Raw genomic sequence first — 52,720 nt, 5'->3', positions numbered from 1 at the left:
CGTGCGCATTCTGCCGCAGTAACCCACTCTGCCACTGAGGCCACAGCCAGATCATGCCGCCAAAGGCGATCAGGCAGCCCATCAGCGTGTCCATCAGTCTTGGCAGCAGGAACTGCGCGCCGTTCAGGGCTAACAGCTGTAATGAATACACCGCCGTGACGGTGAACCCCACTGTGGCCCAGCCATAGAATTTCCGGATAAACAGGTAGCTCACCAGCGTGATGACCAGCATGATCAGCAACACCCAGGATTCCGGGGCGTGTAGCCCGAGGGTAGCGGCTGCGATGACCAGCCCGGCCAGCGTGCCCAGCGCCCTGTGCTGAATACGCACCCGGGTGGCGCTGTAGCCGTTAAGACTGACAAACATCACCGTCATCAGGATCCAGTAAGGCTTCGGCAGATTGAAGAACAGCGCCAGCGAACTGGCAAAGGTCAGCATCACCGCGTAGCGTGCGGCAGTGCGCAGGGCGGAGGATTTCAGCGACAGGTAGCTCTTTAGCGCCGGGAGCAGGGGCAGGCGACGCTGGCGGTCGGCCATCAGGTCACGGCGATACAGCGGACGCTGAGTGCGCAGCACGCGTGCGATGCGGCTGAAGTGGTAATAACAAAAGTGGCCGACCGGGTTGTCGGGATGCTGACGGGCAATCTTCTCCAGCGCCTGAAGCGGTTTATCCATGGTGAAACGTTCAGGGTAACGATGATAGAGAATATCATCGGCCAGCACCCGCAGCCTGGCGGCAATGGTCTGTGCGTTCCAGCGGATGACCGCTTCAGCATGGCTTTTTTCTACCAGCTTTTGCACTTCTTCCGGCTGATGCAGGCTGACCGCAATATGTTCCTGCAGATCGAGCGCCACCTGGAATGCCCGTGTCAGACGCTGATAGTGGTTGTCCCGATTAGCGGACAACATATGCATCTGCTGATAGCAGGTATTAATCAGGTCGACGGCTTTCTGCTGGCGTGCCAGCAGCGGCGGCAGGGCGGTCTGCGGATCGGTGAGCCGGGTCAGAAGGGTGTATTTTGCTTCACAGTAGTCTGCCAGTTCACGGTACAGCAGGCTGAGGGTTTCACGCATCGGCTGCTCTTTCCACAGCCAGAACCAGAACCAGTTAAATGCTCCGTACCAGACGGTCCCCAGAATATATAACAGTGGGGGCTGCCACAGAGGCATTCGTCCCGCCAGGCTGAGGGTAAAGATGGCGGCAATCAGCGAAGCCGGAAGCAGGCGGCCATGAAGGGGGCTAATCTCACCCGTGACGCCCAGCACTAAGGCCATGACTAGCAGGATAACGGGCAACGGCACGCCCTCTAACCCGGCGTACTGGATCAGGAAGCTGCTGGAGGCGAACAGACAACCGCCAACGATGAGGCGTTTAAAGAAGCGTTTGTGGGGGGTATCCAGACCGGCGTTATTACAGCAGGCGGGCACTAAGGAGAACAGCAGCCCGTTTTGCAGGTTGCCCAGCATCCAGCCGATCGCCACGGGTAAACACAGCACCAGCGTTTGTCTGAGCGCATAGTTAACTTCCGGGTGATAGATAAGTCTCCGCCACATGAGCCACACCAAATAAAAACGGCGCGACAGGGCGTCGCGCCGTGGGTTCAGAGCCGGTTAACGTGTGCCGTATACAACGATGGTTTTACCATGTGCAGAGATCAGGTTCTGATCTTCAAGCATTTTCAGAATACGGCCTACGGTTTCACGGGAGCAGCCGACAATCTGGCCGATCTCCTGACGGGTGATTTTAATTTGCATGCCGTCCGGGTGCGTCATGGCATCTGGCTGTTTGGCCAGATTCAGTAACGTTTGGGCAATGCGTCCGGTGACATCCAGGAAAGCTAAATTACCCACTTTCTCTGACGTAACCTGCAGTCGACTCGCCATCTGTGCAGAGAGACGCATCAGAATGTCAGGATTCACCTGAATCAGCTGACGGAATTTTTTGTAAGAGATTTCAGCCACTTCACAGGCTGTTTTCGCACGTACCCATGCACTGCGTTCCTGACCTTCTTCAAAGAGGCCCAGTTCGCCGATGAAGTCGCCCTGGTTGAGGTAAGAGAGGATCATCTCTTTGCCTTCTTCATCCTTGATTAACACCGCTACAGAACCTTTAACGATGTAATAGAGGGTTTCCGCCTTTTCACCCTGATGTATCAGCGTGCTTTTGGATGGATATTTGTGAATATGGCAATGTGACAGGAACCATTCGAGTGTAGGGTCTGTTTGCGGTTTGCCGAGAACCATTCGCTGTTATCCTCTGTTGTAATCGAGCCTAAATATACCCTCTATTCTGCGGGAGACAGGGGCATTGCCGCTGATCTGCCGTACGAAATAATTAAGGGTATCAGGGTATGAATCCCTGCCAGGCGTTGAAATATTCAAGCGTTCCCATAGGAAAATATACGGGCCTCTGTTAGGAGCATGGCTCGTGCTGTCGTCCCGTTTTACCGTGCATTGTCTTGCCAGTAAAATATTGCAGCTTTGTTTGTAGCACAGCTTTACAAGGCTGTCTTCTGTTGTCTCGCTTCAGCATAGTTGGAAAAAGGCAGCGTTGCCGTTTTTATTGGCACAGCGTACTCTGCGGTAACTGAATGAAATCGAGGATTTTGTTATGCAAGCACGTGTTAAATGGATTGAAGGTCTGACATTTTTGGGAGAATCCTCATCGGGCCACCAGGTGCTGATGGACGGAAACTCCGGGGACAAAGCGCCCAGCCCGATGGAGATGGTGCTGATGGCCGCCGGAGGCTGTAGCGCTATTGATGTGGTTTCTATTCTACAAAAAGGCCGTCACGATGTGGCTGACTGCGAAGTGAAGCTTACCTCAGAACGTCGCGAAGAAGCCCCGCGCATCTTCACCCATATCAACCTGCATTTTATCGTCAGCGGCAAAGCGCTGGGGGATAAAGCGGTATCACGCGCCGTCGACCTGTCCGCAGAGAAATACTGTTCAGTGGCCATTATGCTGGGGCAGGGCGTCAAAATGAGCCACAGCTATGAGGTTATCGACCTCGCCTGACCCCGGTTTTCTGATAACAACGCGATGGAGCAGGTGGCCACCATCGCGTCATGTTCTTCACCTCCTCCTTCCCGACAGCGGCACATGATGCTCACCCCCTCACCACACGCATTTCACGCCACAGACTGACGGGGCAACCGCAGTATATTCCCCGGCGCAGTAGACGAAGGCCTGCAGACTCAGGCTGGTCGTTATTCCGTTAAAACCCAATCAAGGAGTGATGATGAATACCAAGACGCTAATTCAGGATGTCTCCGCCAACGTGCTGCAATGGCGGCGTCACATTCATGCCCATCCGGAGCTCTCTTTTCATGAACAGGGTACGGCTGATTATGTTGCCGCTGAACTGGAAAAGTTTGGTCCTCTGACGATCAGTCGACCCACCCCTAACAGCGTGCTGGCTGAGCTTTCAGGTTCCCACCGGGGTGACTGCATTGCCCTGCGGGCGGATATGGATGCTCTGCCCATTGAAGAGCTGAACCAGGAGCCATTTACCTCGCGTCATCGCGGTGTGATGCACGCCTGCGGGCATGATGCGCATACGGCGATGCTGATGGGGGCCGCCTGGGTGCTGTGCCAGCAGCAGGCGCAGATCGCCGGTACGGTACGATTTATTTTTCAGCATGCGGAAGAGGTGCCACCGGGGGGGGCCAGTGAGCTGGTGAAGCTTGGCGTGCTGGAGGGGGTGTCACAGATCTATGGTTTACACGTGTTTCCCACCCTGCCGACGGGGACGGTGGCGGTGAAAGAGGGCGTCTTCAGCGCCGCCTGTGATAATTTTGACCTGGTGTTACAGGGGAAGGGGGCGCATGCGGCGATGCCGCAGCAGAGTACGGACCCGCTGGTGCTGGGAGCGAGCGTGGTTGAGGCGTTACAGCACATCGTGTCACGCCGGCTGGATGCGAACGACGGTGCGGTACTGACAGTGGCCAGCTTCCAGTCGGGGGACAGCTACAACGTCATTCCTGACCAGGCCCACCTGCGCGGGACGTTGCGCACGCTCAGCTCCGATAACCGCAGCACGATCCCCCGCATGATGTCACAGCTGCTTGACGGGATGACGCAGGCCGTGGGGGCCAGCTACGTGCTTAAATGGACGCCGGGTTATACCACTGGCGTGAATCATCCGGATGCCTGCCGCGTGGCAAGAGAGACGGTTCTCGCCACCCGGGGAGAGAAGGCTCTGCAGATCCTGTCTACCCCGATGTTTGGCTGCGAGGACTTCTCCGCCTATCAACAGGTCGTACCGGGCTGCTTCCTGTGGGTCGGTTCGGGTGATCTGGAGAAAGGCACCTGCTGGGGATTACATAACCCCCATTTCCGCCTTGATGAAGAGGTATTGGGCATCGGCGTCAGCCTGCACGTCGGCTTAATCCATCGTCTGCTGATGACAGAATAACGTCCTCCCTGCGGGGTCAGCCGATCTTTTTGCCTTCGATAAGGTTTTTGACCAGCGGCCCCATAATCAGCTCCATGGCCAGCCCCATTTTACCGCCCGGCACCACCAGGGTTTTAATGTGGGAGATGAACGACCCCTGTATCATTGACAGTAGATAGGGGAAGTCGATGTCCTCCAACCCCTGGAAGTGGATCACGACAAAGCTTTCGTCCAGCGACGGAATACCTCGTGCCGCAAACGGGTTTGAGGTATCGACCGTCGGCACGCGCTGAAAGTTGATGTGGGTGCGTGAGAACTGCGGAGTAATAAAATTGATGTAGTCCTCCATGGAACGCACCACCGAGTCCATCACCGCCTCACGGGAATGACCCCGCTCACCGGTATCCCTGACCAGCTTCTGAATCCACTCCAGATTAACGATAGGTACGACGCCAACCAGCAGGTCGACTTTCTCGGCGACGTTATGCTGTGGCGTCATCACGCCGCCGTGCAACCCTTCATAAAAAAGAACGTCGGTAGGCTCCGGAAGGGGCTGCCAGGGGGTAAACGTACCCGGTACCTGGTTCCACGGCACAGCTTCATCATAGGTGTGCAGGTATTTGCGTGACTGCCCTTTTCCACTGCGGCCATATTCGCTGAAGGTCTCTTCCAGCAGGCCAAAGTCATTGGCTTCCGGGCCAAAATAACTGATGTGTTTTCCCATATCGCGCGCCTTACGGATGGCCATATCCATCTCAGGGCGGGTGAAACGGTGAAAACTGTCCCCTTCGACCTCGGCGGCACGCAGATTAAGCTGCTGAAAAATCTTTCTGAAGGCCAGGCTGGTGGTAGTGGTTCCCGCCCCGCTGGAGCCGGTGACGGCGATAACCGGATGTTTGGCTGACATGACGTACAACTCCCTTCGATAGGTCGGACGGACAGATCATTGTTAACATGTTTCGCCCGCTAAAGTCATCTCTGCTCGTCGCGAAACTGGCCGCGCGGCATGATGTTGACGGATTCATGCAGCTCAGACCACACCAGCACTACGTCGCCGCTGTTCAGCTGACGACGGACATCCTCCACTTTCTGTTGTAGCGAACGTTCCTGTTCACCATAGTCAGTGCCCTCACGCAGCACAAAAGATTCAATGAGGTTATCAAGCGTTTCGGTATCCAGTTCTTTCCAGGGAATAATCATCAGTTGTCCAGCCAGGGGGTAAGCCATTGCGGAATACGCTGTTCCAGCCACATCTGTGGCTGACGCAGCGTACCGCCTACAAAACCCACGTGCCCGCCGTACTGCGTGAGCTGATATTCAATGCAGGAGGGCAGCAGTGTGGTATCGGGGATCACGTCCGGGGTCATAAACGGATCATCTTTAGCATGGATCACCAGCAACGGTTTGCGTACGCCGGGCAGCAGTGGCATCGCACTGCAACGACGGTAGTAGTCAGTGGCATCCACAAAGCCGTGTGCGCGGGCGGTGATCGCATCATCAAAATCACGGAGCAGGCGCAGCGCTTTAAGCTGTGCCAGATCGACAGGGAGGGTACCAGGCCAGGCAATGAGTTTGCGCGCGGCATTCTGCTTCAGCAGGCCCAGCAGGTAACGCTGATAAATGCGCGAAAAGCCCTGCTCCAGGCGTTGACTACAGGGTTCCAGCATCAGCGGGGCGGAAACCACCACACCCGCGTCCAGCAGGCATGCCTCGCCCTGCTTACCCATCAGGCAGGCGAGCATATTGCCGCCCAGTGAAATGCCGACCGCTGCCGTCGGGACGGTGCCCCATTCGTCCCTCAGCCACTGCAGGAAGTAGCTGGCATCCTCCGTTTCACCGGAGTGGTAAATGCGGTTCAGCCGGTTAGGCACGCCGCTGCAGCCACGAAAATGCATTACAACGCCCAGCCAGCCACGCGCTTTCCATGCCTGTAGCAACCCATGGGCATACGGGCTGTGAAAACTCCCTTCCAGGCCATGGAACAGCACCACGCGCGGTTTATCGCGGGCACCTGCCGGGTCTTCGCTCCACGCCAGATCAACGAAGTCGCTGTCGGGCAGAGTCAGGCGCTGCCAGTGCGGACGTAGCGTAATACGGCGGCGTACCAGGCGCGGCAGAAGGGTTTGCAGATGCGGATTGCTGCCCCCGGCCAGCGGACGAAAAATGTCATGGTTCAGGTGATTAAAATTCATGTGCTCAGAGCTTGTAGGATCCATGGCTCACTGTTAGCTTCGTCGGGTTGTTTATTTTTCAGGGGGCGAGGAGCACCCGTTCTATGGAACTGAGTCTGTTTTTGTCTATGTTAGGTTTTCTCTGGGTCGCTGCCATCACGCCAGGCCCTAATAATATGTTACTCACCGCCTCCGGTGCTAATTTTGGTTTTCTGCGCTCTCTGATGTTGCTGATTGGCATTATGATCGGTATGCAGGTGATGTTGCTGATGGTGGCCTTTGGCGTGGGCGGCTTAATCCTGCTTTACCCGTCTATTCACCTGTTCCTGAAAATTGCCGGCAGTGCTTATCTGCTGTGGCTGGCATGGAAGATTGGCAGCGCCGAGTATGAAAAACTGGAAACCAGCAGTGCGCCTGCCGCGCCAATGCCGTTCTGGCAGGGGGGACTGCTGCAGCTGATCAACCCGAAAGCCTGGCTGATGGCGCTCGGCGCGGTGGCCAGCTTCAGTCTGGCGGGCGAAGCGTATCAGGCTTCTGTGATCGCCATCAGTTTCGGTATGGCGCTGGTCAACCTGGTGTCCGGGCTGATCTGGTTAGGTTTCGGCACGCTGATTGGCCGTATCCTGCGCAGCCGGCGTGCCTGGACCCTTTTTAACGTGTTTATGGGGCTGCTGACGGCGGCGTGCGTGCTGCTGATCTGGCACTGACCCTGGGATATTCCCACACATTTTTTATCGCTAAACCGCCGGCGGCAGGTCTGAGGCCAGTCTGAGCACGCCGGACCGACAAAAGACCTCTCCCTGCTGGACTCATACCCGCTAACATCGCGCCCGCTGTGAATAAACCCACTTTTCAGCTAACCAATCCACAATTCTTTCTAAGCAATTTTTGATATAAAAAATAATTTTTAATTACTTTATTACAATGCTCGCGCCCGGTTACAAAGGAGGTGTTCACCCATAATAATTATCTCTGGAGCAGGCTATGGCGGGTAGATTCACACTTTCAATTCTGGCAGCGGCATTGTCACTGGCAGCACTCAACGTTCAGGCGGTAGAGGTGACCGTCGCTTATCAGACCTCAGCCGAGCCAGCGAAAGTGGCCCAGGCCGACGAGACCTTTGCCAAAGCGAGCGGGGCGAAAGTGGACTGGCGTAAATTTGACAGCGGTTCCAGCGTCATTCGGGCACTGGCGTCGGGTGATGTGCAGATCGGCAACATCGGTTCCAGTCCGCTGGCCGTTGCCGCCAGTCAGCAGCTGCCGATCGAAGTATTTCTGCTGGCTTCTCAGCTTGGTAACTCCGAAGCACTGGTGGTGAAAAAAGAGATTAAAGACCCGAAGGATCTGATCGGGAAGCGTATCGCCGTGCCGTTTATTTCCACCACCCATTACAGCCTGCTGGCATCACTGAAACACTGGGGTATCAAGCCCGGTCAGGTGCAGATTATTAATCTGCAGCCCCCGGCGATTCTGGCCGCCTGGCAACGCGGGGATATTGATGGTGCCTACGTCTGGGCCCCGGCGGTTAATCAACTGGAGAAAGACGGTAAGGTACTGACGGATTCTGCTCAGGTGGCAAAGTGGGGCTCGCCAACGCTGGATGTCTGGGTGGTACGTAAAGACTTTGCCCGGCAGCATCCGGAAGTGGTAACCGCCTTTGCCCGCAGCGCGCTGGAGGCACAGAAAGCCTATCTTGATAACCCGCAGCAGTGGCTGAAACAGGAAGATAACCTCAGCAAGCTGTCGCGCTTCAGCGGGGTACCGGTTGCCGATGTGCCGGGACTGGTGGAAGGCAATACCTATCTGTCGGCAAAACAGCAGGTCGCCCAGCTTAACGGCCCGGTTAATAAGGCGATTGTCGATACGGCGCAATTCCTGAAAGAGCAGGGCAAAGTGCCGTCGGTTGCGACGGACTACAGCAGCTACGTGACCGACCGTTTTGTCAAATCGCTCGCTCAATAACCGGAGTCGCCATCATGCTGTCAGTCTCTCATCTTCGCGCCAGCTATGCAGGACAGCCGGCCTTACAGGATATCAACCTGTCGATCGGCAACGGAGAGCTGGTGGTGGTTCTGGGGCCGTCAGGCTGTGGCAAGACGACGCTGCTGAACCTGATTGCCGGGTTTATTGCGGCGGATAGCGGCAGCATCACGCTGGACGGGCAGCCGGTAACCGGGCCGGGAGCTGACCGCGGCGTGGTTTTTCAGCATGAAGGGCTACTGCCGTGGCGCAATGTACTGGATAACGTGGCCTTTGGACTGCAGCTGGCGGGGATCGAAAAAGATGCCCGCCGCAGGGTGGCCGGGCAGATGCTGAAAAAAGTCGGGCTGGAGGGCGCGGAGAAGCGTTATATCTGGCAGCTGTCCGGCGGGATGCGCCAGCGGGTAGGGATTGCCCGTGCGCTGGCCGCCGATCCACGTCTGCTGCTGGACGAGCCTTTTGGTGCGCTTGATGCGTTCACCCGGGAGCAGATGCAGGAGCTGCTGCTGACCTTATGGCGGGACAGCGGCAAGCAGATCCTGTTGATTACCCACGATATCGAAGAGGCGGTCTTTCTCGCCAGCGAGCTGATCCTGCTGTCGCCGGGGCCGGGGCGCATTGTGGAACGGCTGTCACTCGACTTTGGCCGCCGTTACGCAGAGGGCGAAGCCTGTCGGGCCATCAAGTCCGATCCAGCTTTTATTGAGCGCCGTGAATACGTGCTGGGCCGTGTCTTTCAGCAGCGCGAGGTATTTGCATGAGCTCACTGATTAGTGAAAAAAGCCCGGTCCGCCGCCCGCGGTTGCGCTGGCCGCTGTCACGCGCGCTGACGCTCAGCGTTGCCACACTGCTGGTACTGCTGACGATATGGTGGGCTGTGACCGCTTTACACCTGATTGCGCCGCTGTTTCTGCCGCCGCCGCAGCAGGTTTTACACCAGTTGCTGACCATCGCCAGCCCGGCCGGCTTTATGGATGCCACGCTGTGGCAGCATCTGGGTGCCAGCCTGACACGCATTGTCATTGCGCTGCTGGCCGCCACGCTGGTTGGCGTGCCGGTTGGGATCCTGATGGGGCTGAATGAGACGATCCGCGGGATACTTGACCCGCTGATTGAGCTGTACCGCCCGGTGCCGCCTCTGGCCTATCTGCCGCTGATGGTGATCTGGTTTGGCATTGGCGAAACCTCGAAAATTTTACTGATCTACCTGGCGATCTTCGCGCCGATAGCGATGTCGGCCCTGGGCGGTGTGAAAAGCGCGCAGCAGGTGCGCCTGCGTGCGGCGCGTTCGCTGGGGGCCAGCCGCTGGCAGGTGCTGTGGCATGTGGTGCTACCTGGTGCTTTGCCGGAGATCCTGACCGGTATCCGCATTGGCCTGGGCGTCGGCTGGTCGACGCTGGTGGCCGCTGAACTGATCGCCGCCACCCGGGGGCTGGGCTTTATGGTGCAGTCCGCCGGGGAGTTTCTGGCGACCGACGTGGTGCTGGCCGGGATTGCGGTGATTGCCCTGATCGCCTTTGCGCTGGAGCTGGGGCTCCGCGCCCTGCAGCGCCGTCTGACCCCCTGGCATGGAGTACAACAATGAACGAACGTATTAATATTCAGGCGCTTGGCCCCGCGATCGGTGCGCTTGTCAGTGACATTGACCTGAGCCGCCCGCTGAGTGATGCTCAGTTTGAGCAGCTGTATCACGCCCTGATCCGTCATCAGGTCCTGTTTTTGCGCAACCAGCCTCTGACCCCGCTGCAGCACCGTCAGCTGGCGGCCCGCTTTGGTGACCTGCATATTCATCCGGTTTATCCTCATGCGCCGGACGTGGAAGAGATCATCGTGCTGGATACGCACGACGATAATCCGCCTGATAACGATAACTGGCATACTGACGTCACGTTTATTGAAACCCCACCCGCCGGGGCGATCCTCACGGCACAGCGGCTGCCGGAAACCGGCGGTGATACGCTGTGGGCCAGTGGGGTTGCGGCTTTTCAGGCGTTATCTGAGCCGCTACAAGTGCTGCTTGGTGGTTTACAGGCGGAGCATGATTTTCGTAAAGCGTTCCAGGAATATAAATATCGCCACAGTGAGGAGGAGCATCAGCGCTGGCTGCAGGCGGTCGCGAAGCATCCACCGGTATTGCATCCGGTGATCCGCACCCACCCTGTTAGCGGTAAGAAGGCGCTGTTCGTGAACGAAGGCTTTACTACGCGTATTGTCGGGCTGAAAGAGAAGGAGAGTGAGGCGCTGCTGAACTTCCTGTTCGCGCACATCACCAAACCGGATTTCCAGGTGCGCTGGCGCTGGCAGGTGGGTGATGTGGCCATCTGGGATAACCGCGTGACTCAGCATTATGCCAACGCGGATTACCTTCCTGCCAGGCGGATTATGCACCGCGCCACGATTCTCGGAGATAAACCCTTTTAAACTCTCTGTGGCAGAGCCCTGCCGACCTGTCTGGCGCCGGTAGGGTCATTTTACCGAGCGCTGCTTAGTGGTCGCTCATCAGGTTGCGCGAGAAATGATGAATATTGACGCCGGGTTTCATGCGGTAAAGTTTAGCCTTACGCGCGCCGGTCGCTACGCTCTCCCCGGTTTCTTCAAACATCTCTGATGCTTCAAAGCGGCGTATCAGGCTTTTACGCTGAACCGGGCGGTCAAGGATTGTCTCCGTCACCTCCTGCAGTTGCGTCAGGGTAAACGCGGCGGGCAGGCAGTATACCGGCAGCAGGGAGTAGAGCGTTTTCTGCCGCAGCCGTTTCAGCGCTTCGGCAATGATCTGCTGGTGGTCAAAAGCAATATCACTGCGCGACGCCAGTCCGGCCAGCGGCTGCCACTGCACGTCGCTGACGTCATCACTTTCCGCCTGACAGTCCTCGGCGGCGATCAGCGCATACCATGCGGTGGTCAGACTCCAGCCGCGCGGGTCGCGTTCAGGCCCGGAGAACGTCGCCAGCTGTTCAAGCCACGGCGGATTGACGGTGGTTTTCTCACGCAGCTTACGCAGCGCGGTTGCCCGCGTGGAATCATCTTTCTGCATATCAATAAATCCCCCCGGAAGCCCCCACCAGCCGCGCTGCGGGTGATTAGCGCGCTGTACCAGCAGCACGCACAGCTGCTCATGCCATAACGTAAACAGCACGCTGTCGACGGTGACAATCGGGGAGGGATAGCGTGAGGCGTCGTAGTGCGCCAGATACTCGTGTTCTGATGACATGGCATTACCTGCAGGAAGTGTCGCTCGGACACAATAGCAGCCCTGGCGGGGTGATTCAATGAAACAGCGGTGAATGATAAATTAATGTTACAATAAATCAACGCGTTATTAACTTTGTTCGCGGCAACGTCAATTTTCGCTTGTTAATTATTGTCTCTTGGACAATTATATAAGTGTCCTTGTGACATTAATCGGGTAAAAAGGGGTCGGTGATGATGAAACTGCAATTAACGCTTGATGGCCAGGATGTATCTCTGGAAAGCGGACGTTTTCCTGATGGTGCGGTCTGGGGGCGGGTTTCTGCCCCGCTGGATCCCCGGGCTGAAATCCTGACGCTGCGCGCCAGCGCCATGCAGACGCTGGACGATTTAATGCTGGTGGCGCAGGTGCTGGATGCGGTACGTCAGCGCTGCCTGCTGCGTCAGACCACGCTGGAGCTACCGTGGCTGCCGTATGCCCGTCAGGATCGTACGATGCGTGACGGGGACAGCTTTGCCCTCAAGGTCTTTGCCGGTTTCCTTAATCAGCTGCGCTTTGACCGGGTGGTGGTGCTGGATCCCCACAGCGATGTGGCCGCCGGGGTGGTTGACCGCCTGGTCGCCATTCCCCAGCATCGTTGCCTGGTCCACAGCCGCAGCCTGCGGTCGGCCCTGGAACAGGGCATGATGCTGATTGCCCCGGACGCCGGAGCGCTGAAAAAAATCCATTCTCTGGCACAGCAGGTCAGTGCCGAAGAGTACGGTATTCTCGGTAAGCATCGTGATATTGCCAGCGGCGCACTGAGCGGTTTTGAACTGCTGAAAGGCGACGTGACAGGCCGGGATGTTCTGATTGCTGACGACCTGTGTGATGCCGGTGGGACTTTTATCGGGTCGGCGACGGTGTTACGGGCGGCCGGTGCGCGATCGGTTAGTCTGTACGTCACGCACGGGCTGTTCAGCAAAGGTGTCGACCACCTGCTGAGTCAGGGTATTGACCGCATCTGGACCACCACCTCGCTGGCTGAAGCCAGTCAGGCTTCGGAGCGTGTTGAGCTGATTGATATTGAAACCATTTACCGCAGTGAAGGAGCAACACATGCAAATTAATCCGATTATGGCTATCGACGGTTACAAAACCTCGCACCGTGAGCAGTATCCTCAGGGGACGAGCCGGGTGTATTCCAACTTCACGCCGCGTGGGAATCGCTATTTCCAGTCGCCGCTGGCGGATGATTCGCTGGTGTTCTTCGGTCTGCAGGGCTTTTTACAGTGGTTTATGGTCGACCTGTTTAATGACAAATTCTTCGCCCAGCCGGAAGAGCAGGTGGTGGGCGAGTATCAGCAACTGATGGACAGTTACCTGGGTAAAGATAGCGTCAGCGTTGAGCATATCCGCGCCCTGCACCGTCTTGGTTATCTGCCGCTGGCAATCAAGAGTCTGGATGAAGGCAGTAAGGTGCCGATGAAGATCCCGGTGCTGACCATCACCAATACCGTGGATGAGTTCTTCTGGCTGGTCAATTATCTGGAGAGCGTGATGTCGGCGGAGCTGTGGAAGTCATCCACCAATGCCACCGTGGCACACCACTATCGTCAGATCTGTCAGCGGTGGGCAGACCGTACCTGTGACGATACGTCACACATTGATTTTCAGTGTCATGACTTCTCGTTCCGGGGCATGTCCGGGCTGCACGATGCCGCACAGTCTGGTGTTGGCCACCTGCTGAGTTTTACCGGCACTGACAGCCTGCCGTCGATCCTCTACGCACAGCAGTACTACACGCCTGCGGCAGGGACATTTATCGCCGGGAGTATTCCCGCTACCGAACACAGTGTGATGTGTATGGGGGAAGAACAGGGTGAAATTGCCACCTTCCGTCGCCTGCTGACGGAGCTGTATCCGGCTGGTTTTGTCTCGGTAGTGTCGGATACCTGGGACTACTGGAAGGTGCTGACGGAGTACAGCCGTGAGCTGAAGCCGGAAATCATGGCGCGTGAGGGCCGCCTGGTCTTTCGGCCGGACAGCGGGGATCCGGTCGCCATTCTCTGCGGCAGCGGCGATGATACGGATCGCGATCCGTCACGCAGTGCTGAACAGAAAGGCTCGGTAGAGGTGCTGTGGGAGATTTTTGGCGGTACGATCAATGCCAAAGGTTACAAAGTGCTGGATCCGCACGTCGGCCTGATCTACGGCGACTCGATTACCCTGGAACGCGCCGATCAGATCCTCAGCCGTCTGGAGGCAAAAGGTTTTGCCAGCAGTAATGTGGTATTCGGCGTAGGGTCTTACACCTACCAGTACAATACCCGTGATACTTTCGGCTTCGCGATGAAAGCGACCTACGGCGAAGTGAACGGGGTGGGTCGTGAGATTTTCAAACAGCCTAAAACCGACAACGGCATGAAAAACTCAGCGCGGGGCCTGCTGCGGGTGGAGAAAAATGATGAGGGGAAATATTGTCTGCGGGACAGTCAGAGCTGGCAGCAGGAGCAGGGCGGAGAGCTGAAAATCCGCTTCCTGGATGGCAAACTGCACAATGTTGAGGACCTGACCGCACTGCGCCAGCGGCTGGCGGCGGAGTAACCTTGAGGGCGCGGTACGCCGCGCCCGGATTAATGAGTCAGGCATTCATGATCGATTCTAACGCTTCCTGGGCTTCCAGCCATTCCATTTCGCACGCTTCCAGCGCTGATTTCGCCGTTGCCTGCTGTTGCAGCGCGGCGGTCAGATCGGCTTTACGGCTCTGCTCGTAAATCGCGCTGTCAGACAGCTGATTTTCTGCATCAGCCAGTTGGGCATTATGCTTTTCCATCTGCTTTTCCAGTTTCTCAATCTGCTTACGCAGTGGCTGAGTCTGGGTACGCAATTCGGCATCGCGGCGCTTCTGATCTTTACGCGCCTGCGCGCTGTTGGCGCTGTCGGCCTTCGGGGCGGCATCGGCACTGGCCTGTCGTTGCTGGTCACTCAGCCACTGCTGATAATCTTCCAGGTCCCCTTCAAAGGCTTCCACTTTGCCATCGTGCACCAGATACAGGTCATCGGTGGTCGAGCGCAGCAGGTGGCGGTCATGCGAGACGACAACCAGCGCACCTTCGAAATCAATCAGCGCTTCGGTCAGAGCCTGGCGCATATCGAGATCAAGGTGGTTTGTCGGTTCATCCAGCAGCAGCAGATTCGGGCGCTGCCAGACAACCAGAGCCAGGACCAGGCGTGCTTTTTCGCCGCCGGAGAAACGGCGTGTCTCTTCGCTGACCTTATCACCCTGGAAACCAAAGCCGCCGAGGTAGTCACGCAGCTGCTGTTCCAGCACCTTCGGGGCCAGACGCACCAGATGCTGGAGGGGGGACTCATCGGCGCGCAGAAACTCCAGCTGGTGCTGGGCGAAGTAGCCAAGCTTAATACCCTTCGCCAGGCCGATATCGCCCTGCAGCGGTGCCAGTTCGCCCGCCAGCAGCTTGATCAGGGTCGATTTACCCGCCCCGTTACGCCCCAGCAGGCCAATGCGCGATCCGGGAACCAGGTTCAGTTTAATGGAGTTGAGGATCTTCCTGTCACCGTAGCCCGCGCTGACTTTCTCCATTTTCAGCAGCGGATTAGGCAGACTTTCCGGCTCGCGGAAGCTGAAGGTAAACGGGTTGTCGACGTGGGCCGGTGCAATAAGCTCCATGCGCTCCAGCGTTTTAATGCGGCTCTGTGCCTGCTTCGCTTTACTGGCTTTCGCCTTAAAGCGGTCAATAAAACTTTGCAGGTGCGCCACTTTCTGCTGCTGATGTTCGAACATCGACTGCTGTTGAGAAAGGCGGGTGGCGCGCTGGATCTCGAAGGAGCTGTAGTTACCGGTATATTCAAAGATCGACTGCTGTTCAATATGCAGGATTTTATCAACGACCGGATCAAGGAAGTCACGGTCGTGTGAGATCAGGACCAGCGTGCCGCTGTAGCTTTTCAGCCAACGTTCCAGCCAGATCACTGCATCGAGATCGAGGTGGTTAGTGGGTTCATCCAGCAGCAGCAGGTCAGAACGGCAGATCAGCGCCTGCGCAAGGTTAAGACGCATACGCCAGCCGCCAGAAAAATCACTCACCGGGCGCTGCAGCTGGTCCTGGGTGAAACCGAGACCGTCAAGCAGGCTGGCCGCGCGAGACTGAATGGTCCAGGCCTGAACCGCATCCAGCTTGCCGTGCAGTGTGGCGATAGCGTGGCCATCGTTAATCTCGTTGGCCTGCGCTAATTCAGACTCCAGCTGACGAAATTCACGGTCACCGTCGATAACATACTCAATGGCGGGAATGTCCAGCGCCGGCGTTTCCTGATTCACCCAAGCGAGTGACCAGGTACCCGGATAGCTGAAGCTGCCTGCATCGGCGCTTATCTCGTTTTTCAGCAGGGCCAGCAGCGTGGATTTGCCGCAGCCGTTTTTGCCCACCAGGCCCACTTTCTGACCGGGGTTGATCGTGGCTGTTGCGTTGTCCAGCAGTACGCGGACACCGCGACGAATTTGTAACGAGGAGAATACAATCATAAGCGCCGTAAGTTCAGAGTATGTTAAATTACACCATCATAATCAGTTTTCGGAATCACAGAGTTCCGTTGCGTCGAGCATGGTAGCGGAAATCTCCCGCCATGACGACGATTTGGAGGGGAATGATGTCGCAGCCGCCTAAAGTCCTGCTGTTGTATGCCCATCCGGAGTCTCAGGATTCGATTGCTAATCGCGTTTTGTTACAGCCGGCGCATCATCTGGAGCATGTAACGGTTCACGATCTGTACGCACACTATCCTGACTTTTTTATTGATGTTCACCGTGAACAGCAGCTACTGCGTGAACATGACGTCATTGTTTTCCAACATCCTCTTTACACTTACAGCTGTCCTGCGCTGCTGAAAGAGTGGCTGGACCGCGTGTTGTCGCGGGGTTTTGCCAGCGGTCCCGGCGGTAATATGCTGGAAGGAAAATACTGGCGCAGCGTGATCACTACCGGTGAACCCGAAGCGGCCTACCATCAGGAAGGGCTGAACCGTTATCCGATGTCGGACATTATGCGTCCGTTCGAACTGACGGCACAGATGTGCAATATGCATTGGATGACGCCAATGGTGATTTACTGGGCACGTCGTCAGTCGGCTGACGTGATGAAAAATTATGCCCGCGCCTATGGCGACTGGCTGGCAACCCCGTTGCCGCATGGAGGAGTGTAGATGGAAGGTCAAAGCCTCCTGACCGCAGGGGTGGTGTATTTGTTTGCGGCGGTGATCGCCGTGCCGATTGCAGCGCGTCTGGGTATCGGCGCGGTATTAGGCTATTTACTGGCCGGGATTGCTATCGGCCCCTGGGGGCTCGGGTTTATCAGCGACGTTGATGAAATCCTGCACTTCTCGGAGCTGGGCGTGGTGTTCCTGATGTTTATCATCGGGCTGGAGCTGAAACCCTCCAAACTGTGGGAACTGAGACGGTCTATATTTGGCGTGGGTGCGGCCCAGGTGATCCTCAGTGCGCTGGTGCTGGGAGGATTATTATGGCTGACCGATTTCTCCTGGCAGGCAGCAATCGTCGGTGGCATCGGTCTGGCGATGTCATCAACCGCGATGGCCTTGCAGCTCATGCGCGACAAAGCAATGAACCGCAATGAGTCCGGGCAACTTGGCTTCTCCGTGCTGCTGTTCCAGGATTTAGCGGTTATTCCTGCGCTGGCGCTGGTGCCGTTGCTTGCCGGCGGTGATAGCGGACATACCGACTGGATGAAAGTCGGTATGAAGGTGCTGGCCTTTGGCGGCATGCTGGTCGGGGGGCGTTATCTGCTGCGGCCAATCTTCCGCTTTATCGCCGCCTCCGGCGTCCGTGAAGTCTTCACTGCGGCCGCTCTGTTGCTGGTGCTGGGGTCTGCCCTGTTTATGGATGCACTGGGGCTGTCGATGGCGCTCGGTACCTTTATTGCCGGTATCCTGCTGGCCGAAAGTGAATATCGCCACGAGCTGGAAATCGCTATCGATCCGTTTAAAGGACTGCTGCTGGGCCTGTTCTTTATTTCGGTGGGGATGGCGTTAAACCTTGGCGTGCTCTATACCCATATCATTGAAATCCTCATCGGTGTTATCACACTGGTGGCAGTGAAAACCGGCGTGCTTTATCTGCTGTCGCGCATTTATGGCCTGCGCAGTTCTGAACGATTGCAGTTTGCCGGGGTGCTCAGTCAGGGGGGGGAGTTTGCGTTCGTCCTGTTCTCGGCGGCGGCCTCCGCGAAACTGTTCAGTGGCGATCAGATGCCCCTGCTGCTGGTGACGGTGACGTTGTCGATGATGACCACGCCGCTGCTGATGCAAGGCGTGGATAAGATCCTCGCACGGCGCTTCAATGAGGTGGATGACAGCCAGGAAAAACCGTTTGTTGAAGATGATAAGCCGCAGGTCATTGTCGTTGGGTTTGGCCGCTTCGGACAGGTTGTTGCCCGCCTGCTGATGGCTAATGAAAAACGTATTACGGTCCTCGAACGCGACATCAGTGCGGTCAGCCTGATGCGAAAATATGGTTACAAAGTGTATTACGGTGATGCGACTGAACTGGAGCTTCTGCGTGCCGCAGGGGCAGAAACGGCACAGTCGATCGTGATAACCTGTAACGGCCCGGAAGATGCGATGGAGATTGTTCATCTCTGTCAGCAGCACTTCCCGCATCTGCAAATCCTGGCCCGCGCCCGTGGCCGCGTTGAGGCACACGAACTGCTGCAGGCGGGAGTCTCACAGTTTTCTCGTGAAACCTTTAGCAGTGCGCTGGAGCTGGGCCGAAAGACGCTGATGACGCTGGGCATGCACCCGCATCAGGCGTTTCGCGCACAGCAACACTTCCGTCGCCTGGATATGCGCATGCTGCGTGAGCTGATGCCGAATCATACCGACAGTCAGCAGATCTCAAGGGTGAAAGAAGCCCGACGCGAACTGGAGGATATCTTCCAGGCCGAAATGCAGCATGAGAAGCGGCAGTTTGACGGCTGGGATGAGGCCGATTGATGACATCAGTCGGCCCGCAGGGAGCGGTGCTTGTCTGGCTGCACCCTGCGGCACAACGGGCTGACCGTAACTAAAGGTCATCCCCTACAGATTTATGGGTGATTAATATGCGTAAACGTTTTATCGCTGGTGCAACCTGTCCGAAGTGTCAGGCAAAAGATACACTCGCTTTGTGGCGGGAAAATAATATCGATGTGGTGGAGTGCGTTAAGTGCGGCCATCAGATGCGCGAAGCCGACAAGCAGGCGCGTGAGCAGGTGCGAACCCATGAGCAGGTGATTGGGATATTTCACCCTGAGTAACGCCGGAGGTACAGCTTTTTTTCAGTTGTTCCTTACAGCCGCGTTGAAATTCGATACAATCGTCGCCACTTAGAGCACCAGGCTGCAAATAACAGTCAATGAATCAGGGCTCAAGCTCTCAACGGTTAGGAGTAATCATGAAAGTAGCAAAAGACCTCGTGGTCAGCCTGGCATACCAGGTACGTACAGAAGACGGTGTGTTGGTTGATGAGTCTCCGGTGAGTGCACCGCTGGACTACCTGCACGGTCATGGTTCCCTGATCTCCGGGCTGGAAAAAGCGTTGGAAGATCATGTGGTAGGCGATAAGTTTGATGTGAACATCGCGTCAAACGATGCGTACGGTGCCTACGACGATAATCTGGTACAGCGCGTACCAAAAGACGTATTTATGGGCGTTGACGAACTGCAGGTAGGCATGCGCTTCCTGGCAGAAACCGACCAGGGCCCGGTACCGGTGGAAATCACCGAAGTGGAAGATGAGCACGTTGTGGTTGACGGTAACCATATGCTGGCGGGTCAGAACCTGAGCTTTAACGTCGAAGTGATCGCAATCCGCGAAGCAACGGAAGAAGAGCTGGCTCACGGTCACGTTCACGGTGCTGATGGTCATCACCACGACCACGACCATGACCATGACCATGACCACGGTCAGGGTGGTTGCGGGACGGGCGGCTGTGGCTGTAGCCACTAATATCCTCTCGTCTTTCGCGCATTAGCAGCGTTGGCTTCACTTCCGAATGCCAGTGACATAGTTATCTGTGCTGTCGGGAATTCACAAGGTTTACCGGCCTGCTACAATGCAAAATACTGTGCAATATCAGTAATAAAGGCCACCTAAGGGTGGCCTTTTTGCTTTCTTGCGTTCGATAGACAAATGAACGAGCGTGGGGATGCAGGGCGCAAGGCAGCGGGAAAGCACAGCATACATCGACAGGTGAGTATTCACGCGGACGGGGCAACGCAGCAGCTCTCTGCAGCCATTCTGATAAGACTATTAATAATGGGGGGGAGGCGTCTCTTCGGACTGGTCCGCCAGCATGGAGGGTGCGGCCTCTCTCAGCTTATCGGTGAGCAGTCGCATCTGATCGCGCAGGCGTGCCATTTCCAGCTCATGCTGAACTACCGTCATGTTGAGCTCTTCAAGGGTATGTTCCTGAAACGCCAGTTTGCTTTCCATCATCTCCAGCCGTTGTTCCAGCGCGGACTGTTGCATTTTGTTTCCTCTTGTTACTACCGGCCCTTCATCAGGGCTCGTGAATTTTCTGATTCTAACGGTAAAATGCAGGCAGAAGTAAGCGTTATGGCGTAAATTGGCCGCCAGAGGTTGAAAAGGCGCAGGGATGCCACCACACCTGTGTTGAAACTTTCGGATAATCACGCGGTCGGAAGTTAACTTCGCGTTTTTACGGCGTGACTGTTTTGTCATCGCGCCACCAGGTATATTACAGGCCGCAGGTCTGCAACGATTTCCGAGGTGAGATGCTTCGGTTTTGGAGAGATGGATGAAATCATTGTTTAAAGTTACATTGCTAGCAACCACGATGGCTGTTGCACTGAATGCTCCTCTGGTAATGGCTGCTGATGCTGTTCCGGTTAAGCCAACTGCACAGCAGCAGGCCCCGAAAAATGCCGCATTCAAAAATGACGACCAGCAGTCGGCATATGCGCTGGGCGCCTCTTTAGGTCGCTACATGGAAAACTCCCTGAAGGAGCAGGAAAAACTGGGCATCGCACTGGATAAAGACCAGCTTATCGCTGGTGTTCAGGATGCGTTTGCCGGTAAGAGCAAACTCTCCGATCAGGAAATTGAACAAACCCTGCAATCCTTCGAAGGTCGTGTGAAGGGTGCAGCCCAGGCGAAGATGGAAAAAGACGCGAAAGAGAACACCGCAAAAGGTGAAGCTTTTGCGACGAAGTTCGCTAAAGAAAAAGGCGTGAAGAAAACAGAATCTGGTCTGCTGTATCAGGTAGAGAAAGAAGGTACCGGTGAGACACCTAAAGACAGCGATACCGTCGTAGTGAACTACAAAGGTACGCTGATTGATGGTACAGAGTTTGACAACTCTTACACGCGTGGTGAGCCCCTGTCGTTCCGTCTGGATGGTGTTATCCCGGGCTGGACTGAAGGTCTGAAGCACGTGAAGAAAGGCGGCAAGATCAAGCTGGTGATCCCACCGAACCTGGCTTACGGCAAAAATGGCGTTCCGGGTATCCCGGCTAACTCCACCCTGGTCTTTGATGTTGAGCTGCTCGATATCAAACCAGCGGCGAAAGCGGATAACAACGCAGAGCAGGCCGCCCCGGCCGCTGGCGACGCAAAAGCCAAAAAATAAGATGATGAACGCCACCTCCGGGTGGCGTTTTTTTTTGCCTTACCCCGCTGTTTTCACACCTTTTTTGCGCCATGTTGTATTTAACGACAAAGGGCGGGACACGCCTTTCCCATATTTGCTAGACTACCCCGCGCGCATTTAATAAGAATGAGTCTGCCCTGGCGCCGTGTGACAGGCTCTTGTCAAAGGGTGGTGTCGTTGATGTCTAATTCACTTTTCTCCGGTGAGGTTGCGGATTCGGAGCTGCTGGAGCAGCACCCCTTTACGCCCGGTGATTTCGAAATTCTAAAATCCTATGAAGCCGTGGTTGACGGGCTTGCCATGCTGATCGGTTCGCACTGCGAGATCGTCCTGCACTCGCTTGAAGACCTGAAGTGCTCGGCGGTACGTATTGCCAACGGGGAACATACCGGTCGTAAAATCGGTTCGCCGATTACTGACCTCGCCCTGCGTATGTTGCATGACATGAGGGGGGCAGACAGTAATGTATCCAAAGCCTACTTTACCCGAGCCAAAAGCGGCGTACTGATGAAGTCCGTTACGATCGCTATCCGCAATCGAGACCAGCGGGTGATCGGACTGCTGTGCATTAATATGAATCTCGACGTGCCGTTCTCGCAGATAATGGCGACGTTTATGCCGCCTGAAACGCAGGAAGTGGCCTCCTCGGTCAACTTCGCCTCATCCGTCGAAGATCTGGTTATGCAGACGCTGGAGTTCACTATCGAAGAGGTCAGTGCCGATCGTAACGTGTCCAACAATGCCAAGAATCGCCAGATTGTTCTCAACATGTATGAGAAGGGCATTTTTGATATTAAAGATGCGATTAATCAGGTCGCCGACCGCCTCAATATCTCTAAGCACACCGTGTATCTCTATATCCGGCAGTTTAAAAACGGCGATTTCCACGGGCAGGAAAAGTAATGCGTTTTTGTCTGATGGTGACCGGGCCGGCCTATGGTACACAGCAGGCAAGTAGCGCCTGGCTGTTTGCCAATGCCGTACTGGAAGAGGGACATACGCTGGACAGTATCTTCTTCTACCGGGAGGGTGTGCTCAATGCCAGCCTGTTAAACGCACCAGCCAGCGATGAGTTCGACCTGACGCGCGGCTGGCAGCAGCTACATGAACAGCAAGGTGTTCAGTTGAATATCTGCGTGGCGGCCGCGCTGCGTCGGGGAATTACCGACTGTCAGGAAGCCACTCAGCTTGGCCTGCCTGTTGCTAACCTGGCGGAGGGATTCCAACTATCAGGCCTGGGCTCGCTGGCAGAAGCTGCACTGACCTGCGATCGTCTGGTGCAGTTCTGATGGCCCGTATAGCGTTTGTTTTCACCCAGGCTCCGCATGGCTCTTCCAGTGGTCGTGAAGGGCTGGATGCCGTTCTGGCCACATCAGCACTGAGCGATGAGATTGCGCTGTTCTTTATCAGCGATGGGGTACTGCAACTGACCGCAGGGCAGCAGCCGCAGCAGATCCTGGCGCGAAACTACATCGCTACCTTTGGCGTGCTGCCGCTGTATGATGTTGAGCACTGCTATGTGTGTGCGGCAGCCCTGGCAGAAAGAGGAATAGCAGCAGATGCTGCCCGGGTACTGGCGACAGAGATGCTGGCACCGGATGCCCTGCGCGCCAGGCTAAACGATTACGATCGTATCATTACCTTCTGAGGTTGCCATGCTACATACTCTGATGACCTCACCCTTCCGTACGGATCTATCTGCCCTGCTACGTCTGCTAGCGGAGGGCGATGCGGTGCTGCTGCTACAGGACGGGGTGATTGCTGCCCTGGACGGGAGTCCGGCACTTGAAGCGCTGCTAAATGCCCCCATCTCAGTGTACGTGCTACGGGAAGATCTTGATGCGCGCGGGCTGACTGCTCAAATTTCATCCAAAGTGACCGTAGTAGGCTATACTGGTTTCGTTAAGCTGGCGGTCAGTCATCCACAACAAATGACCTGGTAAGTACGGTAATCCTGGTTATTTCTTGACTCTTTTCTAGCCGAGCCCTAAAATTCTGCGGCCTCGTGATTCCGCGAGGCGATTTATTACGTGTTTACGAAGCAAAAGCTAAATCCCAGGAGCTATTTAATGGCAACAGTTAATCAGCTGGTTCGCAAACCACGCGTACGCAAAGTTGCAAAGAGCAACGTGCCTGCGCTGGAAGCCTGCCCGCAGAAACGTGGTGTATGTACTCGTGTATACACTACTACCCCTAAAAAACCGAACTCCGCACTGCGTAAAGTATGTCGTGTTCGTTTGACCAACGGTTTTGAAGTTACCTCCTACATCGGCGGTGAAGGTCATAACCTGCAGGAACACTCCGTGATCCTGATCCGTGGCGGTCGTGTAAAAGACTTGCCAGGTGTGCGTTACCACACCGTTCGTGGCGCGCTGGACTGCTCAGGTGTTAAAGACCGTAAGCAGGCTCGCTCCAAGTACGGCGTGAAGAAGCCAAAGGCTTAATGGTTCTCCGTTAAGTAAGGCCAAACGTTTTATCTTAAATGTCATAATAAACTCGTAGAGTTTTGGACAATCCTGAATTAACAACGGAGTATTTCCATGCCACGTCGTCGCGTCATTGGTCAGCGTAAAATCCTGCCAGATCCTAAGTTCGGATCAGAATTGCTGGCCAAATTTGTCAATATCCTGATGGTAGATGGTAAAAAATCTACTGCTGAAACTATCGTTTATAACGCGCTGGAGACCCTGGCTCAGCGTTCTGGTAAAAACGAGCTGGAAGCATTCGAAGTAGCCCTGGACAACGTCCGCCCAACCGTGGAAGTTAAATCCCGTCGCGTTGGTGGTTCTACTTATCAGGTACCAGTTGAAGTCCGTCCGGTTCGTCGTAATGCTCTGGCAATGCGTTGGATCGTAGAAGCTGCTCGTAAACGCGGTGATAAATCTATGGCTCTGCGCCTGGCGAACGAACTTTCTGATGCTGCAGAAAACAAAGGCACTGCAGTGAAGAAACGTGAAGACGTTCACCGTATGGCCGAAGCCAACAAGGCGTTCGCTCACTACCGCTGGTAACAGCTCTGTAGTTGTTATAAACCCAGCGGGCGTCCCAGTGACTCACCTGCTGGGCTTTTTTAACTTAGAACGTCTAAGAATCAGAGGAATCAAATGGCTCGTAAAACACCCATTGAGCGCTACCGTAACATTGGTATCAGCGCACACATCGACGCCGGTAAGACGACCACTACCGAACGTGTTCTGTTCTACACCGGTGTAAACCACAAAATCGGTGAAGTACATGACGGCGCGGCTACCATGGACTGGATGGAGCAGGAACAGGAACGTGGTATTACCATCACTTCCGCTGCGACCACCTGTTTCTGGTCTGGTATGGCTAAGCAGTTCGAGCCACACCACGTAAACATCATCGACACCCCGGGACACGTTGACTTCACTATCGAAGTTGAGCGTTCTATGCGTGTGCTTGATGGCGCAGTAATGGTTTACTGTGCGGTTGGTGGCGTTCAGCCACAGTCTGAGACCGTATGGCGCCAGGCTAACAAATATAAAGTTCCACGCATCGCGTTCGTTAACAAAATGGACCGCATGGGTGCTAACTTCCTGAAAGTCGTAGAGCAGATGAAAGCGCGACTGGGTGCAAACCCGGTGCCATTGCAGCTGGCTATTGGCGCAGAAGAGAAATTCACCGGTGTTGTTGACCTGGTGAAAATGAAAGCGATCAACTGGAACGATGCCGATCAGGGCGTTACCTTCGTATACGAAGATATTCCAGCTGATATGCAGGAACAGGCTGAAGAATGGCGTGCGAAGCTGGTTGAAGCCGCAGCTGAAGGTTCTGATGAGCTGATGGAGAAATTCTTCGGCGGTGAAGAGCTGACTGAAGAAGAGATTAAAGAATCTCTGCGTAAGCGCGTTCTGAACAACGATATCATCCTGGTCACCTGTGGTTCTGCCTTTAAGAACAAAGGTGTTCAGGCGATGCTGGATGCGGTTGTTGAATATCTGCCAGCACCGACTGACGTTACCGCGATCAACGGTATGCTGGATGATGGCAAAGATACTCCGGCTGTTCGTCACTCAGACGACAACGAGCCATTTGCTGCTCTGGCGTTCAAAATCGCTACCGACCCATTCGTGGGTAACCTGACCTTCTTCCGCGTGTACTCTGGCGTGGTGAACTCAGGCGATACCGTGTTTAACCCGGTTAAATCTGCGCGTGAGCGTCTGGGCCGTATCGTACAGATGCACGCCAACAAGCGTGAAGAGATCAAAGAAGTTCGTGCAGGCGACATCGCTGCAGCTATCGGTCTGAAAGACGTGACCACTGGTGACACCCTGTGTGACCCGGACAACGTTATCATTCTGGAGCGCATGGAGTTCCCAGAGCCGGTCATCTCGATCGCTGTTGAACCAAAAACCAAAGCTGACCAGGAAAAAATGGGTCTGGCTCTGGGTCGTCTGGCTAAAGAAGACCCATCATTCCGCGTATGGACTGATGAAGAAACTAACCAGACCATCATCGCCGGTATGGGTGAGCTGCACCTGGACATCATCGTTGACCGCATGAAGCGTGAATTCAACGTTGAAGCCAACGTCGGTAAACCTCAGGTTGCTTACCGTGAAGCGATTCGCGCGAAAGTTACCGATATCGAAGGTAAACACGCCAAGCAGTCTGGTGGTCGTGGTCAGTACGGTCATGTTGTTATCGACATGTACCCACTGGAGCCGGGCGTTAACCCTAAAGGTTATGAGTTCGTCAACGACATCAAAGGCGGCGTGATTCCTGGTGAATACATCCCTGCAGTTGATAAAGGTATCCAGGAGCAGCTGAAGTCAGGCCCGCTGGCTGGTTATCCGGTAGTTGACCTGGGTGTTCGTCTGCACTTCGGTTCTTACCATGACGTTGACTCCTCAGAGTTGGCGTTTAAACTGGCTGCTTCTATTGCGTTCAAAGACGGCTTTAAGAAAGCAACACCAGTTCTGCTTGAGCCGATCATGAAGGTTGAAGTAGAGACTCCGGAAGAGAACACCGGTGACGTTATCGGTGACCTTAGCCGTCGTCGTGGTATGCTCAAAGGACAGGAATCTAACGCTACTGGCGTTCAGATTCACGCTGAAGTTCCGCTGTCTGAAATGTTCGGATACGCGACTCAGTTGCGTTCTCTGACTAAAGGCCGTGCTTCATACTCCATGGAGTTCCTGAAGTATGATGATGCGCCGAACAACGTCGCTCAGGCCGTAATTGAAGCTCGTAGCAAATAAGCTACAGTTTAAATATTGATCATATGCTCTCACCAAAGGGTGAGAGCATTAAAGTAAGGAATATTGTCGTGGCTAAAGAGAAATTTGAACGTTCCAAACCGCACGTCAACGTAGGTACTATCGGCCACGTTGACCACGGTAAAACTACCCTGACTGCAGCTATCACCACCGTTCTGGCTAAAACCTACGGCGGTTCTGCTCGTGCATTCGACCAGATCGATAACGCACCAGAAGAAAAAGCACGTGGTATCACCATCAACACGTCTCACGTTGAATATGACACCCCAACTCGCCACTACGCGCACGTTGACTGCCCAGGCCACGCCGACTATGTGAAAAACATGATCACCGGTGCTGCTCAGATGGACGGCGCTATCCTGGTTGTTGCTGCGACTGACGGCCCAATGCCTCAGACCCGTGAGCACATCCTGCTGGGTCGCCAGGTTGGCGTTCCGTTCATGATCGTATTCATGAACAAATGCGACATGGTTGACGACGAAGAGCTGCTGGAGCTGGTTGAAATGGAAGTGCGTGAGCTGCTGTCTGCTTACGATTTCCCTGGCGACGACATCCCGGTTGTTCGTGGTTCTGCACTGAAAGCCCTGCAGGGTGAAGCAGAGTGGGAAGCGAAAATCATCGAACTGGCTGGTCACCTGGATAACTACATCCCAGAGCCAGAGCGTGCGATTGATAAGCCATTCCTGCTGCCAATCGAAGACGTCTTCTCTATCTCCGGCCGTGGTACTGTTGTGACCGGTCGTGTAGAGCGCGGTATCGTTAAAGTCGGTGAAGAAGTTGAGATCGTTGGTATCAAAGATACCGTGAAATCAACCTGTACCGGTGTTGAAATGTTCCGTAAGCTGCTGGACGAAGGCCGTGCGGGTGAGAACTGTGGTATCCTGCTGCGCGGTGTTAAGCGTGAAGATATCCAGCGTGGCCAGGTACTGGCTAAGCCAGGTTCAATCAAGCCACACACCAAGTTCGAGTCAGAAGTTTATATTCTGTCTAAAGATGAAGGCGGCCGTCATACTCCGTTCTTCAAAGGCTACCGTCCACAGTTCTACTTCCGTACAACTGACGTGACCGGTACCATCGAACTGCCAGAAGGCGTGGAAATGGTTATGCCAGGCGACAACATTCAGATGGTTGTTACCCTGATCCACCCAATCGCAATGGACGACGGTCTGCGTTTCGCAATTCGCGAAGGCGGCCGTACCGTTGGTGCAGGTGTTGTTGCTAAAGTTATCGCTTAATTGTCGAAACTTGTCTGGCAGAGCATGCTCTGCCAGAGCAAAAGAAAAGAGAGCGCTTCGGCGCTCTTTTTTTTATCTGTAGAAAGAGGGAAGCCTGACAATCCCGCCCGTTACGGCAGGGGAGGGCATTTGCTCTCCCGATGAGTAACATCCCATCAGCGATAAAACACACAATGCAGTTGCTTTACCCCTGAATGTACGTATAATACGCGGGCCTGCCAATACGGCCTGGCGCGATTCAATATGAGTCGCAGACAAGTACGAAAGTGCCTGTCAACAATACTCGCGATATGCGGGTTATGTGCTCAACGATTACACTCCTCCATCAATCGTAATGGATGCGAGTAGTAATTCTTTTCGTTTATAAATAATTGGAGCTCTGGTCTCATGCAGAACCAAAGAATCCGTATCCGTCTTAAAGCGTTTGATCATCGTCTGATCGATCAATCAACTGCGGAAATCGTAGAGACTGCCAAGCGCACTGGTGCGCAGGTACGTGGTCCTATCCCGCTGCCGACCCGCAAAGAGCGCTTTACCGTTCTGATCTCTCCGCACGTCAACAAAGATGCGCGCGATCAGTATGAGATTCGCACTCACAAGCGTCTGGTTGACATCGTTGAGCCAACCGAGAAAACGGTTGATGCTCTGATGCGTCTGGATCTGGCTGCAGGTGTTGACGTGCAGATCAGCCTGGGTTAATCAGGTCATTGAGCGATTGAGAGGTTGAAACAATGATTGGTTTAGTCGGTAAAAAAGTGGGTATGACCCGTATCTTCACAGAAGATGGCGTTTCTATCCCTGTAACCGTGATCGAAATTGAAGCAAACCGCGTTACTCAGGTCAAAGGCCTGGAAAACGACGGTTACACTGCTATCCAGGTAACTACCGGTGCTAAAAAAGCAAACCGTGTAACTAAGCCTGAAGCAGGTCACTTTGCTAAAGCTGGCGTTGAAGCTGGCCGTGGTCTGTGGGAATTCCGCACCGTTGAAGGCGCTGAGTTCACTGTAGGTCAGAGCATTAATGTTGACATTTTCGCTGACGTGAAAAAAGTTGACGTGACTGGAACATCTAAAGGTAAAGGTTTTGCCGGTACTGTAAAGCGCTGGAACTTCCGTACTCAGGATGCTACGCACGGTAACTCCTTGTCACACCGCGTACCGGGTTCTATCGGTCAGAACCAGACTCCGGGCAAAGTGTTCAAAGGCAAGAAAATGGCAGGCCAGATGGGCAACGAGCGTGTAACAGTTCAGAGTCTGGACGTTGTACGTGTTGACGCTGAGCGCAACCTGCTGCTGGTTAAAGGTGCAGTACCCGGTGCTACCGGTTGCGACCTTATCGTTAAACCAGCTGTGAAGGCGTAAGGGGATAGCAATGGAATTAGTATTGAAAGACGCGCAAAGCGCGCTGACTGTTTCCGAAACTACCTTCGGTCGTGATTTCAACGAAGCGCTGGTACACCAGGTTGTTGTTGCTTATGCAGCAGGTGCTCGTCAGGGTACTCGTGCTCAGAAGACTCGTGCTGAAGTAACTGGTTCCGGCAAAAAGCCGTGGCGCCAGAAAGGTACCGGCCGCGCTCGTGCAGGTTCTGTAAAGAGCCCAATCTGGCGTTCAGGTGGTGTGACCTTTGCTGCGAAGCCACAGGACCACAGTCAAAAAGTTAACAAAAAGATGTACCGCGGCGCGCTGAAAAGCATCCTGTCCGAACTGGTACGTCAAGATCGTCTGATCGTTGTCGAGCAGTTCTCTCTGGAAGCTCCTAAAACGAAGCTGCTGGTAGAAAAACTGAAAGACATGGCTCTGGAAGACGTGCTGATCATCACTGGCGAACTGGAAGAGAACCTGTTCCTGGCCGCGCGTAACCTGTACAAGGTTGACGTACGTGATGCAGCGGGTATCGACCCAGTTAGCCTGATCGCCTTCGACAAAGTCGTTATGACTGCTGACGCAGTTAAGCAAGTTGAGGAGATGCTGGCATGATCCGTGAAGAACGTCTGCTGAAAGTACTGCGCGCGCCGCACGTATCTGAAAAAGCATCTGCTGCGATGGAAAAAACTAACACCATCGTTCTCAAAGTTGCGAAAGACGCGACCAAAGCAGAAATCAAAGCCGCTGTACAGAAACTTTTCGAAGTAGAAGTTGAAGTCGTGAACACTTTGCTGGTTAAAGGCAAAACTAAGCGTTCTGGACAGCGTATTGGTCGTCGTAGCGACTGGAAAAAAGCTTACGTCACCCTGAAAGAAGGCCAGAATCTGGACTTCGCAGGCGGCGCTGAGTAAGTCGGAGGAGAAGAACAATGGCAATTGTTAAATGTAAACCGACATCTCCGGGTCGTCGCCATGTAGTTAAAGTGGTAAACGCGGAGCTGCACAAGGGCAAACCATTCGCCCCGCTGGTTGAGAAAAACAGCAAATCCGGTGGCCGTAACAACAATGGTCGCATCACTACCCGTCATATCGGTGGTGGTCACAAGCAGGCTTACCGTATTGTTGACTTCAAACGCAACAAAGATGGTATCCCAGCGACCGTTGAACGTCTTGAGTACGATCCGAACCGCTCTGCGAACATCGCACTGGTTCTGTACAAAGATGGCGAACGCCGTTACATCCTGGCCCCTAAAGGCCTGAAAGCTGGCGACCAGATTCAGTCTGGCGTTGATGCTGCGATTAAAGCAGGTAACACCCTGCCGATGCGTAACATCCCAGTGGGTTCTACCGTGCATAACGTAGAAATGAAACCAGGCAAAGGCGGTCAGATTGCTCGCTCTGCTGGTACTTACGTGCAGATCGTTGCGCGTGAAGGTTCTTACGTTACCCTGCGTCTGCGTTCTGGTGAAATGCGTAAAGTCGAAATTGACTGCCGCGCAACCCTGGGCGAAGTCGGTAATGCTGAGCATATGCTTCGCGTTCTGGGTAAAGCCGGTGCAGCTCGTTGGCGTGGTATTCGTCCTACCGTTCGCGGTACGGCGATGAACCCAGTTGATCACCCGCACGGTGGTGGTGAGGGTAAAAACTTTGGTAAGCACCCGGTAACCCCGTGGGGCGTTCAGACCAAAGGTAAGAAAACCCGCAGCAACAAGCGTACCGATAAGTTCATCGTACGTCGCCGTAGCAAATAATTTTAGAGGATAAGCCATGCCACGTTCTCTCAAGAAAGGTCCTTTTATTGACCTGCACTTGCTGAAGAAGGTAGAGAAAGCTTTGGAAAGCGGAGACAAGAAGCCACTGCGCACCTGGTCCCGTCGTTCAACGATCTTCCCTAACATGATCGGTTTGACCATCGCTGTCCATAATGGTCGTCAGCACGTTCCTGTCTTTGTTTCCGACGAAATGGTCGGTCACAAACTGGGTGAATTTGCACCGACCCGTACTTATCGCGGCCACGCGGCTGATAAAAAAGCCAAGAAACGCTAAGGCAGGAGGAAGAGATGGAAACTATCGCTAAACATCGCCACGCTCGTTCTTCTGCACAGAAGGTTCGCCTGGTAGCGGATCTTGTACGCGGTAAGAAAGTGTCGCAGGCTCTGGACATTTTGACCTACACCAATAAGAAAGCGGCTGTACTGGTCAAGAAAGTCCTGGAATCTGCCATTGCTAACGCCGAACACAACGATGGCGCTGACATTGATGATCTGAAAGTCACGAAGATCTTCGTTGACGAAGGCCCAAGCATGAAGCGCATTATGCCTCGTGCAAAAGGTCGTGCAGATCGCATCCTGAAGCGCACCAGCCACATTACTGTGGTTGTGTCCGATCGCTGAGACTCTGGAGACTAGCAATGGGTCAGAAAGTACATCCTAATGGTATTCGCCTGGGTATTGTTAAACCCTGGAACTCTACCTGGTTCGCAAATACCAAAGAATTCGCTGACAACCTGGACAGCGACTTTAAAGTGCGTCAGTTCCTGACTAAAGAACTGGCTAAAGCATCCGTTTCTCGTATCGTTATCGAGCGTCCGGCTAAGAGCATCCGTGTGACTATTCACACCGCTCGCCCAGGCATCGTTATCGGTAAGAAAGGCGAAGATGTAGAAAAACTGCGCAAGGTCGTAGCGGATATCGCTGGCGTTCCTGCACAGATCAATATCGCCGAAGTCCGTAAACCGGAACTGGACGCTAAATTGGTTGCTGACAGCATCACTTCACAGCTGGAGCGTCGTGTGATGTTCCGTCGTGCTATGAAGCGTGCTGTACAGAACGCAATGCGTCTGGGCGCTAAAGGGATCAAAGTTGAAGTTAGTGGCCGTCTTGGCGGTGCAGAAATCGCGCGTACTGAATGGTACCGTGAAGGCCGCGTGCCACTGCACACTCTGCGTGCAGACATTGACTACAACACCTCTGAAGCCCACACCACTTATGGTGTAATCGGCGTTAAGGTATGGATCTTCAAAGGTGAGATCCTGGGTGGTATGGCTGCTGTTGAACAACCGGAACCGGCTGCTCAACCTAAAAAGCAGCAGCGTAAAGGCCGTAAGTAAGGAGAGTCGCTGATGTTACAACCAAAGCGTACAAAATTCCGTAAAGTGCATAAAGGCCGCAACCGTGGTCTGGCGCAGGGTACGGATGTTAGCTTCGGTACTTTCGGTCTGAAAGCTGTTGGCCGTGGTCGTCTGACTGCACGTCAGATCGAAGCAGCACGTCGTGCTATGACCCGTGCAGTTAAGCGTCAAGGTAAAATTTGGATCCGTGTATTCCCGGACAAACCAATTACCGAGAAGCCGCTGGAAGTGCGTATGGGTAAAGGTAAAGGTAACGTAGAGTATTGGGTTGCCTTGATCCAGCCTGGTAAAGTCCTGTATGAAATGGACGGCGTACCGGAAGAGCTGGCCCGTGAAGCATTCAAGCTGGCAGCAGCAAAACTGCCTATCAAAACCACCTTTGTAACTAAGACGGTGATGTAATGAAAGCAACAGAGCTGCGTGAAAAAAGCGTTGAAGAGCTGAACACTGAGCTACTTAACCTACTGCGTGAGCAGTTCAATCTGCGCATGCAGGCAGCATCCGGCCAACTTCAACAGACTCACGTCTTGAAGAATGTTCGTCGTGATGTTGCACGCGTTAAGACTTTACTGACTGAGAAGGCGGGTGCGTAATGACCGATAAAATCCGTACTCTGCAAGGTCGTGTTCTGAGTGACAAAATGGAGAAATCCATTGTTGTTGCAATCGAACGTGTTGTGAAGCACCCGATCTACGGGAAATTCATCAAACGTACGACCAAACTGCACGTACATGACGAGAACAACGAATGTGGTATCGGCGACGTGGTTGAAATCCGCGAATGCCGTCCACTGTCCAAGACTAAGTCCTGGACGCTGGTTCGCGTTGTAGAGAAAGCGATTCTGTAATAGAATCTGCCGTCTCTAAAAAATAAGATAAGCGGCTCGCAAGAGCCGTTTATTTTTTCTACCCATATGCAGGAAGCAGTGTTATAATGCTGCGCCCTCAATATGGGGCTTTTATACGACCTGAATCAGGTCCCGAAGTAGTAGTTGACATTAGCGGAGCACTAAAATGATCCAAGAACAGACTATGCTGACCGTCGCCGACAACTCCGGTGCACGTCGCGTAATGTGTATCAAGGTTCTGGGTGGCTCGCACCGTCGCTACGCAGGCGTAGGCGACATCATCAAAATTACCATCAAGGAAGCAATTCCTCGCGGTAAGGTTAAGAAGGGTGATGTGCTGAAAGCGGTAGTGGTGCGCACCAGGAAGGGTGTTCGTCGCCCGGACGGTTCTGTCATTCGCTTCGATGGTAATGCATGCGTTATTTTAAATAATAACAGTGAGCAGCCTATCGGAACGCGTATTTTTGGGCCGGTAACTCGTGAACTTCGTACTGAAAAGTTCATGAAAATTATCTCTCTGGCACCAGAAGTACTCTAAGGAGCGAAAAATGGCAGCTAAAATCCGTCGCGATGACGAAGTTATCGTGCTGACCGGCAAAGATAAAGGTAAGCGCGGTAAAGTAAAAAATGTTCTGTCTTCAGGCAAACTGATTGTTGAAGGTATTAACCTGGTTAAGAAGCACTCAAAGCCGGTTCCGGCTCTGAACCAACCAGGTGGCATCGTTGAAAAAGAAGCTGCTATTCAGGTTTCTAACGTTGCACTCTTCAACTCGGCAACCGGCAAGGCTGACCGTGTAGGCTTTAGATTCGAAGACGGCAAAAAAGTCCGTTTCTTCAAATCGAACAGCGAAACTATCAAGTAATTTGGAGTAGTACGATGGCGAAACTGCATGATTACTACAAAGACGAAGTAGTTAAACAACTCATGACTGAGTTTAGCTACAATTCTGTCATGCAAGTCCCTCGGGTCGAGAAGATCACCCTGAATATGGGTGTAGGTGAAGCGATCGCTGACAAGAAACTGCTGGACAATGCAGCAGCTGACTTGGCAGCAATCTCCGGTCAAAAGCCGTTTATCACCAAAGCACGCAAATCAGTTGCAGGCTTCAAAATCCGTCAGGGCTATCCGATCGGCTGTAAAGTAACTCTGCGTGGCGAACGCATGTGGGAGTTCTTTGAGCGTCTGATTTCTATTGCTGTTCCACGTATCCGTGACTTCCGTGGCTTGTCCGCTAAGTCATTCGATGGCCGTGGTAACTACAGCATGGGCGTTCGTGAGCAGATCATCTTCCCAGAGATCGACTATGACAAAGTCGACCGCGTTCGTGGTTTGGATATCACCATTACCACCACTGCGAAATCTGATGATGAAGGCCGCGCACTTTTGGCTGCTTTTAACTTCCCGTTCCGCAAGTAAGGCAGGGTTACTGATGGCTAAGCAATCGATGAAAGCACGCGAAGTCGTTCGCGTGAAACTGGCTGACAAGTACCGCGCTAAACGCGAGGAACTGAAAGCTATCATTTCTAGTGTGAACTCATCCGACGAAGATCGTTGGAATGCTGTTCTCAAGCTGCAAACTCTGCCGCGTGATTCCAGCCCGTCTCGTCAGCGTAACCGCTGCCGCCAAACTGGCCGTCCACATGGTTATGTGGGCAAATTCGGTCTGAGCCGTATCAAGTTGCGTGAAGCCGCCATGCGCGGTGAAGTACCTGGCTTGAAAAAGGCTAGCTGGTAATTACCAATTGAATCACGGGAGTAAAGACAGATGAGCATGCAAGATCCGATCGCGGATATGCTGACCCGTATCCGTAACGGTCAAGCCGCGAACAAAGTTGCGGTCACCATGCCTTCCTCCAAGCTGAAATTGGCGATTGCCAACGTGCTGAAGGAAGAAGGCTATATTGAAGAATTTAAAGTCGAAGGCGACACCAAGCCTGAACTGGAACTGACACTTAAGTATTTCCAGGGCAAGGCAGTGGTTGAGAGCATTCAGCGTGTAAGCCGTCCAGGTCTGCGTATCTACAAACGCAAAGACGAACTGCCTAAAGTTATGGCTGGACTGGGTATCGCTGTTATCTCTACCTCTAAAGGTGTTATGACCGATCGTGCAGCTCGCCAGGCAGGTCTTGGCGGCGAAATTATCTGCTACGTAGCTTAATCGGAGGAATAAATGTCTCGTGTTGCTAAAGCACCAGTCGCGATTCCTGCCGGCGTAGAGGTAAAACTCGACGGTCAGGTAATTTCGATTAAAGGTAAAAACGGCGAGCTGACTCGTACGCTCAACAAAGCTGTAGAAGTTAAGCATGCTGACAACACCCTGACTTTCGCTCCGCGCGAAGGTTTTGTGGATGGTTGGGCGCAGGCTGGTACTTCACGCGCTCTGCTGAACGCTATGGTTATCGGTGTTACCGAAGGCTTCACTAAGAAGCTGCAGCTGGTTGGTGTAGGTTATCGTGCAGCCGTAAAAGGCAACTCTGTGAGCTTGGCCCTTGGCTTCTCTCACCCAGTTGACCACGCGCTGCCAGCGGGAATCACTGCTGAATGTCCAACTCAGACTGAAATCGTGCTGAAAGGCGCTGATAAACAGCTGATTGGTCAGGTTGCAGCAGATTTACGCGCCTACCGTCGTCCTGAGCCTTATAAAGGCAAGGGTGTTCGTTACGCCGACGAAGTCGTGCGTACCAAAGAGGCTAAGAAGAAGTAAGGTAACACTATGGATAAGAAATCTGCTCGTATCCGTCGTGCGACCCGCGCACGTCGCAAGCTCAAAGAGCTGGGTGCTACTCGCCTGGTGGTACATCGTACCCCGCGTCATATTTACGCACAGGTAATCGCACCAAACGGTTCTGAAGTCCTGGTCGCTGCTTCTACAGTAGAAAAAGCTATCAGTGAGCAACTGAAGTACACTGGAAACAAAGACGCTGCCGCTGCTGTTGGTAAAGCAGTTGCTGAACGCGCAATCGAAAAAGGCATCACAGGTGTTTCTTTCGACCGTTCTGGTTTCCAATATCATGGTCGTGTCCAGGCACTGGCAGATGCTGCCCGTGAAGCTGGCCTACAGTTCTAAGGTAGAGGTGTAAGATGGCACACATCGAAAAACAAGCTGGCGAACTGCAGGAAAAGCTGATCGCGGTAAATCGCGTATCGAAAACCGTTAAAGGTGGTCGTATTTTCTCCTTCACAGCTCTGACTGTTGTTGGTGATGGTAACGGTCGCATCGGTTTTGGTTACGGTAAAGCGCGTGAAGTTCCAGCAGCGATCCAGAAAGCGATGGAAAAAGCTCGTCGCAATATGATCAACGTCGCGCTGAACAACGGCACCCTGCAGCACCCTGTTAAAGGTGTGCACACAGGTTCTCGTGTGTTCATGCAACCCGCTTCAGAAGGTACCGGTATTATTGCCGGTGGTGCAATGCGCGCCGTTCTGGAAGTTGCTGGGGTTCATAACGTTCTGGCTAAAGCCTACGGTTCCACTAACCCGATCAACGTGGTTCGTGCAACTCTGGATGGCCTGGCCAACATGAATTCCCCAGAAATGGTCGCTGCCAAGCGTGGCAAATCCGTTGAAGACATTCTGGGGTAATGACCATGGCTAAGACTATTAAAATTACTCAAACCCGCAGTTCGATCGGCCGTTTGCCTAAACACAAGGCAACGCTGCTTGGCCTGGGTCTGCGTCGTATTAACCACACCGTAGAGCGTGAAGACACGCCAGCTGTACGCGGTATGGTTAACGCGATTTCCTACATGGTTAAAGTGGAGGAGTAACAGATGCGTTTAAATACTCTGTCTCCGGCCGACGGTTCCAAGCACGCTTCAAAACGTCTGGGTCGTGGTATCGGTTCTGGCCTCGGCAAGACCGGCGGTCGCGGTCACAAAGGTCAGAACTCACGTTCTGGCGGTGGCGTACGTCGTGGTTTTGAAGGCGGCCAGATGCCTCTGTACCGTCGTCTGCCGAAATTCGGTTTCACCTCTCGCAAAGCAATGGTCACTGCAGAAGTTCGTCTGTCTGACCTGGCGAAAGTTGAAGGCGGTATCGTCGACCTGAACACGCTGAAAGCAGCAAACATTATCGGTATTCAGATGGAGTTCGCGAAAGTGATCCTGTCTGGCGAAGTTTCTGCACCGGTAACGATTCGCGGTCTGCGTGTGACTAAAGGCGCTCGTGCTGCAATCGAAGCTGCTGGCGGTAAAATTGAGGAATAAGTAGCAGATGGCTAAGCAACCGGGATTAGATTTTCAAAGTGCCAAGGGTGGTTTTGGCGAACTAAAACGCAGACTTCTGTTTGTGATTGGTGCGCTGATTGTTTTCCGTATTGGCTCTTTTATTCCAATCCCTGGTATCGATGCCACTGTACTTGCCAAATTGCTTGAGCAACAGCGTGGCACCATCATTGAAATGTTCAACATGTTCTCTGGTGGTGCTCTGAGCCGTGCTTCTATCTTTGCCCTGGGTATTATGCCGTATATTTCGGCCTCTATTATTATCCAGCTGCTGACGGTGGTTCATCCAGCGTTAGCTGAAATCAAGAAAGAAGGGGAGGCTGGCCGTCGTAAGATTAGTCAGTACACCCGTTACGGTACTCTGGTATTAGGGATATTCCAGGCGGTCGGTATTGCTACCGGCCTGCCGAATATGCCTGGAATGCAGGGCCTGGTGTTAAACCCAGGATTTGCTTTCTACTTTACTGCTGTTGTCAGTCTGGTTACCGGGACAATGTTCCTGATGTGGCTGGGCGAGCAGATAACTGAACGAGGTATCGGTAACGGTATCTCGATCATTATCTTCGCTGGTATCGTTGCGGGTCTGCCGCCGGCCATTGGCCATACCATCGAGCAAGCGCGGCAAGGCGACCTGCACTTCCTCCTGTTGCTGTTGGTTGCAGTTCTCGTATTTGCAGTGACCTTCTTCGTTGTTTTCGTTGAGCGTGGTCAACGCCGCATTGTGGTGAACTATGCGAAACGTCAGCAAGGCCGTCGTGTCTATGCTGCGCAGAGCACACATTTACCGTTGAAAGTGAATATGGCCGGTGTAATCCCTGCTATCTTTGCTTCCAGCATTATCCTGTTCCCAGCAACCATCGCGTCATGGTTCGGGGGCGGAACTGGCTGGAACTGGCTGACGACTATTTCTATGTCGTTACAGCCTGGTCAACCGCTTTATGTGTTACTCTATGCGACTGCAATCATCTTCTTCTGTTTCTTCTACACAGCGTTGGTGTTCAACCCGCGTGAAACAGCAGATAACCTGAAGAAGTCTGGTGCATTTGTACCAGGTATTCGTCCGGGAGAACAGACGGCGAAGTACATCGATAAAGTAATGACCCGCCTGACATTAATCGGTGCGTTGTACATTACCTTTATCTGCCTGATCCCGGAGTTCATGCGTGATGCGATGAAAGTACCATTCTACTTCGGCGGTACATCACTGCTGATTGTAGTGGTTGTCATCATGGACTTTATGGCTCAAGTGCAAACTCTGATGATGTCAAGTCAGTACGAGTCTGCATTGAAGAAAGCAAACCTGAAGGGCTACGGCCGTTAATTCAGGCGCTTGAGAAGTTACGGAGAGTAAAAATGAAAGTTCGTGCTTCCGTCAAGAAATTATGTCGTAACTGCAAAATCGTTCGTCGCGACGGTGTCGTTCGTGTGATCTGCAGTGCCGAGCCTAAGCATAAACAGCGCCAAGGCTGATTTAATCGCATATTTTTCTTGCAAAGTCGGGTTGAGCTGGCTAGATTAGCCAGCCAATCTTTTGTATGTCTATGCGTTTCCATTTGAGTATCCTGAAAACGGGCTTTTCGGCATGGGACGCATAAGTAATTAAATAGGAGTGCATAGTGGCCCGTATAGCAGGCATTAACATTCCTGATCATAAACATACCGTTATCGCATTAACTGCAATTTTCGGTATCGGCAAGACCCGTTCACAGGCTATCTGTGCATCTACGGGAATCGCTGAAAATGTTAAGATCAGTGAGCTGTCTGAAGAACAAATCGACATTCTGCGTGATGCAGTAGCGAAATTTGTTGTTGAAGGCGATCTGCGTCGTGAAGTCACCCTGAGCATCAAGCGTCTTATGGACCTTGGTTGCTATCGTGGTTTGCGTCATCGTCGTGGTCTTCCAGTGCGCGGTCAGCGTACCAAGACCAACGCACGTACCCGTAAGGGTCCGCGTAAACCGATCAAGAAATAATCGGGGTGATTGAATAATGGCAAAGGCACCAGTTCGTGCACGCAAGCGTGTAAGAAAGCAAGTCTCTGATGGCGTGGCTCATGTCCATGCATCTTTTAACAACACCATCGTAACTATTACCGATCGTCAGGGTAATGCGCTGGGTTGGGCAACAGCCGGTGGTTCCGGTTTCCGTGGTTCTCGTAAGTCTACGCCGTTCGCTGCGCAGGTTGCTGCAGAGCGTTGCGCAGAGGCCGTGAAAGATTACGGTATTAAGAACCTGGAAGTTATGGTTAAGGGTCCTGGTCCAGGCCGCGAATCAACAATTCGTGCCCTGAACGCTGCTGGTTTCCGCATCACTAATATTACTGATGTGACTCCGATCCCTCACAACGGTTGTCGTCCGCCGAAAAAACGTCGCGTATAACGCCCCGTTTTTTAGGAATGTTGGAGAAAGAAAATGGCAAGATATTTGGGTCCTAAGCTCAAGCTGAGCCGTCGTGAAGGCACAGACCTGTTCCTTAAGTCTGGCGTTCGCGCGATTGATACCAAGTGTAAGATTGAACAAGCTCCTGGTCAGCACGGTGCGCGCAAGCCACGTCTGTCTGACTATGGTGTGCAGTTACGTGAAAAGCAGAAAGTTCGTCGTATGTACGGCGTGCTGGAGCGTCAGTTCCGTAACTATTATAAAGAAGCAGCTCGTCTGAAAGGCAACACCGGTGAAAACCTGTTAGCTCTGCTGGAAGGTCGTCTGGATAACGTAGTTTACCGTATGGGCTTTGGCGCCACTCGTGCAGAAGCACGTCAGTTGGTTAGCCATAAATCTATTTTGGTAAACGGCCGCGTTGTTAGCATCGCTTCTTATCAGGTAACTCCGAATGACGTTGTTAGCATCCGTGAGAAAGCCAAAAAGCAGTCTCGCGTGAAAGCCGCTCTGGAGCTGGCTGAACAGCGTGAAAAGCCAACCTGGCTGGAAGTTGATGCAACTAAGATGGAAGGTGTGTTCAAGCGTATTCCTGAACGTACTGATCTGTCTGCGGACATTAACGAACACCTGATCGTCGAGCTTTACTCCAAGTAAGGCTTAGTACCAAAGAGAGGACACAATGCAGGGTTCTGTGACAGAGTTTCTAAAACCGCGCCTGGTAGATATCGAGCAAGTGAGTTCGACGCACGCCAAGGTGACCCTTGAGCCTTTAGAGCGTGGCTTTGGCCATACTCTTGGTAACGCACTGCGCCGTATTCTGCTTTCATCAATGCCGGGTTGCGCGGTGACCGAGGTTGAAATTGATGGTGTACTGCACGAGTACAGCACCAAAGAGGGCGTACAGGAAGATATCCTGGAAATCCTGCTCAACCTGAAAGGTTTGGCGGTAAGAGTTCAGGGCAAAGATGAAGTTATTCTTACTCTGAATAAATCTGGCATTGGCCCTGTGACTGCAGCCGATATCACCCATGATGGGGATGTCGAAATCGTCAAGCCGCAGCACGTGATCTGTCACCTGACCGATGAAAACGCCGCTATTAGCATGCGTATCAAAGTTCAGCGTGGCCGTGGTTATGTGCCGGCTTCTGCCCGAATTCATTCGGAAGAAGATGAGCGCCCAATCGGCCGTCTGCTGGTCGACGCCTGCTACAGCCCTGTAGAGCGAATTGCCTACAATGTTGAAGCAGCGCGTGTAGAACAGCGTACCGATTTGGACAAGCTGGTCATCGAAATGGAAACCAACGGCACTATAGATCCTGAAGAAGCGATCCGCCGTGCGGCTACCATCCTGGCTGAACAACTGGAAGCTTTCGTCGACTTACGTGATGTACGTCAGCCGGAAGTGAAAGAAGAGAAACCAGAATTCGATCCGATCTTGCTGCGCCCTGTTGACGATCTGGAATTGACTGTCCGCTCTGCTAACTGCCTTAAGGCAGAAGCTATCCACTACATCGGTGATCTGGTACAGCGTACCGAGGTTGAGCTGCTTAAAACGCCTAACCTTGGTAAAAAATCTCTTACTGAGATTAAAGATGTGCTGGCTTCTCGTGGTCTGTCTCTGGGCATGCGCCTGGAAAACTGGCCGCCCGCTAGCATCGCTGATGAATAACCCGATCACAGGTTAAGGTTTCACTGAGAAGGATAAGGTCATGCGCCATCGTAAGAGTGGTCGTCAACTGAACCGCAACAGCAGCCATCGTCAGGCTATGTTCCGCAACATGGCTGGCTCTTTGGTTCGTCATGAGATCATCAAGACGACCCTGCCAAAAGCGAAAGAGCTGCGTCGCGTAGTTGAGCCGCTGATTACTCTTGCCAAGACCGACAGCGTAGCTAATCGTCGTCTGGCATTCGCCCGTACTCGTGATAACGAGATCGTGGCAAAACTGTTTAATGAGCTCGGTCCGCGTTTCGCGAGCCGTGCAGGTGGTTACACTCGCATTCTGAAGTGTGGCTTCCGCGCTGGTGACAACGCTCCGATGGCTTACATCGAGCTGGTTGATCGTCCAGAAGCTCAAGCAGAAGCTGCAGCAGAGTAATCTGCCGCAGTACTGAAAAAACCCCGCTTGCGGGGTTTTTTTATATCCAGAATTCCTCCTCCTGGTTAACACCCTTTCAAATGCGCTATGCTGACCTCATTCTGATTTATGGAGGCAGTGATGTCCTTACTCGATCAACTGGCAGAACAACATATTCTTGCCGCCCTGCGCCAGGGAGAGCTCGATGACCTTCCCGGCTCGGGCCAGCCGTTACAGCTTGATGATGACAGCCATGTCCCGGCAGAGCTGCGCGCTGGCTATCGCATCCTCAAAAATTCGGGTTACCTGCCGCCGGAACTGGAGATGAGACGTGAAGCGCTTGAGTTAGATGAATTATTGCGTACGGTTGATCCTGCGGATACGCGCTATAAGCAGCAGGAAAAACATCTGCGGCTGCTGGAGATAAAGCTGCGGCAGGCGGGTATCAGTACCGATTTTTTGCGCGGTGGTTATGGCAGCAAAGTGCAGCAACATTTTCTTGAGGAGAAGTAATGTACCGTATCGGGCAACTTGCGAAGCTGGCGGACGTGACGCCAGATACTATTCGTTTCTATGAAAAGCAGCAGATGATGGATCACCAGGTGCGAACCGGCGGGGGATTTCGTCTGTACAGCGACAACGATTTACAGCGCCTGAAGTTTATCCGCTATGGTCGCCAGCTGGGGTTCACTCTGGAATCTATTCGGGAGCTGCTCTCTATTCGCGTCGATCCGGAACATCACACCTGTCAGGAGTCCAAAACAATTGTGCAAAAGCGACTGAACGAAGTTGAGTCTATGCTCAGCGAACTGCAACACATGCAGCGCTCACTGAAGCGGCTGAATGATGCCTGCTGTGGTACCGCTCACAGTAGCGTTTACTGCTCAATACTGGAGGCACTGGAGAAAGGAGCGACCTCAACAATGGATAAAAGCACCGATTGAAATTCCGTCTTCACAGGTTTATATTCCTTGGCGTCATTCACCAACAGGAAAAATCATGACTGTTTACCAGCATAAGAAAGGCACTATCCGCCATAATGCGCTTGAAGCATTGCTTCATGACCCGCTTTTTAAAACGCGCGTTGAAGCGAATGAAAAAGGCAAAGGCAGCTACCGTCGCAAAGATAAGCATGCGAAGAAAGGTAACTGGGAGGCCAGTGGTCAGAGCGTTAATAGCGTACTGACCACTGGCCTCCTGGCTATTCAGGCATAAAAAAACCGCCAGTGATGGCGGTTCCGGGAAGTGACAGTCAAATTACAGCGTTTTATTATTTTGTTCTTTAAGCAGGTCGCGAATTTCACTTAACAGTGTTTCTTCCGCAGAGGGCTTGGCCACCGGTTTTTCCACTTCTTTCTTTTTGTACATTTTGTTCATCACTTTGATGGCCATAAAGATGGCAAATGCAACGATGACAAAGTCAAAAATGGTCTGCAGGAAAATTCCGTACTGCATCACGACAGCTGCTGTTTCCCCTTCCGCGGGTTTCAATACCCACGCGAACTGTTTAAAATCTACGCCACCAATCAGTAATCCCAGCGGGGGCATAATGATATTTGCCACCAGTGAGGACACGATTTTGCCAAACGCAGCGCCGATGATGACACCGACCGCCAGGTCCACCACGTTGCCCCGCATCGCGAAATCGCGAAACTCTTTGAATAAACTCATTGTTATCTCCTGTTTTTGCCAATGATGTAAGTCTAACAAACGATGGTGCATTTTCCACGGAGGGAGAGGATAAAAATCCGCAGCACCCGGCACTGAAGCCGGGTGAGGGACGCGGGCATCACAGGAAGAAGGGACTTGGCTGGAACAATCTTTCGACGTCCGGCACGAACTTTTTATCCGTCAGGAACATGATCACATGGTCACCCTGTTCGATACGCAGATTATCATTGGCGATGATCACTTCATTTCCACGTACTACTGCACCGATAATCGTACCAGGAGGAAGTTTAATATCATCGATCTGGCGACCGACCACCTTAGAGGTCGATTCTTCACCGTGCGCAATAGCCTCAATGGCTTCTGCGACACCGCGACGGAGTGAGGAGACGCCAACAATATCGGCCTTACGCACGTGGCCAAGCAGCGCAGAAATTGTCGCCTGCTGGGGCGAGATGGCGATATCAATGACGCTGCCCTGCACCAGGTCAACATAGGCACGGCGCTGGATCAGGACCATCGCTTTTTTCGCGCCCATGCGCTTGGCCAGCATCGCCGACATGATATTGGCTTCATCGTCGTTGGTGATAGCGATAAACAGATCGATCTGATCGACGTGTTCCTCCGCCAGCAGCTCCTGATCCGACGCATCGCCATAAAAGACGATGGTATTTTGCAGATTCTGCGCCAGTTCGGCCGCCCGCTGCTGATCCCGTTCGATCAATTTAACGCTGTAGTGCTTTTCCAGACGCTGTGCCAGACCGAAGCCAATATTGCCTCCCCCGACAATCATAATGCGCTTGTAGGGCTTTTCCAGACGCTGATATTCACTCATCACCGCACGGATATTCTGACTGGCGGCAATGAAGAACACCTCATCTCCCGCTTCGATGATGGTCGATCCCTGCGGGCGGATCGGGCGATCCTGACGAAATATCGCCGCCACGCGTGTATCAATATGCGGCATATGTTCGCGCATCACCGACAGCGCATTACCGACCAGCGGACCGCCGTAATAGGCTTTCACCACCGCCAGGCTCACTTTACCTTCAGCGAAGTTCACCACCTGCAGCGCACCCGGATATTCAATTAAGCGGTAGATATTGTCGATCACCAACTGCTCAGGGGAGATCAGATGATCGATGGGCACCGCCTCAGGGATGAATAACTTGTCGGCATCGCGGATATAATCCGGCGCGCGGATGCGGGCAATACGGTTCGGGGTGTTAAACAGAGAATAGGCAACCTGGCAGGCCACCATATTCGTTTCATCCGAGTTGGTGACGGCAACCAACATATCAGCATCTTCAGCGCCGGCCTCCCGCAGGACCCGGGGATGCGAGCCATGCCCCTGAACCACGCGCAGGTCAAATTTGTCCTGCAGCTGTCGTAAACGCAGCGCATCGGTATCGACCACGGTAATATCGTTGTTTTCACCGACCAGGTTTTCAGCAAGGGTTCCGCCGACCTGTCCTGCGCCAAGAATGATGATTTTCATTGAGCTTCAGTCTGTTGGTTGTCGTTCAGGTTATGGTGCAGTTTACCGCGCCACGCCGATCACTGTTTTATCAATTTAGCGTAATAGAAGCCATCACCACCATCGATTTGCGGAAAGACCTGAATACCCGGATGGGTCAGATCGCCAGTCTCGCAAAGACGTGCATCAGCATGTCGCTGCAGGAACTGGGTTATCTGCAAGGCATTCTCTTCGGGGAGTATGGAACAGGTGGCGTACAGCATGGTGCCGCCAGACTTCAGATGAGGCCATACTGCATCCAGGATCTGTTGTTGCAGCAGGGCCAGTTCCGGTATATCCCGGTCGCGGCGCAGCCATTTAATATCCGGGTGACGGCGGATCACGCCGGTTGCCGAGCATGGCGCATCCAGCAGGATACGATCGAACTGAGTGTTTCCACACCACTCCTGCGGGGTACGTCCGTCACCCAGCTTGACCTCTGCCTGCATATTCAGCCGCTGTAAATTCTCACTGATCCTGGCCAGCCGCTGTGCGTCCACATCAACCGCCATCACTTCAGCCCGTGGAGCGGCTTCCAGAATATGTGTGGTTTTTCCCCCCGGCGCGGCACACAGATCGAGGATCTTCTCGCCGTTTTGCGGATCGAGCAGCGCGACGCAGCCCTGGGCCGACGCATCCTGTACGGTCACCCATCCCTCTGTAAAGCCCGGTAACAGTCCTACGGCGCAGGGCGCTTCCAGCCTTAAGGCATCGCTATGCTGCGGATGGGCAAAGGCGGTTTTACCACTCTCTTCCAGCAGGGCCAGCCAGGCATCACGACTGTGATGATTACGGTTCACGCGCAGCCACATGGGCGGACGTTGATTATTGGCTTCAACAATGTGTTTCCACTGACCAGGCCAGGCGCGTTTCAGGCGTTCCAGTAGCCACTTAGGATGCAGATACTGTTGATCACCTTCATTCATCTGCTGCATCAGTGCTTCCTGCTGACGCTGGAACTGGCGCAGGACACCGTTGATCAACCCTTTTAGCTGCTGACGTTTCAGGGCGATGGCACCTTCTACCGTCTCCGCCAGCGCGGCATGTGCCGGAATGCGGGTGTACATCAGCTGATAAAGGCCGACCATAATCAGATAGTGGATCGTCCGTTGCTTACCGGTCATCGGGCGTGACATCAGCTTGCTGATAATCCATTCCTGCTGTGGCAGGGTGCGCAGGACGCCATAGCAAAGCTCCTGTAACAGGGCCGCATCCTTTTCACCGACCGTTTTCTGGGCGGCGGGCAGCACGTTACTGAGCGATTGTCCCTGCTCTACTACTTTTTCGATAGTCTGAGCGGCAACGCTGCGTAAATTGGTATTTTTTTTCATAGTGGGTTCGCAATTCTGACGAAAACCCGGTATGCGCTACCGGGCATCGTGTCAGGCAATGATATTGCCCGGGGTAAACCATTCACGGCGGGAATTAAGCAGATCCTGGGCTTTCATGGCTTTCTTGCCGGCAGGCTGCAGTTCTTCAATATTCAGTACGCCATCGGCCGTGGCGATCTGAATGCCCTGTTTATCGGCCTGCAGGATTTCACCCGGCTGGTGTCCGTTAACGGCGGCCAGAACGGAGGCCTTCCACACTTTCACGGGTTGTTCATCAATGATGAAGTAGCTCACAGGCCAGGGATTAAAGGCGCGGATACAGCGCTCCAGCTGTGCGGCAGAGAGTGACCAGTCAAGGCGGGCCTCTTCTTTACTCAGTTTCTCGGCATAGCTGACCAGCGATTCATCCTGCACTTCAGGCTGTACGCTACCGTCTGCAATCTGTGCCAGCGTGGTTAGCATACCGGTCGGGCCGAGCTGCGCCAGTTTGTCATACAGTGTGGCGCTGGTGTCTGTGGCTTCGATAGGGCAGGCCAGTTTGTGCAGCATATCGCCGGTATCGAGGCCGACATCCATCTGCATAATAGTCACACCGGTTTCCGCATCACCGGCCCACAACGAACGCTGAATGGGTGCAGCACCGCGCCAGCGTGGTAGCAGAGAACCGTGAACATTAATACAGCCCAGACGTGGCATATCCAGCACGCTCTTGGGTAGGATCAAACCGTAGGCAACCACCACCATGACATCGGCGTTCAGCGCAGCAACCAGCTGCTGATTTTCCTCAGCACGTAAGGACTTGGGCTGAAATACCGGAATGCTGTGTTGTTCAGCCAGTTGTTTCACCGGGCTGGCGGTCACCTTATTGCCCCGACCCGCAGGGCGGTCTGGCTGAGTGAATACACCGACAACCTGATGTCCTGATGACAACAGCGCGTCAAGATGACGCGCTGCAAAGTCAGGGGTGCCGGCAAAAATGATTTTCAATGATTCGGACACGTGATTCCCTCTAGCCAGCGAACCTAGTCGCGGGCGCTCTGGCGATACAGTTTTTCCAGCTTTTGACGGATACGCTGACGTTTCATTGGCGACAGGTAATCAATAAACAATTTACCTACCAGGTGATCCATCTCGTGCTGAATACAGATTGCCAGCAGGCCATCTGCTTCCAGCTCAAAGCTTTTGCCTTCACGGTCCAGCGCACGGATTTTGACTTTCTCGGCTCGCGGCACCAGGGCTCGCTGTTCCGGAATAGACAGGCAGCCTTCTTCGATGCCCGTTTCGCCGCTCTCTTCCAGCAGCTCAGGGTTAATCAGTACCAGGCGTTCGTCACGATTCTCAGAGACATCTATAACAATGATGCGCTGATGGATATCCACCTGAGTTGCGGCCAGGCCAATACCTTCTTCGGCATACATCGTATCAAACATATCATCGACGATACGCTGGATATCGGCATTCACTTCTTTTACGGGGTTCGCAACGATGCGCAGGCGATCGTCAGGAAAATGTAATACCTGCAAGACTGACATAACGTTCCAGATCTGTGTTCAAGGGATTAGATATTTATCCCTCTTATTGTAGACATTTCGCGCTGGGATTGACAGCATTCCCGGCAGGTAACCTTCAGGGGGAAGGGGCTGAGTCAGGGAGCGATTTATGTCACCAGTGGAATGCGCGTTACGGCTTTCAGGCGTACCCGGAATGTCCAGTTCGCAGCGTCTGGTTTCGATGACGGCCTTACAGGCGATTGCACAGCCGGATGGGCGGGCGCTGGCCTCTCTGGGATTATTACCCCATCAACAGCAGGCGTTCCTCTTATACGACCAGGCAATTATTGCGCAGAGTCTGCAATGGCTGGAAGCGCCGCAGCACTATTTTATTACCCCACTGAGCCCTTATTACCCAGCGCAGTTAAAAGCGATTGCTCATTTTCCTCTGATACTGTTTGTTGCCGGCGATCCGGCTTTACTGACTTCCCCGCAGCTGGCTGTCGTGGGCAGCCGCCACTGCTCACATTATGGTCGCGAATGGGGAAGCTGGTTCAGTCAGGCCCTGGCACTCAGCGGACTGACCATTACCAGTGGGTTGGCGTCAGGCATTGATGGCGTAGCCCATCGGGCAGCGCTGGAGGTAGAGGGTAAAACCATTGCGGTGCTGGGCAGCGGATTGAGTACCCTCTACCCCCGGCATCATACGTCACTGGCAGAGCAGATCATTGCCGGCGGCGGGGCATTGGTCTCTGAGTTCCCGCTGTGTGTGAAACCGTTACCAGCGCATTTTCCACGGCGAAACCGCATCATCAGCGGTCTCAGCCTGGGCGTTCTGGTGGTAGAGGCGACGTTGCGCAGTGGTTCACTGGTCACCGCGAAACTGGCGCTGGAACAGAATCGTGATGTTTACGCGATTCCGGGTGCCCTGGGTAATCCGGGCAGTGAAGGCACCCACTGGCTGATCCAGCAGGGGGCCTTGCTGGTAGCACACCCCAATAATATTATCGAACAAATACAGAGCGACCTGACGTGGCTGACTGATTTATCACAACTGACAAACAATTCCGCAGAGAGTGCTAATCCTCCATTGCCATTTCCCGATGTGTTGGCTAACGTAGGAGATGAGGTTACACCTGTTGACGTCGTCGCTGAACGTGCCGGCCAACCTGTGCCAGCCATCGTAGCGAAGCTGCTTGAGTTGGAGTTAGCAGGGTGGATCGCAGCTGTACCCGGCGGCTATGTCCGATTGAGGAGGGCAAGCCATGTTCGACGTACTAATGTATCTGTTTGAAACGTACATCCACAACGAAGCAGAAATGCGCGTTGACCAGGATAAATTAACGGATGATTTAGCCGAAGCAGGTTTTCATCGTGAAGATATTTATAATGCGTTGAACTGGTTGGAAAAGCTGGCGGATTATCAGGAAGGTCTGGTGGCTCCGATTCAGTTGACTTCCGATCCGCTGTCTATGCGTATCTACACCGAGGAAGAGAGTCAGCGTTTAGATGCCAACTGTCGTGGCTTTATTCTGTTCCTGGAGCAAATTCAGGTACTGAATCTGGAAACACGTGAAATGGTCATCGAACGTATCATGGCGCTTGATACCCTCGAGTTTGATCTGGACGATCTCAAATGGGTGGTGCTGATGGTGCTGTTTAACATCCCGGGATGTGAAAACGCTTATCAGCAAATGGAAGAGCTACTTTTCGACGTCAATGAAGGAATGCTGCACTGAAGATTGCCTTCGTGTACACAATGTTATGAATAAAACAGCGCTTTTCGCTGTGCGAAAAAATGAATCCTGCCCCCAGTGTGGGGCAGACCTGGTTATTCGCTCAGGGAAGCACGGTGCTTTCCTTGGGTGTTCGCGTTATCCCGAGTGTGACTATATTCGTCCACTGAAAGGTCAGGCTGACGGGCACATCATTAAAGTGCTCGATGGTCAGCTGTGCCCGAAATGTGGTGCCGCTCTGGTGCTGCGTCAGGGGCGTTATGGCATGTTTATCGCCTGCGGTGATTATCCCGAATGCGACCACACAGAAACCATCGATAAGCCGGATGAAACCACACTCGCCTGTCCACAGTGCCAGGGAGGGAAGCTGGTACAGCGACGATCGCGCTACGGTAAAACCTTCCATGCCTGCGACCGCTACCCGGAATGCCAGTTTGCGGTGAATTTCACTCCGGTTGAAGGTGTCTGTGAGTTTTGCCAGTTCCCGCTACTTATTGAAAAGAAAACCGCCAGAGGTGCAAAGCGTTTCTGCGCCAGTAAAGCCTGTGGCAAACCTGTAACGTCAGAGAATGGTAGTGAAGATGAAATCCGTGGATGATTCGCTAGCGCGGTGCATAAGTCAGTTACGTCAGTCTGCTGTGATAGCTTATCCCACCGAGGCCGTATTTGGTTTAGGTTGCGATCCTGATAGTGAAACCGCCGTGATGCAGTTGCTGACGTTGAAACGACGTCCAGTAGAGAAAGGGCTCATCCTGATTGCCTCTGACTTTCAGCAATTGCTCCCCTATATTGCAGACGAGCAACTTTCTGTTGAGCAGAAGCATCGTATGTTTTCGCGCTGGCCGGGACCGGTGACCTGGGTGTTGCCAGCACGGGTAACGACACCGGCCTGGCTGACGGGACGTTTTTCATCCCTGGCGGTACGCGTCAGCGACCATCCTGACGTCGCAGCACTATGCCATGGCCTGGGTAAGCCGCTGGTGTCCACCAGTGCCAATCTGACGGGGCTGCCACCCTGTCGTAACGTCGCAGAAGTCCTGGCGCAGTTCGGGAGCGATTTTCCGGTGCTTCATGGGGAAACCGGTGGCCGCCAGAATCCATCAGAAATTCGTGATGTATTAACCGGTGATCTTATTCGCCAGGGATAAAAGAGAACACTATGTCGTTTGTCGTCTTTGGTAATCCGATTCATCACAGTAAATCACCGCGTATTCATCAACTCTTTGCTGAACAGACCCGGCTGCTTCATCCCTACACACGTTGTTGTGCGCCAGTGGACGGTTTTGAGCAGGCGGTGGGGGCATTTTTTGCCGCAGAAGGAAAAGGCGCAAATGTGACGCTGCCTTTTAAGCAGCAAGCTTATGCGCTGGCCGGTGAGTTAAGTGAGCGTGCGGCGTTGGCGGGCGCGGTCAATACGCTGAAGAAGCTGGATGATGGCCGCCTGCTGGGCGATAACACCGACGGGATCGGGCTGTTAAGCGATCTGCAACGTCTGCAGCTGATCGAACCCGGCGATCGGATCTTGCTGATCGGGGCAGGCGGGGCGGCCCGCGGTGTGATCCTCCCTTTACTCTCTACTGATAGCCGCATTGCAATCACTAACCGCACTTATGCGAAAGCTGCAGAGCTGGAGACGCTGTTTCATCGGCATGGTGACGTCAGGGCAGTAACCCGTGATGAACTCACCACTATGCCGTTTGATCTGGTCATCAATGCGACCTCCAGCGGCGTTGCTGGCAATGTTCCTGACCTGCCGGCTTCACTGGTTAATGCACAGACCCGTTGCTATGACATGTTTTATCAAGTGGGTGAGACGCCTTTCCTGCGGTGGTGTCGTCAGCAGGGATCGACTCAGATGGCGGATGGACTCGGTATGCTGGTGGGGCAAGCTGCCCATGCCTTTATGCTGTGGCACGGTGTTATGCCGGACATCACGCCCGTTATTGCTGTGCTGAAAGCCGAGATGAGTGAGTGAATCAGTCGATTCAGTTTCCCGAAAGAGAATGGTGGGATGATGCAGCGCGAGCGGTGTGCTTTACCGCGCTGGTAGATGGTTTTCAGTGTGTTTGCGCCATTGGCGGCGAAGCCTTACTTCGCCGCTTTGCTGCAGAAGGTGATCCCCTTAGCTGCTTCCGTCTGAACCGCTGGGAACTGGAAGATGATGCGGAGCAGGCAATCAGACAGCTGGATGAAGATGCTCAGGGCTGGTTCTGGCTCTCTTCTGACAGGTAATCATTTTTCCAGCCCACATAGTTACTGGCAGAATAAAGCAGACCGCCAGTCTCTTCTTCCGTCAGTGGTCTGATTTTTTTCGCCGGGCTTCCAAGATAAAGAAAGCCGCTCTCCAGGCGCTTGCCGGGGGAGACCAGGCTACCGGCACCAATCATCACGTCATCCTCCACTACGACACCATCCAGCAGAATTGCCCCCATACCGACCAGTACCCGATTGCCAATGGTGCAGCCGTGCAGCATGGCCTTATGTCCGACAGTAACATCTTCGCCGATGATCAGTGGATGGCCTTGCGGATTGGCGGCTGACTTGTGAGTCAGATGCAGCACGCTGCCGTCCTGGATGTTAGTGCGTTTACCGATGGAGACGCGATTAACATCTCCACGGATAACCACCAGGGGCCAGATACCGACATCATCCGCCAGAACGACATTGCCAATGACGACGCTGGTCGAATCAATCATTACACGCTCACCCAGCTGGGGGCGCACTCCTTTATACGTACGTATGTTGTGGCTCATCATGACCTCTTTGTTGATAAGATCCTTCCAGCCTGATGGCAGGACGATGATTGTTCAATGATCGAGGCAAAAAAACGTCTTAATTTTGTGCGGATCGTCTGAGATCTCAACGATAAGAGTGAAAACCCAGCAACCAAAAAGAAAGATCCAAAAAAGGCTTGTGCAATAAATTCGGATCCCTATAATGCGCAACCACTGAGACGGCACAACGGCTTACAGGCCAGCGGCTCAGGAGGTTCAGGAAGCATCTGAACCGCCGGAAAAACTTCTCAAAAAGAAGTTGACTCCGAAGGAGGAAAGCGTAATATACGCCACCTCGCGACAGGAAGCT

Annotated in this window: 73 protein-coding genes (1 of these 73 cut by a window edge); 59 read left to right on the top strand and 14 right to left on the bottom strand. The window is 53.6% G+C overall.

The annotated features are described in order from the left end of the window. Together ACZ3HG_RS10790 and crp are read right to left on the bottom strand one after the other, a co-directional pair. A protein-coding gene (locus ACZ3HG_RS10790) for a YccS/YhfK family putative transporter (RefSeq protein WP_191934591.1) crosses the window boundary here: on the bottom strand, positions 1-1,555 show its 5' portion. 527 nt of this gene lie to the left of the window's left edge; 1,555 of the gene's 2,082 nt are visible here — the first part of the coding sequence; the start codon lies at positions 1,553-1,555; its stop codon lies off the left edge, out of view. A 57-nt stretch (positions 1,556-1,612) separates the two neighbouring features. Further along, complete coding sequence (crp, locus tag ACZ3HG_RS10785) at positions 1,613-2,245, bottom strand: cAMP-activated global transcriptional regulator CRP (protein WP_004090925.1); 633 nt, start codon at positions 2,243-2,245, stop codon at positions 1,613-1,615. A gap of 367 nt (positions 2,246-2,612) precedes the next feature. On the opposite strand from crp, the gene ACZ3HG_RS10780 reads away from it, so the two are divergent. Then, the gene (locus ACZ3HG_RS10780) at positions 2,613-3,020 is read left to right on the top strand and encodes an OsmC family protein (RefSeq protein WP_465332810.1); all 408 of its coding nucleotides are present in this window, start codon (positions 2,613-2,615) and stop codon (positions 3,018-3,020) included. Positions 3,021-3,243: 223 nt separating this feature from the next. Next, positions 3,244-4,419, top strand: coding sequence for an amidohydrolase (locus ACZ3HG_RS10775; protein ID WP_465332809.1), 1,176 nt, complete (start codon positions 3,244-3,246; stop codon positions 4,417-4,419). Positions 4,420-4,435: 16 nt separating this feature from the next. Here the strand turns inward: ACZ3HG_RS10775 and ACZ3HG_RS10770 are convergent, their stop codons facing one another. The 3 genes from ACZ3HG_RS10770 to ACZ3HG_RS10760 form a co-directional block, all read right to left on the bottom strand. Continuing rightward, complete coding sequence (locus tag ACZ3HG_RS10770) at positions 4,436-5,305, bottom strand: phosphoribulokinase (RefSeq protein ID WP_191936705.1); 870 nt, start codon at positions 5,303-5,305, stop codon at positions 4,436-4,438. A gap of 65 nt (positions 5,306-5,370) precedes the next feature. Beyond that, entirely contained in the window at positions 5,371-5,598 is a 228-nt protein-coding gene (locus ACZ3HG_RS10765) for a YheU family protein (RefSeq protein ID WP_191934595.1), read from the bottom strand. Next, on the bottom strand, positions 5,598-6,614 hold the full coding sequence (locus ACZ3HG_RS10760; RefSeq protein WP_191934596.1) for a hydrolase: 1,017 nt from the start codon (positions 6,612-6,614) through the stop codon (positions 5,598-5,600). Before ACZ3HG_RS10760 ends, ACZ3HG_RS10765 begins: the two co-directional genes overlap by 1 nt. Before the next feature lie 59 nt (positions 6,615-6,673). On the opposite strand from ACZ3HG_RS10760, the gene ACZ3HG_RS10755 reads away from it, so the two are divergent. From ACZ3HG_RS10755 to tauD, 5 genes are all read left to right on the top strand, one after another. Further along, complete coding sequence (locus ACZ3HG_RS10755; RefSeq protein WP_465332808.1) at positions 6,674-7,276, top strand: LysE family translocator; 603 nt, start codon at positions 6,674-6,676, stop codon at positions 7,274-7,276. 277 nt (positions 7,277-7,553) lie between these two features. Next, positions 7,554-8,531 carry a taurine ABC transporter substrate-binding protein gene (gene tauA, locus ACZ3HG_RS10750; protein WP_191934598.1) on the top strand — a complete coding sequence of 326 codons (978 nt, stop codon included), beginning with the start codon at positions 7,554-7,556 and terminating at the stop codon, positions 8,529-8,531. Between the two features lie 14 nt (positions 8,532-8,545). Then, on the top strand, positions 8,546-9,310 hold the full coding sequence (gene tauB / locus ACZ3HG_RS10745) for a taurine ABC transporter ATP-binding subunit (RefSeq protein ID WP_465332807.1): 765 nt from the start codon (positions 8,546-8,548) through the stop codon (positions 9,308-9,310). After that, positions 9,307-10,134: a taurine ABC transporter permease TauC gene (gene tauC, locus ACZ3HG_RS10740; protein ID WP_465332806.1), complete on the top strand. Its 828-nt coding sequence runs from the start codon at positions 9,307-9,309 to the stop codon at positions 10,132-10,134. The genes tauB and tauC overlap by 4 nt, the downstream gene beginning before the upstream one ends. Next, positions 10,131-10,970: a taurine dioxygenase gene (gene tauD, locus ACZ3HG_RS10735; protein WP_191934601.1), complete on the top strand. Its 840-nt coding sequence runs from the start codon at positions 10,131-10,133 to the stop codon at positions 10,968-10,970. The genes tauC and tauD overlap by 4 nt, the downstream gene beginning before the upstream one ends. A gap of 64 nt (positions 10,971-11,034) precedes the next feature. Here tauD and ACZ3HG_RS10730 read toward each other — a convergent pair whose 3' ends face one another. Continuing rightward, on the bottom strand, positions 11,035-11,760 hold the full coding sequence (locus ACZ3HG_RS10730; protein WP_465332805.1) for an NUDIX hydrolase: 726 nt from the start codon (positions 11,758-11,760) through the stop codon (positions 11,035-11,037). Between the two features lie 212 nt (positions 11,761-11,972). On the opposite strand from ACZ3HG_RS10730, the gene prs reads away from it, so the two are divergent. Beyond that, positions 11,973-12,848: a ribose-phosphate diphosphokinase gene (gene prs, locus ACZ3HG_RS10725; protein ID WP_191936703.1), complete on the top strand. Its 876-nt coding sequence runs from the start codon at positions 11,973-11,975 to the stop codon at positions 12,846-12,848. Beyond that, positions 12,838-14,325: a nicotinate phosphoribosyltransferase gene (locus tag ACZ3HG_RS10720; protein ID WP_465332804.1), complete on the top strand. Its 1,488-nt coding sequence runs from the start codon at positions 12,838-12,840 to the stop codon at positions 14,323-14,325. Before prs ends, ACZ3HG_RS10720 begins: the two co-directional genes overlap by 11 nt. A 37-nt stretch (positions 14,326-14,362) precedes the next feature. Here the strand turns inward: ACZ3HG_RS10720 and ACZ3HG_RS10715 are convergent, their stop codons facing one another. Further along, on the bottom strand, positions 14,363-16,264 hold the full coding sequence (locus tag ACZ3HG_RS10715) for an ABC transporter ATP-binding protein (RefSeq protein WP_191934605.1): 1,902 nt from the start codon (positions 16,262-16,264) through the stop codon (positions 14,363-14,365). A gap of 125 nt (positions 16,265-16,389) precedes the next feature. Here ACZ3HG_RS10715 and kefG point away from each other — a divergent pair, with 125 nt between their 5' ends. The 4 genes from kefG (at position 16,390) to slyD (ending at position 19,741) form a co-directional block, all read left to right on the top strand. Next, a complete protein-coding gene (gene kefG / locus ACZ3HG_RS10710; RefSeq protein WP_191934625.1) occupies positions 16,390-16,941 on the top strand; it encodes a glutathione-regulated potassium-efflux system ancillary protein KefG in 552 nt (183 codons plus the stop codon). After that, positions 16,942-18,747 carry a glutathione-regulated potassium-efflux system protein KefB gene (gene kefB, locus ACZ3HG_RS10705; protein ID WP_191934606.1) on the top strand — a complete coding sequence of 602 codons (1,806 nt, stop codon included), beginning with the start codon at positions 16,942-16,944 and terminating at the stop codon, positions 18,745-18,747. 101 nt (positions 18,748-18,848) lie between these two features. Then, positions 18,849-19,049 (top strand): YheV family putative zinc ribbon protein, encoded by a 201-nt coding sequence (locus ACZ3HG_RS10700; protein WP_162901020.1) that lies wholly within the window; start codon positions 18,849-18,851, stop codon positions 19,047-19,049. Between the two features lie 137 nt (positions 19,050-19,186). Continuing rightward, on the top strand, positions 19,187-19,741 hold the full coding sequence (gene slyD / locus ACZ3HG_RS10695; protein WP_187510409.1) for a peptidylprolyl isomerase: 555 nt from the start codon (positions 19,187-19,189) through the stop codon (positions 19,739-19,741). Positions 19,742-20,044: 303 nt separating this feature from the next. On the opposite strand, the gene ACZ3HG_RS10690 is transcribed toward slyD, so the two are convergent. Continuing rightward, entirely contained in the window at positions 20,045-20,263 is a 219-nt protein-coding gene (locus ACZ3HG_RS10690; RefSeq protein WP_191934607.1) for a SlyX family protein, read from the bottom strand. A 289-nt stretch (positions 20,264-20,552) separates the two neighbouring features. Here ACZ3HG_RS10690 and fkpA point away from each other — a divergent pair, with 289 nt between their 5' ends. The 40 genes from fkpA (at position 20,553) to ACZ3HG_RS10490 (ending at position 43,110) form a co-directional block, all read left to right on the top strand. Further along, positions 20,553-21,383 carry an FKBP-type peptidyl-prolyl cis-trans isomerase gene (gene fkpA / locus ACZ3HG_RS10685; protein ID WP_191934608.1) on the top strand — a complete coding sequence of 277 codons (831 nt, stop codon included), beginning with the start codon at positions 20,553-20,555 and terminating at the stop codon, positions 21,381-21,383. Between the two features lie 201 nt (positions 21,384-21,584). After that, positions 21,585-22,307, top strand: a complete 723-nt coding sequence (locus ACZ3HG_RS10680) for a helix-turn-helix transcriptional regulator (protein WP_191934609.1) — start codon at positions 21,585-21,587, stop codon at positions 22,305-22,307. Further along, on the top strand, positions 22,307-22,693 hold the full coding sequence (tusD, locus tag ACZ3HG_RS10675) for a sulfurtransferase complex subunit TusD (protein WP_191934610.1): 387 nt from the start codon (positions 22,307-22,309) through the stop codon (positions 22,691-22,693). The genes ACZ3HG_RS10680 and tusD overlap by 1 nt, the downstream gene beginning before the upstream one ends. Next, a complete protein-coding gene (tusC, locus tag ACZ3HG_RS10670) occupies positions 22,693-23,052 on the top strand; it encodes a sulfurtransferase complex subunit TusC (RefSeq protein WP_191934611.1) in 360 nt (119 codons plus the stop codon). Before tusD ends, tusC begins: the two co-directional genes overlap by 1 nt. A gap of 7 nt (positions 23,053-23,059) precedes the next feature. Then, positions 23,060-23,347 (top strand): sulfurtransferase complex subunit TusB, encoded by a 288-nt coding sequence (gene tusB / locus ACZ3HG_RS10665; protein ID WP_191936700.1) that lies wholly within the window; start codon positions 23,060-23,062, stop codon positions 23,345-23,347. 126 nt (positions 23,348-23,473) lie between these two features. Next, positions 23,474-23,848, top strand: a complete 375-nt coding sequence (gene rpsL / locus ACZ3HG_RS10660) for a 30S ribosomal protein S12 (protein WP_003852912.1) — start codon at positions 23,474-23,476, stop codon at positions 23,846-23,848. Positions 23,849-23,944: 96 nt separating this feature from the next. Beyond that, positions 23,945-24,415 (top strand): 30S ribosomal protein S7, encoded by a 471-nt coding sequence (gene rpsG, locus ACZ3HG_RS10655; protein ID WP_004160604.1) that lies wholly within the window; start codon positions 23,945-23,947, stop codon positions 24,413-24,415. Between the two features lie 93 nt (positions 24,416-24,508). Beyond that, positions 24,509-26,623, top strand: a complete 2,115-nt coding sequence (gene fusA / locus ACZ3HG_RS10650) for an elongation factor G (protein WP_062747531.1) — start codon at positions 24,509-24,511, stop codon at positions 26,621-26,623. Positions 26,624-26,691: 68 nt separating this feature from the next. After that, entirely contained in the window at positions 26,692-27,876 is a 1,185-nt protein-coding gene (gene tuf, locus ACZ3HG_RS10645) for an elongation factor Tu (RefSeq protein ID WP_255851371.1), read from the top strand. Positions 27,877-28,263: 387 nt separating this feature from the next. After that, entirely contained in the window at positions 28,264-28,575 is a 312-nt protein-coding gene (gene rpsJ, locus ACZ3HG_RS10640) for a 30S ribosomal protein S10 (RefSeq protein ID WP_001181005.1), read from the top strand. Positions 28,576-28,607: 32 nt separating this feature from the next. Next, on the top strand, positions 28,608-29,237 hold the full coding sequence (gene rplC, locus ACZ3HG_RS10635) for a 50S ribosomal protein L3 (protein WP_048917638.1): 630 nt from the start codon (positions 28,608-28,610) through the stop codon (positions 29,235-29,237). A gap of 10 nt (positions 29,238-29,247) precedes the next feature. Continuing rightward, positions 29,248-29,853, top strand: coding sequence for a 50S ribosomal protein L4 (rplD, locus tag ACZ3HG_RS10630; RefSeq protein ID WP_023656564.1), 606 nt, complete (start codon positions 29,248-29,250; stop codon positions 29,851-29,853). Beyond that, a complete protein-coding gene (gene rplW / locus ACZ3HG_RS10625; protein WP_062749336.1) occupies positions 29,850-30,152 on the top strand; it encodes a 50S ribosomal protein L23 in 303 nt (100 codons plus the stop codon). The genes rplD and rplW overlap by 4 nt, the downstream gene beginning before the upstream one ends. Before the next feature lie 17 nt (positions 30,153-30,169). Then, positions 30,170-30,991, top strand: a complete 822-nt coding sequence (gene rplB, locus ACZ3HG_RS10620) for a 50S ribosomal protein L2 (RefSeq protein WP_118665377.1) — start codon at positions 30,170-30,172, stop codon at positions 30,989-30,991. A gap of 16 nt (positions 30,992-31,007) precedes the next feature. Beyond that, complete coding sequence (rpsS, locus tag ACZ3HG_RS10615) at positions 31,008-31,286, top strand: 30S ribosomal protein S19 (protein ID WP_004160590.1); 279 nt, start codon at positions 31,008-31,010, stop codon at positions 31,284-31,286. Positions 31,287-31,300: 14 nt separating this feature from the next. Next, entirely contained in the window at positions 31,301-31,633 is a 333-nt protein-coding gene (rplV, locus tag ACZ3HG_RS10610; RefSeq protein ID WP_000447532.1) for a 50S ribosomal protein L22, read from the top strand. A 17-nt stretch (positions 31,634-31,650) separates the two neighbouring features. Then, positions 31,651-32,349 (top strand): 30S ribosomal protein S3, encoded by a 699-nt coding sequence (gene rpsC, locus ACZ3HG_RS10605; protein ID WP_002919766.1) that lies wholly within the window; start codon positions 31,651-31,653, stop codon positions 32,347-32,349. Between the two features lie 12 nt (positions 32,350-32,361). After that, complete coding sequence (rplP, locus tag ACZ3HG_RS10600) at positions 32,362-32,772, top strand: 50S ribosomal protein L16 (protein ID WP_002438716.1); 411 nt, start codon at positions 32,362-32,364, stop codon at positions 32,770-32,772. Beyond that, entirely contained in the window at positions 32,772-32,963 is a 192-nt protein-coding gene (gene rpmC, locus ACZ3HG_RS10595; RefSeq protein WP_048917635.1) for a 50S ribosomal protein L29, read from the top strand. The genes rplP and rpmC overlap by 1 nt, the downstream gene beginning before the upstream one ends. After that, positions 32,963-33,217, top strand: a complete 255-nt coding sequence (gene rpsQ, locus ACZ3HG_RS10590) for a 30S ribosomal protein S17 (protein WP_048917634.1) — start codon at positions 32,963-32,965, stop codon at positions 33,215-33,217. Before rpmC ends, rpsQ begins: the two co-directional genes overlap by 1 nt. Positions 33,218-33,383: 166 nt before the next feature. Then, on the top strand, positions 33,384-33,755 hold the full coding sequence (rplN, locus tag ACZ3HG_RS10585; RefSeq protein ID WP_015960712.1) for a 50S ribosomal protein L14: 372 nt from the start codon (positions 33,384-33,386) through the stop codon (positions 33,753-33,755). Between the two features lie 10 nt (positions 33,756-33,765). Continuing rightward, the gene (gene rplX / locus ACZ3HG_RS10580) at positions 33,766-34,080 is read left to right on the top strand and encodes a 50S ribosomal protein L24 (protein WP_048917632.1); all 315 of its coding nucleotides are present in this window, start codon (positions 33,766-33,768) and stop codon (positions 34,078-34,080) included. A 14-nt stretch (positions 34,081-34,094) separates the two neighbouring features. Beyond that, entirely contained in the window at positions 34,095-34,634 is a 540-nt protein-coding gene (rplE, locus tag ACZ3HG_RS10575; protein WP_013204126.1) for a 50S ribosomal protein L5, read from the top strand. A gap of 13 nt (positions 34,635-34,647) precedes the next feature. Next, on the top strand, positions 34,648-34,953 hold the full coding sequence (gene rpsN / locus ACZ3HG_RS10570; protein ID WP_052902737.1) for a 30S ribosomal protein S14: 306 nt from the start codon (positions 34,648-34,650) through the stop codon (positions 34,951-34,953). Between the two features lie 30 nt (positions 34,954-34,983). Then, the gene (rpsH, locus tag ACZ3HG_RS10565; protein WP_048917630.1) at positions 34,984-35,376 is read left to right on the top strand and encodes a 30S ribosomal protein S8; all 393 of its coding nucleotides are present in this window, start codon (positions 34,984-34,986) and stop codon (positions 35,374-35,376) included. A 12-nt stretch (positions 35,377-35,388) separates the two neighbouring features. Further along, positions 35,389-35,922 carry a 50S ribosomal protein L6 gene (gene rplF / locus ACZ3HG_RS10560; RefSeq protein WP_048917629.1) on the top strand — a complete coding sequence of 178 codons (534 nt, stop codon included), beginning with the start codon at positions 35,389-35,391 and terminating at the stop codon, positions 35,920-35,922. Positions 35,923-35,931: 9 nt separating this feature from the next. Then, entirely contained in the window at positions 35,932-36,285 is a 354-nt protein-coding gene (rplR, locus tag ACZ3HG_RS10555; protein WP_004160572.1) for a 50S ribosomal protein L18, read from the top strand. Positions 36,286-36,299: 14 nt separating this feature from the next. Then, positions 36,300-36,800 (top strand): 30S ribosomal protein S5, encoded by a 501-nt coding sequence (rpsE, locus tag ACZ3HG_RS10550; RefSeq protein ID WP_004160571.1) that lies wholly within the window; start codon positions 36,300-36,302, stop codon positions 36,798-36,800. Between the two features lie 5 nt (positions 36,801-36,805). After that, complete coding sequence (gene rpmD, locus ACZ3HG_RS10545) at positions 36,806-36,985, top strand: 50S ribosomal protein L30 (protein WP_004160569.1); 180 nt, start codon at positions 36,806-36,808, stop codon at positions 36,983-36,985. A gap of 3 nt (positions 36,986-36,988) precedes the next feature. Further along, positions 36,989-37,423, top strand: a complete 435-nt coding sequence (gene rplO / locus ACZ3HG_RS10540) for a 50S ribosomal protein L15 (protein WP_048917627.1) — start codon at positions 36,989-36,991, stop codon at positions 37,421-37,423. 7 nt (positions 37,424-37,430) lie between these two features. Next, positions 37,431-38,762 carry a preprotein translocase subunit SecY gene (gene secY, locus ACZ3HG_RS10535; protein WP_004160567.1) on the top strand — a complete coding sequence of 444 codons (1,332 nt, stop codon included), beginning with the start codon at positions 37,431-37,433 and terminating at the stop codon, positions 38,760-38,762. A gap of 32 nt (positions 38,763-38,794) precedes the next feature. Beyond that, positions 38,795-38,911 (top strand): 50S ribosomal protein L36, encoded by a 117-nt coding sequence (rpmJ, locus tag ACZ3HG_RS10530; protein ID WP_020322760.1) that lies wholly within the window; start codon positions 38,795-38,797, stop codon positions 38,909-38,911. 146 nt (positions 38,912-39,057) lie between these two features. Next, entirely contained in the window at positions 39,058-39,414 is a 357-nt protein-coding gene (rpsM, locus tag ACZ3HG_RS10525) for a 30S ribosomal protein S13 (protein ID WP_048917626.1), read from the top strand. Positions 39,415-39,430: 16 nt separating this feature from the next. After that, positions 39,431-39,820, top strand: a complete 390-nt coding sequence (gene rpsK, locus ACZ3HG_RS10520; protein WP_004160563.1) for a 30S ribosomal protein S11 — start codon at positions 39,431-39,433, stop codon at positions 39,818-39,820. A 33-nt stretch (positions 39,821-39,853) separates the two neighbouring features. Beyond that, entirely contained in the window at positions 39,854-40,474 is a 621-nt protein-coding gene (rpsD, locus tag ACZ3HG_RS10515) for a 30S ribosomal protein S4 (RefSeq protein WP_048917625.1), read from the top strand. Positions 40,475-40,499: 25 nt separating this feature from the next. Further along, positions 40,500-41,489, top strand: coding sequence for a DNA-directed RNA polymerase subunit alpha (locus ACZ3HG_RS10510; protein WP_002919219.1), 990 nt, complete (start codon positions 40,500-40,502; stop codon positions 41,487-41,489). 40 nt (positions 41,490-41,529) lie between these two features. Continuing rightward, a complete protein-coding gene (gene rplQ, locus ACZ3HG_RS10505) occupies positions 41,530-41,916 on the top strand; it encodes a 50S ribosomal protein L17 (protein WP_003850180.1) in 387 nt (128 codons plus the stop codon). A gap of 120 nt (positions 41,917-42,036) precedes the next feature. Further along, positions 42,037-42,408 (top strand): DnaJ family domain-containing protein, encoded by a 372-nt coding sequence (locus ACZ3HG_RS10500; protein ID WP_465332803.1) that lies wholly within the window; start codon positions 42,037-42,039, stop codon positions 42,406-42,408. Further along, complete coding sequence (gene zntR / locus ACZ3HG_RS10495) at positions 42,408-42,839, top strand: Zn(2+)-responsive transcriptional regulator (protein WP_191935738.1); 432 nt, start codon at positions 42,408-42,410, stop codon at positions 42,837-42,839. Before ACZ3HG_RS10500 ends, zntR begins: the two co-directional genes overlap by 1 nt. Positions 42,840-42,894: 55 nt before the next feature. Next, entirely contained in the window at positions 42,895-43,110 is a 216-nt protein-coding gene (locus ACZ3HG_RS10490) for an alternative ribosome-rescue factor A (protein ID WP_465332802.1), read from the top strand. Between the two features lie 42 nt (positions 43,111-43,152). On the opposite strand, the gene mscL is transcribed toward ACZ3HG_RS10490, so the two are convergent. The 5 genes from mscL to def all read right to left on the bottom strand — a co-directional run bounded on the left by mscL (position 43,153) and on the right by def (position 47,942). Further along, positions 43,153-43,566 (bottom strand): large-conductance mechanosensitive channel protein MscL, encoded by a 414-nt coding sequence (gene mscL, locus ACZ3HG_RS10485; RefSeq protein ID WP_191935736.1) that lies wholly within the window; start codon positions 43,564-43,566, stop codon positions 43,153-43,155. Positions 43,567-43,684: 118 nt separating this feature from the next. Further along, on the bottom strand, positions 43,685-45,061 hold the full coding sequence (gene trkA / locus ACZ3HG_RS10480) for a Trk system potassium transporter TrkA (protein ID WP_191935735.1): 1,377 nt from the start codon (positions 45,059-45,061) through the stop codon (positions 43,685-43,687). A 59-nt stretch (positions 45,062-45,120) separates the two neighbouring features. Continuing rightward, complete coding sequence (rsmB, locus tag ACZ3HG_RS10475) at positions 45,121-46,410, bottom strand: 16S rRNA (cytosine(967)-C(5))-methyltransferase RsmB (RefSeq protein WP_465332801.1); 1,290 nt, start codon at positions 46,408-46,410, stop codon at positions 45,121-45,123. A 51-nt stretch (positions 46,411-46,461) separates the two neighbouring features. Beyond that, entirely contained in the window at positions 46,462-47,409 is a 948-nt protein-coding gene (gene fmt, locus ACZ3HG_RS10470) for a methionyl-tRNA formyltransferase (protein WP_465332800.1), read from the bottom strand. Positions 47,410-47,432: 23 nt separating this feature from the next. Beyond that, positions 47,433-47,942 (bottom strand): peptide deformylase, encoded by a 510-nt coding sequence (gene def / locus ACZ3HG_RS10465; RefSeq protein ID WP_465332799.1) that lies wholly within the window; start codon positions 47,940-47,942, stop codon positions 47,433-47,435. A 127-nt stretch (positions 47,943-48,069) separates the two neighbouring features. Here def and dprA point away from each other — a divergent pair, with 127 nt between their 5' ends. The 6 genes from dprA to ACZ3HG_RS10435 are packed head-to-tail and all read left to right on the top strand — an operon-like array spanning position 48,070 to position 51,868. Continuing rightward, positions 48,070-49,194 (top strand): DNA-protecting protein DprA, encoded by a 1,125-nt coding sequence (gene dprA, locus ACZ3HG_RS10460; RefSeq protein WP_465332798.1) that lies wholly within the window; start codon positions 48,070-48,072, stop codon positions 49,192-49,194. Continuing rightward, on the top strand, positions 49,166-49,639 hold the full coding sequence (gene smg / locus ACZ3HG_RS10455; RefSeq protein WP_062749311.1) for a DUF494 family protein Smg: 474 nt from the start codon (positions 49,166-49,168) through the stop codon (positions 49,637-49,639). Before dprA ends, smg begins: the two co-directional genes overlap by 29 nt. A 25-nt stretch (positions 49,640-49,664) precedes the next feature. Continuing rightward, positions 49,665-50,234 carry a DNA topoisomerase family protein gene (locus ACZ3HG_RS10450; RefSeq protein ID WP_465332797.1) on the top strand — a complete coding sequence of 190 codons (570 nt, stop codon included), beginning with the start codon at positions 49,665-49,667 and terminating at the stop codon, positions 50,232-50,234. Further along, a complete protein-coding gene (gene tsaC / locus ACZ3HG_RS10445) occupies positions 50,218-50,784 on the top strand; it encodes an L-threonylcarbamoyladenylate synthase type 1 TsaC (RefSeq protein WP_465332796.1) in 567 nt (188 codons plus the stop codon). Before ACZ3HG_RS10450 ends, tsaC begins: the two co-directional genes overlap by 17 nt. Before the next feature lie 11 nt (positions 50,785-50,795). Further along, on the top strand, positions 50,796-51,611 hold the full coding sequence (aroE, locus tag ACZ3HG_RS10440; protein ID WP_191935730.1) for a shikimate dehydrogenase: 816 nt from the start codon (positions 50,796-50,798) through the stop codon (positions 51,609-51,611). Continuing rightward, complete coding sequence (locus ACZ3HG_RS10435; RefSeq protein ID WP_191935729.1) at positions 51,608-51,868, top strand: DUF1488 family protein; 261 nt, start codon at positions 51,608-51,610, stop codon at positions 51,866-51,868. The genes aroE and ACZ3HG_RS10435 overlap by 4 nt, the downstream gene beginning before the upstream one ends. Here ACZ3HG_RS10435 and ACZ3HG_RS10430 read toward each other — a convergent pair. Further along, complete coding sequence (locus ACZ3HG_RS10430) at positions 51,835-52,389, bottom strand: gamma carbonic anhydrase family protein (protein WP_191935728.1); 555 nt, start codon at positions 52,387-52,389, stop codon at positions 51,835-51,837. The two genes, ACZ3HG_RS10435 and ACZ3HG_RS10430, sit on opposite strands and share 34 nt — an antisense overlap. Between the last annotated feature and the right edge of the window lie 331 nt (positions 52,390-52,720).

This window comes from Erwinia sp. PME.40.26/001, from assembly GCF_055556675.1.
The sequence above is the reverse complement of the archived record's forward strand: the minus strand, read 5'-3'. Positions and strand labels throughout refer to the sequence as shown.

Excerpts from the sequence above, each read along its gene's own strand:
- def (WP_465332799.1), bottom strand. The coding sequence starts at position 47,942 with ATGTCAGTCTTGCAGGTATTACATTTTCCTGACGATCGCCTGCGCATC.
- ACZ3HG_RS10715 (WP_191934605.1), bottom strand. The coding sequence starts at position 16,264 with ATGATTGTATTCTCCTCGTTACAAATTCGTCGCGGTGTCCGCGTACTG.
- rsmB (WP_465332801.1), bottom strand. The coding sequence starts at position 46,410 with ATGAAAAAAAATACCAATTTACGCAGCGTTGCCGCTCAGACTATCGAA.
- ACZ3HG_RS10765 (WP_191934595.1), bottom strand. The coding sequence starts at position 5,598 with ATGATTATTCCCTGGAAAGAACTGGATACCGAAACGCTTGATAACCTC.
- tsaC (WP_465332796.1), top strand. The coding sequence starts at position 50,218 with ATGAAATCCGTGGATGATTCGCTAGCGCGGTGCATAAGTCAGTTACGT.
- rpsS (WP_004160590.1), top strand. The coding sequence starts at position 31,008 with ATGCCACGTTCTCTCAAGAAAGGTCCTTTTATTGACCTGCACTTGCTG.
- dprA (WP_465332798.1), top strand. The coding sequence starts at position 48,070 with ATGTCACCAGTGGAATGCGCGTTACGGCTTTCAGGCGTACCCGGAATG.
- rplB (WP_118665377.1), top strand. The coding sequence starts at position 30,170 with ATGGCAATTGTTAAATGTAAACCGACATCTCCGGGTCGTCGCCATGTA.
- ACZ3HG_RS10775 (WP_465332809.1), top strand. The coding sequence starts at position 3,244 with ATGAATACCAAGACGCTAATTCAGGATGTCTCCGCCAACGTGCTGCAA.
- kefG (WP_191934625.1), top strand. The coding sequence starts at position 16,390 with ATGTCGCAGCCGCCTAAAGTCCTGCTGTTGTATGCCCATCCGGAGTCT.
- ACZ3HG_RS10730 (WP_465332805.1), bottom strand. The coding sequence starts at position 11,760 with ATGTCATCAGAACACGAGTATCTGGCGCACTACGACGCCTCACGCTAT.
- rplR (WP_004160572.1), top strand. The coding sequence starts at position 35,932 with ATGGATAAGAAATCTGCTCGTATCCGTCGTGCGACCCGCGCACGTCGC.
- rplQ (WP_003850180.1), top strand. The coding sequence starts at position 41,530 with ATGCGCCATCGTAAGAGTGGTCGTCAACTGAACCGCAACAGCAGCCAT.
- rplD (WP_023656564.1), top strand. The coding sequence starts at position 29,248 with ATGGAATTAGTATTGAAAGACGCGCAAAGCGCGCTGACTGTTTCCGAA.
- kefB (WP_191934606.1), top strand. The coding sequence starts at position 16,942 with ATGGAAGGTCAAAGCCTCCTGACCGCAGGGGTGGTGTATTTGTTTGCG.
- rplE (WP_013204126.1), top strand. The coding sequence starts at position 34,095 with ATGGCGAAACTGCATGATTACTACAAAGACGAAGTAGTTAAACAACTC.
- tauC (WP_465332806.1), top strand. The coding sequence starts at position 9,307 with ATGAGCTCACTGATTAGTGAAAAAAGCCCGGTCCGCCGCCCGCGGTTG.
- rplN (WP_015960712.1), top strand. The coding sequence starts at position 33,384 with ATGATCCAAGAACAGACTATGCTGACCGTCGCCGACAACTCCGGTGCA.
- prs (WP_191936703.1), top strand. The coding sequence starts at position 11,973 with ATGATGAAACTGCAATTAACGCTTGATGGCCAGGATGTATCTCTGGAA.
- rplF (WP_048917629.1), top strand. The coding sequence starts at position 35,389 with ATGTCTCGTGTTGCTAAAGCACCAGTCGCGATTCCTGCCGGCGTAGAG.
- rpsD (WP_048917625.1), top strand. The coding sequence starts at position 39,854 with ATGGCAAGATATTTGGGTCCTAAGCTCAAGCTGAGCCGTCGTGAAGGC.
- rpmC (WP_048917635.1), top strand. The coding sequence starts at position 32,772 with ATGAAAGCAACAGAGCTGCGTGAAAAAAGCGTTGAAGAGCTGAACACT.
- rpsE (WP_004160571.1), top strand. The coding sequence starts at position 36,300 with ATGGCACACATCGAAAAACAAGCTGGCGAACTGCAGGAAAAGCTGATC.
- ACZ3HG_RS10760 (WP_191934596.1), bottom strand. The coding sequence starts at position 6,614 with ATGGATCCTACAAGCTCTGAGCACATGAATTTTAATCACCTGAACCAT.
- tauA (WP_191934598.1), top strand. The coding sequence starts at position 7,554 with ATGGCGGGTAGATTCACACTTTCAATTCTGGCAGCGGCATTGTCACTG.
- ACZ3HG_RS10510 (WP_002919219.1), top strand. The coding sequence starts at position 40,500 with ATGCAGGGTTCTGTGACAGAGTTTCTAAAACCGCGCCTGGTAGATATC.
- rplW (WP_062749336.1), top strand. The coding sequence starts at position 29,850 with ATGATCCGTGAAGAACGTCTGCTGAAAGTACTGCGCGCGCCGCACGTA.
- rpmJ (WP_020322760.1), top strand. The coding sequence starts at position 38,795 with ATGAAAGTTCGTGCTTCCGTCAAGAAATTATGTCGTAACTGCAAAATC.
- rplC (WP_048917638.1), top strand. The coding sequence starts at position 28,608 with ATGATTGGTTTAGTCGGTAAAAAAGTGGGTATGACCCGTATCTTCACA.
- aroE (WP_191935730.1), top strand. The coding sequence starts at position 50,796 with ATGTCGTTTGTCGTCTTTGGTAATCCGATTCATCACAGTAAATCACCG.
- tusC (WP_191934611.1), top strand. The coding sequence starts at position 22,693 with ATGGCCCGTATAGCGTTTGTTTTCACCCAGGCTCCGCATGGCTCTTCC.
- tauD (WP_191934601.1), top strand. The coding sequence starts at position 10,131 with ATGAACGAACGTATTAATATTCAGGCGCTTGGCCCCGCGATCGGTGCG.
- tusD (WP_191934610.1), top strand. The coding sequence starts at position 22,307 with ATGCGTTTTTGTCTGATGGTGACCGGGCCGGCCTATGGTACACAGCAG.
- rpsG (WP_004160604.1), top strand. The coding sequence starts at position 23,945 with ATGCCACGTCGTCGCGTCATTGGTCAGCGTAAAATCCTGCCAGATCCT.
- rpsN (WP_052902737.1), top strand. The coding sequence starts at position 34,648 with ATGGCTAAGCAATCGATGAAAGCACGCGAAGTCGTTCGCGTGAAACTG.
- slyD (WP_187510409.1), top strand. The coding sequence starts at position 19,187 with ATGAAAGTAGCAAAAGACCTCGTGGTCAGCCTGGCATACCAGGTACGT.
- ACZ3HG_RS10490 (WP_465332802.1), top strand. The coding sequence starts at position 42,895 with ATGACTGTTTACCAGCATAAGAAAGGCACTATCCGCCATAATGCGCTT.
- rpsL (WP_003852912.1), top strand. The coding sequence starts at position 23,474 with ATGGCAACAGTTAATCAGCTGGTTCGCAAACCACGCGTACGCAAAGTT.
- rplV (WP_000447532.1), top strand. The coding sequence starts at position 31,301 with ATGGAAACTATCGCTAAACATCGCCACGCTCGTTCTTCTGCACAGAAG.
- rpsJ (WP_001181005.1), top strand. The coding sequence starts at position 28,264 with ATGCAGAACCAAAGAATCCGTATCCGTCTTAAAGCGTTTGATCATCGT.
- ACZ3HG_RS10780 (WP_465332810.1), top strand. The coding sequence starts at position 2,613 with ATGCAAGCACGTGTTAAATGGATTGAAGGTCTGACATTTTTGGGAGAA.
- rplP (WP_002438716.1), top strand. The coding sequence starts at position 32,362 with ATGTTACAACCAAAGCGTACAAAATTCCGTAAAGTGCATAAAGGCCGC.
- tusB (WP_191936700.1), top strand. The coding sequence starts at position 23,060 with ATGCTACATACTCTGATGACCTCACCCTTCCGTACGGATCTATCTGCC.
- ACZ3HG_RS10690 (WP_191934607.1), bottom strand. The coding sequence starts at position 20,263 with ATGCAACAGTCCGCGCTGGAACAACGGCTGGAGATGATGGAAAGCAAA.
- rplO (WP_048917627.1), top strand. The coding sequence starts at position 36,989 with ATGCGTTTAAATACTCTGTCTCCGGCCGACGGTTCCAAGCACGCTTCA.
- ACZ3HG_RS10450 (WP_465332797.1), top strand. The coding sequence starts at position 49,665 with ATGAATAAAACAGCGCTTTTCGCTGTGCGAAAAAATGAATCCTGCCCC.
- secY (WP_004160567.1), top strand. The coding sequence starts at position 37,431 with ATGGCTAAGCAACCGGGATTAGATTTTCAAAGTGCCAAGGGTGGTTTT.
- zntR (WP_191935738.1), top strand. The coding sequence starts at position 42,408 with ATGTACCGTATCGGGCAACTTGCGAAGCTGGCGGACGTGACGCCAGAT.
- rpsH (WP_048917630.1), top strand. The coding sequence starts at position 34,984 with ATGAGCATGCAAGATCCGATCGCGGATATGCTGACCCGTATCCGTAAC.
- fkpA (WP_191934608.1), top strand. The coding sequence starts at position 20,553 with ATGAAATCATTGTTTAAAGTTACATTGCTAGCAACCACGATGGCTGTT.
- ACZ3HG_RS10770 (WP_191936705.1), bottom strand. The coding sequence starts at position 5,305 with ATGTCAGCCAAACATCCGGTTATCGCCGTCACCGGCTCCAGCGGGGCG.
- rpsK (WP_004160563.1), top strand. The coding sequence starts at position 39,431 with ATGGCAAAGGCACCAGTTCGTGCACGCAAGCGTGTAAGAAAGCAAGTC.
- rpsQ (WP_048917634.1), top strand. The coding sequence starts at position 32,963 with ATGACCGATAAAATCCGTACTCTGCAAGGTCGTGTTCTGAGTGACAAA.
- rpmD (WP_004160569.1), top strand. The coding sequence starts at position 36,806 with ATGGCTAAGACTATTAAAATTACTCAAACCCGCAGTTCGATCGGCCGT.
- rpsC (WP_002919766.1), top strand. The coding sequence starts at position 31,651 with ATGGGTCAGAAAGTACATCCTAATGGTATTCGCCTGGGTATTGTTAAA.
- rplX (WP_048917632.1), top strand. The coding sequence starts at position 33,766 with ATGGCAGCTAAAATCCGTCGCGATGACGAAGTTATCGTGCTGACCGGC.
- ACZ3HG_RS10500 (WP_465332803.1), top strand. The coding sequence starts at position 42,037 with ATGTCCTTACTCGATCAACTGGCAGAACAACATATTCTTGCCGCCCTG.
- ACZ3HG_RS10720 (WP_465332804.1), top strand. The coding sequence starts at position 12,838 with ATGCAAATTAATCCGATTATGGCTATCGACGGTTACAAAACCTCGCAC.
- trkA (WP_191935735.1), bottom strand. The coding sequence starts at position 45,061 with ATGAAAATCATCATTCTTGGCGCAGGACAGGTCGGCGGAACCCTTGCT.
- mscL (WP_191935736.1), bottom strand. The coding sequence starts at position 43,566 with ATGAGTTTATTCAAAGAGTTTCGCGATTTCGCGATGCGGGGCAACGTG.
- ACZ3HG_RS10680 (WP_191934609.1), top strand. The coding sequence starts at position 21,585 with ATGTCTAATTCACTTTTCTCCGGTGAGGTTGCGGATTCGGAGCTGCTG.
- ACZ3HG_RS10430 (WP_191935728.1), bottom strand. The coding sequence starts at position 52,389 with ATGAGCCACAACATACGTACGTATAAAGGAGTGCGCCCCCAGCTGGGT.
- fusA (WP_062747531.1), top strand. The coding sequence starts at position 24,509 with ATGGCTCGTAAAACACCCATTGAGCGCTACCGTAACATTGGTATCAGC.
- crp (WP_004090925.1), bottom strand. The coding sequence starts at position 2,245 with ATGGTTCTCGGCAAACCGCAAACAGACCCTACACTCGAATGGTTCCTG.
- tauB (WP_465332807.1), top strand. The coding sequence starts at position 8,546 with ATGCTGTCAGTCTCTCATCTTCGCGCCAGCTATGCAGGACAGCCGGCC.
- smg (WP_062749311.1), top strand. The coding sequence starts at position 49,166 with ATGTTCGACGTACTAATGTATCTGTTTGAAACGTACATCCACAACGAA.
- ACZ3HG_RS10755 (WP_465332808.1), top strand. The coding sequence starts at position 6,674 with ATGGAACTGAGTCTGTTTTTGTCTATGTTAGGTTTTCTCTGGGTCGCT.